This is a genomic window from Corynebacterium sp. HMSC074A09 (assembly GCF_001811545.1).
In the GTDB taxonomy this organism is placed as follows: Bacteria; Actinomycetota; Actinomycetes; order Mycobacteriales; family Mycobacteriaceae; genus Corynebacterium; species Corynebacterium hiratae.
The window spans coordinates 1-56,947 of record NZ_KV805099.1 but is presented as its reverse complement, the minus strand read 5'-3'; the positions used below and the strand labels follow the sequence as shown (position 1 = coordinate 56,947).

General features: G+C 62.5%; 50 protein-coding genes and 2 tRNA genes (1 of these 52 cut by a window edge). 36 read left to right on the top strand and 16 right to left on the bottom strand.

Translation table 11 applies throughout. From position 1 onward, the window contains the following. From nrdF to HMPREF2807_RS01180, 4 genes are all read left to right on the top strand, one after another. Window positions 1-564: the 3' portion of a class 1b ribonucleoside-diphosphate reductase subunit beta gene (gene nrdF, locus HMPREF2807_RS01195; protein WP_046647383.1), read on the top strand. The gene continues 426 nt to the left of window position 1, outside the view; only the last 564 of its 990 coding nucleotides appear in the window; its start codon lies off the left edge, out of view; its stop codon occupies window positions 562-564. Between the two features lie 351 nt (window positions 565-915). After that, window positions 916-2,607 (top strand): aa3-type cytochrome oxidase subunit I, encoded by a 1,692-nt coding sequence (gene ctaD / locus HMPREF2807_RS01190; protein ID WP_070509772.1) that lies wholly within the window; start codon window positions 916-918, stop codon window positions 2,605-2,607. A gap of 103 nt (window positions 2,608-2,710) precedes the next feature. Continuing rightward, window positions 2,711-3,904, top strand: coding sequence for a phosphoserine phosphatase SerB (serB, locus tag HMPREF2807_RS01185; protein WP_070509770.1), 1,194 nt, complete (start codon window positions 2,711-2,713; stop codon window positions 3,902-3,904). Then, window positions 3,897-4,622 (top strand): peptidyl-tRNA hydrolase, encoded by a 726-nt coding sequence (locus tag HMPREF2807_RS01180; protein ID WP_070509768.1) that lies wholly within the window; start codon window positions 3,897-3,899, stop codon window positions 4,620-4,622. Before serB ends, HMPREF2807_RS01180 begins: the two co-directional genes overlap by 8 nt. Here the strand turns inward: HMPREF2807_RS01180 and HMPREF2807_RS01175 are convergent. The 3 genes from HMPREF2807_RS01175 to HMPREF2807_RS01165 are packed head-to-tail and all read right to left on the bottom strand — an operon-like array spanning window position 4,619 to window position 8,589. Then, window positions 4,619-6,580 carry an ATP-dependent DNA helicase gene (locus HMPREF2807_RS01175; protein ID WP_070509767.1) on the bottom strand — a complete coding sequence of 654 codons (1,962 nt, stop codon included), beginning with the start codon at window positions 6,578-6,580 and terminating at the stop codon, window positions 4,619-4,621. The two genes, HMPREF2807_RS01180 and HMPREF2807_RS01175, sit on opposite strands and share 4 nt — an antisense overlap. Before the next feature lie 36 nt (window positions 6,581-6,616). Then, on the bottom strand, window positions 6,617-7,969 hold the full coding sequence (locus HMPREF2807_RS01170; RefSeq protein ID WP_082254414.1) for a nicotinate phosphoribosyltransferase: 1,353 nt from the start codon (window positions 7,967-7,969) through the stop codon (window positions 6,617-6,619). 41 nt (window positions 7,970-8,010) lie between these two features. Then, window positions 8,011-8,589, bottom strand: a complete 579-nt coding sequence (locus HMPREF2807_RS01165; protein ID WP_070509765.1) for a CAP domain-containing protein — start codon at window positions 8,587-8,589, stop codon at window positions 8,011-8,013. Between the two features lie 88 nt (window positions 8,590-8,677). Here HMPREF2807_RS01165 and clpS point away from each other — a divergent pair, with 88 nt between their 5' ends. From clpS to rdgB, 8 genes are all read left to right on the top strand, one after another. Then, complete coding sequence (gene clpS / locus HMPREF2807_RS01160; protein ID WP_049155733.1) at window positions 8,678-9,013, top strand: ATP-dependent Clp protease adapter ClpS; 336 nt, start codon at window positions 8,678-8,680, stop codon at window positions 9,011-9,013. Window positions 9,014-9,016: 3 nt separating this feature from the next. Next, on the top strand, window positions 9,017-9,553 hold the full coding sequence (locus HMPREF2807_RS01155) for a DUF2017 domain-containing protein (protein ID WP_046647374.1): 537 nt from the start codon (window positions 9,017-9,019) through the stop codon (window positions 9,551-9,553). A gap of 22 nt (window positions 9,554-9,575) precedes the next feature. After that, on the top strand, window positions 9,576-10,520 hold the full coding sequence (locus HMPREF2807_RS01150) for a P1 family peptidase (RefSeq protein WP_070509763.1): 945 nt from the start codon (window positions 9,576-9,578) through the stop codon (window positions 10,518-10,520). A gap of 13 nt (window positions 10,521-10,533) precedes the next feature. Continuing rightward, a complete protein-coding gene (locus tag HMPREF2807_RS01145) occupies window positions 10,534-11,256 on the top strand; it encodes a rhomboid family intramembrane serine protease (RefSeq protein ID WP_232751589.1) in 723 nt (240 codons plus the stop codon). Next, window positions 11,256-12,032, top strand: coding sequence for a glutamate racemase (murI, locus tag HMPREF2807_RS01140; RefSeq protein ID WP_070509761.1), 777 nt, complete (start codon window positions 11,256-11,258; stop codon window positions 12,030-12,032). Before HMPREF2807_RS01145 ends, murI begins: the two co-directional genes overlap by 1 nt. 67 nt (window positions 12,033-12,099) lie before the next feature. Further along, a complete protein-coding gene (locus HMPREF2807_RS01135) occupies window positions 12,100-12,867 on the top strand; it encodes an MBL fold metallo-hydrolase (RefSeq protein ID WP_070509759.1) in 768 nt (255 codons plus the stop codon). A gap of 21 nt (window positions 12,868-12,888) precedes the next feature. Continuing rightward, entirely contained in the window at window positions 12,889-13,617 is a 729-nt protein-coding gene (gene rph, locus HMPREF2807_RS01130; protein ID WP_046647369.1) for a ribonuclease PH, read from the top strand. Further along, complete coding sequence (rdgB, locus tag HMPREF2807_RS01125) at window positions 13,611-14,222, top strand: RdgB/HAM1 family non-canonical purine NTP pyrophosphatase (RefSeq protein ID WP_070509756.1); 612 nt, start codon at window positions 13,611-13,613, stop codon at window positions 14,220-14,222. Before rph ends, rdgB begins: the two co-directional genes overlap by 7 nt. Window positions 14,223-14,588: 366 nt before the next feature. Here the strand turns inward: rdgB and HMPREF2807_RS01120 are convergent. Then, a tRNA-Leu gene (locus tag HMPREF2807_RS01120) sits at window positions 14,589-14,670 on the bottom strand. A 143-nt stretch (window positions 14,671-14,813) separates the two neighbouring features. On the opposite strand from HMPREF2807_RS01120, the gene HMPREF2807_RS01115 reads away from it, so the two are divergent. Next, window positions 14,814-15,212, top strand: a complete 399-nt coding sequence (locus tag HMPREF2807_RS01115; RefSeq protein ID WP_070509754.1) for an SURF1 family protein — start codon at window positions 14,814-14,816, stop codon at window positions 15,210-15,212. Next, window positions 15,209-15,565: a DUF3817 domain-containing protein gene (locus HMPREF2807_RS01110; protein WP_046647365.1), complete on the top strand. Its 357-nt coding sequence runs from the start codon at window positions 15,209-15,211 to the stop codon at window positions 15,563-15,565. Before HMPREF2807_RS01115 ends, HMPREF2807_RS01110 begins: the two co-directional genes overlap by 4 nt. Here HMPREF2807_RS01110 and HMPREF2807_RS01105 read toward each other — a convergent pair. Continuing rightward, window positions 15,562-16,332: a DeoR/GlpR family DNA-binding transcription regulator gene (locus HMPREF2807_RS01105; RefSeq protein ID WP_046647415.1), complete on the bottom strand. Its 771-nt coding sequence runs from the start codon at window positions 16,330-16,332 to the stop codon at window positions 15,562-15,564. The two genes, HMPREF2807_RS01110 and HMPREF2807_RS01105, sit on opposite strands and share 4 nt — an antisense overlap. 143 nt (window positions 16,333-16,475) lie before the next feature. Here HMPREF2807_RS01105 and HMPREF2807_RS01100 point away from each other — a divergent pair, with 143 nt between their 5' ends. Next, on the top strand, window positions 16,476-16,778 hold the full coding sequence (locus HMPREF2807_RS01100; RefSeq protein ID WP_230308861.1) for a hypothetical protein: 303 nt from the start codon (window positions 16,476-16,478) through the stop codon (window positions 16,776-16,778). Window positions 16,779-16,861: 83 nt separating this feature from the next. After that, the gene (locus tag HMPREF2807_RS01095; protein WP_046647363.1) at window positions 16,862-17,467 is read left to right on the top strand and encodes a hypothetical protein; all 606 of its coding nucleotides are present in this window, start codon (window positions 16,862-16,864) and stop codon (window positions 17,465-17,467) included. A 79-nt stretch (window positions 17,468-17,546) separates the two neighbouring features. Here the strand turns inward: HMPREF2807_RS01095 and HMPREF2807_RS01090 are convergent, their stop codons facing one another. Continuing rightward, window positions 17,547-19,469: a solute carrier family 23 protein gene (locus HMPREF2807_RS01090; protein ID WP_070509752.1), complete on the bottom strand. Its 1,923-nt coding sequence runs from the start codon at window positions 19,467-19,469 to the stop codon at window positions 17,547-17,549. A gap of 354 nt (window positions 19,470-19,823) precedes the next feature. Here HMPREF2807_RS01090 and pflB point away from each other — a divergent pair, with 354 nt between their 5' ends. From pflB to HMPREF2807_RS01065, 5 genes are all read left to right on the top strand, one after another. Further along, window positions 19,824-21,935 (top strand): formate C-acetyltransferase, encoded by a 2,112-nt coding sequence (gene pflB / locus HMPREF2807_RS01085; RefSeq protein WP_083306654.1) that lies wholly within the window; start codon window positions 19,824-19,826, stop codon window positions 21,933-21,935. A 35-nt stretch (window positions 21,936-21,970) separates the two neighbouring features. Beyond that, on the top strand, window positions 21,971-22,222 hold the full coding sequence (gene grcA2, locus HMPREF2807_RS01080) for an autonomous glycyl radical cofactor GrcA2 (protein ID WP_070509749.1): 252 nt from the start codon (window positions 21,971-21,973) through the stop codon (window positions 22,220-22,222). Further along, window positions 22,223-23,092 (top strand): pyruvate formate-lyase-activating protein, encoded by an 870-nt coding sequence (pflA, locus tag HMPREF2807_RS01075; RefSeq protein WP_070509747.1) that lies wholly within the window; start codon window positions 22,223-22,225, stop codon window positions 23,090-23,092. 4 nt (window positions 23,093-23,096) lie between these two features. Continuing rightward, on the top strand, window positions 23,097-24,347 hold the full coding sequence (locus tag HMPREF2807_RS01070; RefSeq protein ID WP_070509745.1) for an alpha/beta fold hydrolase: 1,251 nt from the start codon (window positions 23,097-23,099) through the stop codon (window positions 24,345-24,347). A 104-nt stretch (window positions 24,348-24,451) separates the two neighbouring features. Further along, window positions 24,452-25,648 (top strand): SPFH domain-containing protein, encoded by a 1,197-nt coding sequence (locus HMPREF2807_RS01065; RefSeq protein WP_049155768.1) that lies wholly within the window; start codon window positions 24,452-24,454, stop codon window positions 25,646-25,648. Between the two features lie 124 nt (window positions 25,649-25,772). Here HMPREF2807_RS01065 and HMPREF2807_RS01060 read toward each other — a convergent pair whose 3' ends face one another. The 5 genes from HMPREF2807_RS01060 to HMPREF2807_RS01040 form a co-directional block, all read right to left on the bottom strand. Further along, complete coding sequence (locus HMPREF2807_RS01060; RefSeq protein WP_049155772.1) at window positions 25,773-27,482, bottom strand: ABC transporter family substrate-binding protein; 1,710 nt, start codon at window positions 27,480-27,482, stop codon at window positions 25,773-25,775. Between the two features lie 57 nt (window positions 27,483-27,539). Then, window positions 27,540-29,510 (bottom strand): ABC transporter ATP-binding protein, encoded by a 1,971-nt coding sequence (locus HMPREF2807_RS01055; RefSeq protein WP_070509743.1) that lies wholly within the window; start codon window positions 29,508-29,510, stop codon window positions 27,540-27,542. Further along, window positions 29,507-30,592 carry an ABC transporter permease gene (locus HMPREF2807_RS01050; protein ID WP_070509741.1) on the bottom strand — a complete coding sequence of 362 codons (1,086 nt, stop codon included), beginning with the start codon at window positions 30,590-30,592 and terminating at the stop codon, window positions 29,507-29,509. Before HMPREF2807_RS01050 ends, HMPREF2807_RS01055 begins: the two co-directional genes overlap by 4 nt. After that, window positions 30,593-31,576 (bottom strand): ABC transporter permease, encoded by a 984-nt coding sequence (locus tag HMPREF2807_RS01045; protein WP_049155780.1) that lies wholly within the window; start codon window positions 31,574-31,576, stop codon window positions 30,593-30,595. A 370-nt stretch (window positions 31,577-31,946) separates the two neighbouring features. Then, window positions 31,947-32,729, bottom strand: coding sequence for an HNH endonuclease family protein (locus HMPREF2807_RS01040; RefSeq protein WP_070509739.1), 783 nt, complete (start codon window positions 32,727-32,729; stop codon window positions 31,947-31,949). A gap of 37 nt (window positions 32,730-32,766) precedes the next feature. Between HMPREF2807_RS01040 and HMPREF2807_RS13835 the strand changes: the two genes are divergently transcribed. The 6 genes from HMPREF2807_RS13835 to HMPREF2807_RS01015 all read left to right on the top strand — a co-directional run bounded on the left by HMPREF2807_RS13835 (window position 32,767) and on the right by HMPREF2807_RS01015 (window position 45,253). Continuing rightward, complete coding sequence (locus HMPREF2807_RS13835) at window positions 32,767-32,937, top strand: hypothetical protein (RefSeq protein ID WP_154762460.1); 171 nt, start codon at window positions 32,767-32,769, stop codon at window positions 32,935-32,937. A 5-nt stretch (window positions 32,938-32,942) separates the two neighbouring features. Next, window positions 32,943-41,888 (top strand): type I polyketide synthase, encoded by an 8,946-nt coding sequence (locus HMPREF2807_RS01035; protein WP_070509788.1) that lies wholly within the window; start codon window positions 32,943-32,945, stop codon window positions 41,886-41,888. Window positions 41,889-41,985: 97 nt separating this feature from the next. Next, a complete protein-coding gene (locus HMPREF2807_RS01030; protein WP_070509737.1) occupies window positions 41,986-42,981 on the top strand; it encodes a substrate-binding domain-containing protein in 996 nt (331 codons plus the stop codon). Next, window positions 42,978-44,036, top strand: a complete 1,059-nt coding sequence (locus HMPREF2807_RS01025; RefSeq protein WP_070509735.1) for an ABC transporter permease — start codon at window positions 42,978-42,980, stop codon at window positions 44,034-44,036. Before HMPREF2807_RS01030 ends, HMPREF2807_RS01025 begins: the two co-directional genes overlap by 4 nt. 2 nt (window positions 44,037-44,038) lie before the next feature. Next, on the top strand, window positions 44,039-44,791 hold the full coding sequence (locus HMPREF2807_RS01020) for an ATP-binding cassette domain-containing protein (RefSeq protein WP_046647351.1): 753 nt from the start codon (window positions 44,039-44,041) through the stop codon (window positions 44,789-44,791). A 36-nt stretch (window positions 44,792-44,827) separates the two neighbouring features. Then, window positions 44,828-45,253 (top strand): holo-ACP synthase AcpS, encoded by a 426-nt coding sequence (locus HMPREF2807_RS01015; protein ID WP_070509785.1) that lies wholly within the window; start codon window positions 44,828-44,830, stop codon window positions 45,251-45,253. Between the two features lie 13 nt (window positions 45,254-45,266). On the opposite strand, the gene HMPREF2807_RS01010 is transcribed toward HMPREF2807_RS01015, so the two are convergent. After that, entirely contained in the window at window positions 45,267-45,905 is a 639-nt protein-coding gene (locus tag HMPREF2807_RS01010) for a TetR family transcriptional regulator (protein ID WP_070509734.1), read from the bottom strand. 3 nt (window positions 45,906-45,908) lie between these two features. Then, the gene (bcp, locus tag HMPREF2807_RS01005) at window positions 45,909-46,379 is read right to left on the bottom strand and encodes a thioredoxin-dependent thiol peroxidase (RefSeq protein ID WP_070509732.1); all 471 of its coding nucleotides are present in this window, start codon (window positions 46,377-46,379) and stop codon (window positions 45,909-45,911) included. Window positions 46,380-46,576: 197 nt separating this feature from the next. On the opposite strand from bcp, the gene HMPREF2807_RS01000 reads away from it, so the two are divergent. From HMPREF2807_RS01000 to HMPREF2807_RS00980, 5 genes are all read left to right on the top strand, one after another. Next, window positions 46,577-46,855 carry a DUF3618 domain-containing protein gene (locus tag HMPREF2807_RS01000; protein WP_010191207.1) on the top strand — a complete coding sequence of 93 codons (279 nt, stop codon included), beginning with the start codon at window positions 46,577-46,579 and terminating at the stop codon, window positions 46,853-46,855. A gap of 268 nt (window positions 46,856-47,123) precedes the next feature. Further along, the gene (locus tag HMPREF2807_RS00995) at window positions 47,124-48,272 is read left to right on the top strand and encodes an ABC transporter substrate-binding protein (protein WP_070509730.1); all 1,149 of its coding nucleotides are present in this window, start codon (window positions 47,124-47,126) and stop codon (window positions 48,270-48,272) included. 2 nt (window positions 48,273-48,274) lie between these two features. Then, window positions 48,275-49,390 carry a FecCD family ABC transporter permease gene (locus HMPREF2807_RS00990; protein WP_209167932.1) on the top strand — a complete coding sequence of 372 codons (1,116 nt, stop codon included), beginning with the start codon at window positions 48,275-48,277 and terminating at the stop codon, window positions 49,388-49,390. Next, window positions 49,381-50,142 carry an ABC transporter ATP-binding protein gene (locus HMPREF2807_RS00985; RefSeq protein WP_070509729.1) on the top strand — a complete coding sequence of 254 codons (762 nt, stop codon included), beginning with the start codon at window positions 49,381-49,383 and terminating at the stop codon, window positions 50,140-50,142. Before HMPREF2807_RS00990 ends, HMPREF2807_RS00985 begins: the two co-directional genes overlap by 10 nt. Before the next feature lie 11 nt (window positions 50,143-50,153). Continuing rightward, window positions 50,154-50,696, top strand: coding sequence for a 2'-5' RNA ligase (locus HMPREF2807_RS00980; protein ID WP_070509727.1), 543 nt, complete (start codon window positions 50,154-50,156; stop codon window positions 50,694-50,696). Window positions 50,697-50,747: 51 nt separating this feature from the next. Here the strand turns inward: HMPREF2807_RS00980 and HMPREF2807_RS00975 are convergent. Then, a tRNA-Lys gene (locus HMPREF2807_RS00975) sits at window positions 50,748-50,820 on the bottom strand. A 286-nt stretch (window positions 50,821-51,106) separates the two neighbouring features. Here HMPREF2807_RS00975 and HMPREF2807_RS00970 point away from each other — a divergent pair. From HMPREF2807_RS00970 to sucD, 4 genes are all read left to right on the top strand, one after another. Beyond that, window positions 51,107-52,336 carry a L,D-transpeptidase gene (locus HMPREF2807_RS00970; protein WP_070509725.1) on the top strand — a complete coding sequence of 410 codons (1,230 nt, stop codon included), beginning with the start codon at window positions 51,107-51,109 and terminating at the stop codon, window positions 52,334-52,336. A gap of 55 nt (window positions 52,337-52,391) precedes the next feature. Further along, on the top strand, window positions 52,392-53,036 hold the full coding sequence (locus tag HMPREF2807_RS00965; RefSeq protein WP_070509723.1) for a hypothetical protein: 645 nt from the start codon (window positions 52,392-52,394) through the stop codon (window positions 53,034-53,036). A 203-nt stretch (window positions 53,037-53,239) separates the two neighbouring features. Continuing rightward, on the top strand, window positions 53,240-54,412 hold the full coding sequence (gene sucC, locus HMPREF2807_RS00960; RefSeq protein WP_175973599.1) for an ADP-forming succinate--CoA ligase subunit beta: 1,173 nt from the start codon (window positions 53,240-53,242) through the stop codon (window positions 54,410-54,412). An 8-nt stretch (window positions 54,413-54,420) separates the two neighbouring features. Further along, the gene (sucD, locus tag HMPREF2807_RS00955) at window positions 54,421-55,299 is read left to right on the top strand and encodes a succinate--CoA ligase subunit alpha (protein WP_070509719.1); all 879 of its coding nucleotides are present in this window, start codon (window positions 54,421-54,423) and stop codon (window positions 55,297-55,299) included. A 46-nt stretch (window positions 55,300-55,345) separates the two neighbouring features. On the opposite strand, the gene HMPREF2807_RS00950 is transcribed toward sucD, so the two are convergent. After that, window positions 55,346-55,891: a DNA-3-methyladenine glycosylase gene (locus HMPREF2807_RS00950; protein ID WP_070509717.1), complete on the bottom strand. Its 546-nt coding sequence runs from the start codon at window positions 55,889-55,891 to the stop codon at window positions 55,346-55,348. 27 nt (window positions 55,892-55,918) lie between these two features. Further along, complete coding sequence (locus tag HMPREF2807_RS00945; RefSeq protein ID WP_070509715.1) at window positions 55,919-56,779, bottom strand: siderophore-interacting protein; 861 nt, start codon at window positions 56,777-56,779, stop codon at window positions 55,919-55,921. Between the last annotated feature and the right edge of the window lie 168 nt (window positions 56,780-56,947).

Here is a 56,947-nt window from a genome sequence, read left to right as displayed (position 1 = left end):
CGCAAGGCCAAGATTGTTATGTCCTATTACCAGGGTGACAATCCGCTGAAGAAGAAGGTCGCCTCCACGCTGCTGGAGTCCTTCCTCTTCTACTCCGGTTTCTTCCTGCCGATGCACTTCTCTTCGCGCGCGAAGCTGACGAACACCGCGGATATCATTCGCCTCATCATCCGCGATGAGGCCGTCCACGGCTATTACATCGGCTACAAGTTCCAGCAGGGGTACAAGAAGCTGTCGGGGCCGGAGCAGGAGGAAATGAAGGGCTATGCCTTCGACCTGCTCTACGACCTCTACGAGAACGAGATCGACTACACCGAGGATCTGTATGACGAGCTGGGCTGGACCGAAGATGTGAAGCGCTTCCTTCGCTACAACGCCAACAAGGCTCTGAACAACCTCGGCTTCGAGGGGCTGTTCCCGGCTGATGAGACCCGCGTGTCTCCGGCCATCCTGTCCTCGCTGTCCCCGAACGCGGACGAGAACCACGACTTCTTCTCCGGCTCCGGCTCCTCCTATGTCATTGGTAAGGCGGAGGAAACGACCGATGATGACTGGGACTTCTAGCTAGTTCCTCGCATTTACCTGTCGCCGTACCGCACCTTCTGGCAGGGATCATCCGAAAGGTTGATTCTTTCAGGGGGTGCGTTTTCGGGTTTTGGGGGACGACACCCCCGCGTTGCTGTGTTCTAGATCACCGTATGCTAGGGCGTAGTGTGGGCAGTTGGCCACGTACATGGCGTTATCTGCTCCAAACGGGGTTAGCAAGGTTGGCGGAAAATAACAGAGCGCTGGAAATTCGGCCCTGAGGTGGCCTAATATAATGCGAGTAAACCTAGGTGTTTGACCACTGAGTGTGTGGCGCGAGAAAACGCGTGATGCCGATGTGGTTAAGCACTTGTTCTTCAGGAGGATTTTATGACCGCTGTGGCGCCACGGCTCGACGATTACGTCGCGCCTACACGTCCAGAGCCGACTGGTAACGCAAAGACCGGTTCCAAGGCTTGGATGATGCTAACCACCACCGACCACAAGCAGCTGGGCATCATGTACATGATCATGTCCTTCAGCTTCTTCTTCCTCGGTGGATTCATGGCTCTGCTGCTTCGCGCTGAGCTTTTCACCCCAGGACTGCAGTTCCTGTCCAACGAGCAGTTCAACCAGCTGTTCACCATGCACGGCACTGTCATGCTGCTGCTGTTTGCTACACCAGTGGTGTGGGCATTCGGTAACTACGTTATGCCCCTGCAGATTGGCGCACCGGACGTGGCCTTCCCGCGTCTGAACGCCTTCGGCTTCTGGATTACCCTGACCGGCGGCATTGTTATGCTCGCGGGCTTCTTGACCCCGGGCGGCGCTGCTGACTTCGGCTGGACCATGTACATGCCGCTGGCTGATTCCGTCCACACCCCGGGCATCGGCGCGGACATGTGGATCGTTGGTGTGGGTGCTACCGGTGTCGGTACCATTGCTTCCGCCATCAACATGATCACCACGATTCTCACCCTGCGTGCGCCGGGCATGACCATGTTCCGTCTGCCGGTTTTCACCTGGGCTATCTTTACCGCTTCCATCATCGTGCTGATGATCTTCCCGCTGCTGACTGCTGCGGCTCTGGGTGTTCTGTATGACCGCAAGCTGGGCGGCCACATCTATGACTCTGCCAACGGCGGCGCCATCCTGTGGCAGCACCTCTTCTGGTTCTTCGGCCACCCAGAGGTCTACGTCCTCGCACTGCCGTTCTTCGGCATTATCTCTGAGATTGTCCCGGTCTTCTCCCGTAAGCCGGTCTTCGGCTACATCGGCCTCGTCTTCGCCCTGCTGGCCATTGGTGCTCTGTCCATGGCTGTGTGGGCACACCACATGTTCGTGACTGGCGCCATCCTGCTGCCGTTCTTCTCCTTTATGACCTTCCTGATTGCGGTTCCGACCGGCGTGAAGTTCTTCAACTGGGTCGGCACCATGTGGAAGGGCCACATCACCTGGGATACCCCGATGATCTTCGCCATGGGCTTCCTGACCACCTTCCTCTTCGGTGGTATGACCGGTATTATGCTGGCCTCCCCGGCGTTGGACTTCCACCTCGCAGAGTCCTACTTCCTTATCGCTCACTTCCACTACACCCTGTTCGGTACCGTGGTCTTCTCCGCCTTCGGTGGTCTGTACTTCTGGTTCCCGAAGATGACCGGCCGCATGTTGGATGAGCGTCTGGGCAAGATCCACTTCTGGCTGACCTTCATCGGCTTCCACGGCACCTTCCTGGTTCAGCACTGGGTGGGCAACATGGGTATGCCGCGTCGTTACGCCGACTACCTGGAGTCTGATGGCTTCACGGTCTTCAACCAGATTTCCACCATCTTCTCCTTCGTCCTGGGCGCTTCGGTTATCCCGCTGGTCTGGAACGTCTTCAAGTCCTGGCGCTACGGCGAGATCGTCACCGTGGACGATCCGTGGGGCTACGGCAACTCCCTCGAGTGGGCTACCTCCTGCCCGCCGCCGCGCCACAACTTCGTGTCCCTGCCGCGCATCCGTTCTGAGCGCCCGGCCTTCGAGCTGCACTACCCGCACATGGTTAAGCGCATGCGCGAGGAAGCACACGTCGGGCACTAAGCACTCACTAGCTGAGTACTCCTGAAAACGCCGCCACCCCATCACAGCGATGGGGTGGCGGCGTTTGCCGTTGGTGGAGATTCCAGGATCGCGGTGTGCGATAATGAGGCCCGTGGATAATCAAAGTGAACAAGTTTTCGCCGTTGTCACCGCCTCAGGTCCCGACAAACCAGGCGTGTCTGCCGCCTTCTTCCGCGTTCTTAGCTCCCATAACGTCGAGCTTGTCGACGCCGAACAGGCCATCTTCTCCGGCCGCATCTCCCTCTCTGCGTACATCCGTGTCAGCGCCTCGCGTCTGGAGGCCATGGAGCAGGGGCTGCGCAACACGTTGAGCATCTATGCGCAGTCCATCACCGTGGAGCCCCGGGAGGAGGAAGCCACCTCCCGCCCGCGCTCGACACACGTCGTCGTGGTGCTGGGCCGTCAAGTCAACGCAAGCCACATGTCGGCGATTGCCAAAGAGTTGGCCAACCTCGATGTCAACATCGACCGCATCCGCGGCCTGTCCACGTACCCGCTCAACGGCCTGGAGCTCTACATCACGATCGATGGCTCCTCTGACCCTGTTCGCGCCATGTTGGCCCGCTTGGCCACGGAGCAGGGCGTGGACATCGCCATCGAGCGCTCCGGCCTGCAACGCCGCTCAAAGCGGCTTATTTGCTTTGACTGCGATTCCACCCTCATCACCGGCGAGGTTATCGAGATGTTGGCCGCCCACGCCGGCAAGGAGGCAGAGGTTGCCGCCGTGACGGAGCGCGCTATGCGCGGTGAGCTGGACTTCGAAGAGTCTCTCCGCGAGCGCGTCGCCGCCTTGGCCGGGTTGCCGGAATCGGTCATTAAGGAAACCGCCAACGATATTCGTCTGACCCCAGGCGTGCGCACCACCATCCGCACGCTCAAGCGCATGGGTTACCGGGTTGCGGTGGTGTCTGGCGGCTTCATTCAGGTCCTCGAGGATCTAGCTAAAGAGCTCGACCTTGACTACGTGCGCGCCAACACCCTGGAAATCGAGGACGGCAAGCTCACCGGCCGGGTCATCGGGGACGTGGTGGACCGCAAGGCCAAGGAGATGTTCCTGCGAGAGTTCGCTGCGGATTCGGGCCTGAGCATGCGGCAGACCGTTGCTGTGGGCGATGGTGCCAACGATATCGACATGATTTCCGCTGCCGGCCTGGGCATTGCCTTCAACGCCAAGCCCGCCCTGCGCGAGGTGGCAGATGCCTCTGTTAACCACCCCTACATGGACGAAATCCTGCAGATTCTCGGCATCCCCATGGAGGAAGTCGCTAGTGAATAACCTCCGCGAGGCCCATCGGCGCCTCGTGGATGCGTGCAGTGAGCGCAACTGGCGCGATGATCCCGAGGATCCCGATAAGCCCGAGACCATCCAGGCGATGCAGATAGCGCTCAACCTGCCCAAGCAGGACCCGCCGGCGCGCACGGAGGTGCTGGAAGCGGCGGCGAGGGGCGTCGTCAAGCTCTGCCTCGACGATCGGGCCGGGCAAGATGGGGCCTTCGCCGAGGCCTTGGGGCAGTGGTATGGGCACCGCATCCGCAAGGTGGCGCGCCGCGCCCGCAACAAGGCCTGGCGCGATGTCCAGGCTCTGCCTGGGGTCACGGTTGCTGACCGCGCGCGAGTGTTCGTTCCTTCGGCGGTACAGGACGTGCATCCGCTCGTCGCCAAGCTGCAGATCGGCCATACCGATCTCCCCCAGGATGCCCCGGGCCCCGCGCTTGCCGACGCCCCCGTGATCTACATCGACGCCTCCCTCACCATGAGCGCCGGAAAGGCCGCCGCGCAGGTGGGACACGGCTCGATGTTGCTGGCCGCGGCGATGAGCGTTGAGGAAGTAGAAGGTTGGGCGGCGCAGGATTTCGCGCTGTCCGTGCGCGAGATTGCCCCAGCGGATTTTGCCGCGGCGTGCGCGCGCCCCGATGCGGTGGTGGTGCATGACGCAGGTTTCACCGAGGTCGCCCCGGACTCAGCCACGGTCTGCGCGCTGCCTCGCCCCTAGCGGGCCTCGACCAGGCGCTTGAGCGCCCCGCGCACGACCTGCGGGTCGCTCGTCGGCCACATCTGCGGCATGGAGGCCCGCAGGTAAGAGCCATAACGCTTGGTCTCTAGGCGGCTATCGAGCACGGCGACGACTCCGCGGTCCGCAGTGGAGCGCAGCAGGCGGCCCGCGCCTTGGGCCATGAGCAGCGCCGCGTGTGTCGCGGAAACCTCCATGAATCCATTGCGCCCTGCCGCCTTTGCAGCCTCGGTTCGGGCTTGCATGAGTGGGTTATCCGGGCGGGGGAAGGGGATGCGATCGATGAGGACCAGGGAACAGGAGGGTCCCGGCACGTCGACGCCCTGCCAGAGCGTGAGCGTGCCGAAGAGGCAGGAGTTTTCGTTCTTCGTAAACTTGTCCACGAGCGCACCGATGGAATCCTCGCCCTGGAGGTAGATGTCGAAGGGGATGGTGGGCTTGAGTTCTTCGGCTGCCTGCTGCGCGGCCCGCCGCGAGGAGAAGAGCCCGAGCGTGCGTCCGCCGGCGGCCATGATGAGCTCGCGGATCTCTTGGAGGGTTTGGGGACTCAGCCCATCGCGGCCCGGCTGCGGCAGGTGTGCTGCGGTATAGAGGATGCCGCTGCGCGCGGGGTCAAAGGGATAGCCCACGTCGAGGCTGTCCCACGTGCCTTTCGGCAGGCCCCACTGCGCAGCCATGGCATCGAAGCGCCCGCCTAGGGCCAGCGTGGCGGAGGTCAGCACGACGGTCTGTTCGCCGAAAAGCTTTTCGTGCAACATGCCGGCGATAGAGAGCGGGGCGACGGCCAGGGTGTCGTTCAGCGTGCGCTCATCGCGCTCCAGCCACACCACGTCGGCGTGTGCTGCGGGGTCACCGGTGGCGAAGACGTCGAGGATGCGGGCGATGGCCTCGACGAGGCCGGCGAGGTGGTTGGCCAGGTTCTGGCGCTCGGCGAATTTTTCCGGATCTTGGGCCTGTTCGCCCTCGGGGGTGCGGGCAATGGTCTCGCGGCAATCGGCCAGGGTATCCGCGAGGCCCATGAGTTGCTGCTTGGCCTCCTCTGGAAGGTCGGTCCAGCGGCCCGGTGCGAACCCTGCGAGCAGTTGGCTCAGCTCGTTGGCTTGCTCGCTCAGCCGTTGGTCTTTGCCGTTGGCACCGAGGGACTTGGCGCGGCTGGCCGCCATCTTGAGCGCGCGCCCGGTGATCTCGGCGGTGGAGACCGAGGTGATGCGGCCGTCCAGCTCGTGGGCCTCGTCGATGATAACGACGTCGTGTTCGGGCAGGATATTGATATCCGCCACCGCGTCGATGGCGAGCAGGGCGTGGTTGGTGACGACGATATCGACGTCGGCCGCGCGGCGCCGTGCGAGCTCCGCGAAGCAGTCTTCGCCGTGCGGGCAGCGCGTGGCACCGAGGCACTCGTTCGAGGTGACGGATACCTGCCGCCACGCTAAGTCTGGCACGCCCGGTTCCAAGTCCTCGCGGTCACCAGTCTCGGTGTCTTCCGCCCACTCGTAGACGCGCTGGACGTGGCGGCCGAGGTGGGAAACAGCGTCTTCGTCGAGCAAGGCGTCCTCGTCCTCAAGCTCAGCGGCGCGGGAGACTTTGTTGAGGCAGACGTAGTTGGAGCGGCCCTTCATGATGGCGAAGGTCGGCTTCTTTTCTAGGTGCGGCTCGAGGGCCTCGGCCAGACGTGGAAGGTCCCGCTCCACCAGCTGGCGTTGGAGCGCCAGCGTGGCGGTGGAGACGATGACGGTGTGACCGGTTTCCTGTGCGTGGCGGAAGGCAGGCACAAGGTAGGCCAAGGACTTACCTGTGCCTGTTCCTGCCTGCACGGCGAGGTGGCGCTCTTTCTCCAACGCAGTGGTCACGGCCGTCGCCATGCGCACCTGGCCGGGGCGCCGCGAGCCACCGAGGGCGGAGACTGCGGCGTCAAGGAGGTCAACCGTTGTGTCCTGCATTGGTGCCAGTGTAGTCGGTCTTCCCGCGCGTACTTCCTAAGCGTCGAAGCCGATAAAGCGGGTGGGAACCGCGGGCTCATCGCGGGTGAGTGCGAGGCCCTCCCACGGCAGGGTGGTGATGGCCTGGGCCAGGTACTCGCGGGATTCCTCGAGGGTAGGCAGGTTGTCGAGGATCTCGCCGTCGCGCATCAGCGGCACCGTCATCTCGCGGGTGCGCAGCGTCCCGGTCTCTGGGTTCTCGGAGGAGAAGGGGAGCACGAGCTCCTCGACGGCCACCCCGGAGGAGCGGTAGGTGCGCAGGGCGCGCTTTGACCCGCCCTGCGACTTCTTCGAGGAGGAACGCTTGGCCACTGGATGGCCATCGACCTCGACGACCTTGTAGACCATCCCAGCAGTCGGGGCGCCCGAGCCGGTGACCACCGAGGTGCCCACGCCGTAGACGTCGACGGGATCGCCGCGCAGACCGGCGATGGCGAACTCATCCAGGTCGGAGGAGACCACGATCTTGGTGTTGTGGTTGCCCAAATCATCGAGCTGCTTGCGCACACGGCGGGTGACCGCGGCCAAATCGCCGGAATCGATCCGCACGCCGCCCAGCTCGGGTCCGGCCACCTTGACGGCGGTTTCCACGCCCTTGGTGATGTCATAGGTATCCACCAACAGGGTCGTATCCACGCCGAGAGTTTCGATCTGCCCGCGGAAGGCGGCCTCCTCGTTCGGGGTGCCGTCCTCGTTGACGTGTGCCAGCGTCCACGCGTGCGCCGCTGTACCGGAGACCGGAATGTCATAGCGGTAGCCGGCCTCCAAGTTGGAGGTGGCCTGGAAGCCAGCCAGATAGGCGGCGCGGGCAGCAGTCACCGCGGCGTATTCGTGCGTGCGGCGCGAGCCCATCTCAATGATGGGACGGCCGTCCGCGGCAACCACCATGCGGGAGGCCGCGGAGGCCACCGCGGAATCGGAATTCATGATGGAGAGGATCACGGTTTCCAGGATGAGACACTCACCGAAGGTGCCGCGCACGGTCAGCAGTGGCGAGTTGGGGAAGTACAGCTCGCCTTCCCGGTAGCCATCGATCTGCCCGGAAAAACGGTAATTGGCCAGGTATTCCTTGGTTGGAGCATCCAGGAAGTCCATCTCCGCCAGCTGTTGGGCCGTGAAGCGGAAGTCTCGGACGGCGCGCAGTACGCGCTCGGTGCCGGCAACAACGCCGTAGCGCCGTTCGTTGGGAAGGCGGCGGGCAAAAACTTCGCAGGCTACCTGGCGGTGCGCGGAGCCATCGCGCAGCGCCGCTTGCAGCATGGTCAGCTCGTACTTATCGGTAAGAAGGGCCGTGGAACGATCTGCAGGGTCGTTTCCGGCATCCCGGACGTTATCTGAGGTAGTAGTCACATCGAAGATGCTACTCAGGGCGTCCTAAAAAATCAGCTGTTCTATTCCTCAAGCTGAATGACGACGTAGACCTCGCCGTCGTTATAAGCCACCCCGACGGCCGCGGTGGTCATCCGGCGATCCCGCAGGGCGGCCACGTGGTCGGGGGAGGCCCGGAAGGCCTCGACGAATTCATATGCGCTGGCCTTGTCCACGGGCAGGTGGTGCTGAACCATCTGCACATTTTCTTCCGATGGCTCTTGCGTCTTGGTCACCGCGTTGCACTCTGCCTTTTCGCGGGCTGCGGTTTGGCGGTCGATCCACGGCACCAATGGGGCCTGGCCGTCCTCCTTGCGCCACGTGTTGAGCGCCGTCAACAAATCCTCTCGGATGGCGTCGAGCTGTTTCTGGACGTGGACGTCGGGAAGCTCGTAGTCGCACGCCTCCGACGTCGGGGGTTCCGCATCCGTCGAGCTGCCGTCGTCCGCCGGGTTGGTCAGGCTCAACACAGCAGCCACGAGCGTGCCGCCGAGAACGAGCACGGTGAGCACGCGCTGCAGGAGGAGCACGACATCCTCCTTCGCCGGTTGGCGTCCCGCGAGAATGTCAACAACGGCTGGGGGAAGGGAGAAAGAATTCATTGATGCCACCTGGAAACGATAATCAGGTTAAGGGTCGCTGACAGTATAACTGCTCGCGACGCGGAGAATTTTAGCTAGTGTAGAGGGCATGAAAGCGCACAACGAAACGTCCGCGGGCGTGGTGATGAGTTCACCCATGGCCACCCCGGAGCTGGATGAAGCGATTGACGTCGACGTCGCCACGAGCGAAAACCTGCCGTGGATGTGCATTGTCTGGGATGATCCAGTCAACCTGATGAGCTACGTCTCCTACGTGTTCCAGACCGTTTTAGGCTATGACAAGAAGCGAGCCAACGAGCTGATGATGCAGGTCCATACCGAAGGTAAGGCAGCCGTGTCCTCGGGTGAACGCGACAAAGTCGAAGCCGACGTGAAGAAGCTGCAGGTCGCGGGCCTCTGGGCCACGATGCAGCAGGCAGGGTAGGTTATGCAGGCTTGGAAGAAGAAAAAGTCCTTCATGCGCGGCGCCAAGTACACGGCTGTTTTCGAGCCGATGGAGCGCGAAGTCTTGGGCGACCTCACCGCGACGGTCTCTGAGGCGATCATCGCTCGCGCGCAGTCGGCGCCGAAGGATGAGCTGGCGGACATGCTCGACATGCCCACCGGCCACACCGAAGCCCCCGAAGACCCCTCGCTGGCCCGCCTCTTTCCGGACTTCAAGAAGCCGGGGGATGAGGAATTCGACGGAGACAATTCCCTCATGCGCTCGCTCCACGAGAACGACATCGCGCGCGCCAAGCTGGAGAACCTGCAGGTTATTAACACCGCGCTGGGGCCGACTGGCGGGGTAGAGGTAGCCATTAGTGAGGAAGAGGCGCATGCCTTCCTCGCGGGGCTTAATGATCTGCGCCTCTATATCGCCGCCGGGGACGTGCCGGAGGATACCCCTGGGGCGGACCGCGATACGCTCGTGGAATGGCTGGCGTTCTGCCAGGATTCGCTGCTCGACGTTCTCATGGATTAGCGCCGTGCAGACTCTTCCCGGCATGGGCTTTTCCGTTGGCCACGTGACGCGTGAGGATACCGGCGTCACCGTCATTTACTGCGGCGAACAGGGTGCCGTGGCCGGCGTCGACGTGCGGGGCGGCGGTCCAGGCACCCGCGAGACGGATCTGCTGGAGCCGCACAACACGGTTGAGCGCGTTCATGCGTTTCTTCTGGCGGGCGGCTCGGCCTTTGGGCTGGCCGCTGCGGGTGGCGTCATGCGCGGGCTGGAGGAAGCAGGGATTGGCTTCCCCGTCTTTGGGGAGGAGATCCCCGGCCCGCGCGTTCCTATCGTCCCGGGCGCGGTCATCTTCGACCTGCTCGCCGGACCGCAGCGTCCCTCGGCGGCAGACGGCGAGGTGGCTCTACGCGCCGCGTTGGCAGGACATGACGCCACGAGCGGCAGCGTGGGTGCGGGCACCGGGGCCTGTGCCGGCAAGGTGCGGGGTGGGGTGGGCACCGCGCTTGTCGACGTCTCCCCCTTCTCCGTCGCCGCCGTCGTCGTGGCCAACCCGGTGGGTCAGGTGATCGATGCTGAGACCGGGCGCTTGTTTGGCGCACCGGGTGCACCAGCCGTCGACGTTGAGCGGTTTGCCGCGGCCCGCAGCTTGGCCGAGTCCTTCACGGAATCTTCACGGTTGAACACCACCATTGGTGCGGTGTTGACCGATGCTCCTTTAATCAAGGCCCAGACCAAGCGCCTGGCCCTCGCGGGCCACGATGGCATCGCCCGCGCTGTGCGCCCAGCGCATTCCCCGCTGGATGGGGATACGCTGTTTGCTGCCGCCTCGGGAGTCCGCTCAGCGGAGAAGGGCATCGGCCCGGCGGAGTTGGCGTCGTTAAGCGCAGCTGCTGCCGATGCCGTGGAGGCAGCCATCGTTGACGCCGTGGTGAGTGCAAGCCCAGGGCTGGGTTTGGAGGCGTATTCCTCGCTGCGGGCTTGCTAGAGTTGGAGGCATTATGACGACGAGTGGACCCTTTGGCCAGCAGCATTCGCATGAGCCTAACCCCTTCCAACCCCGCCCCGCTGCCGCGGGACAGGGACAGCAGCCCCTCCTTAATACAGGCGATTCGAAGAATTACACGCGGGCCGGCCGCCTCAAAACAGCCGCGTCTCTCACAGTGGGATTCCTCGCCGTCGAGTGGATCATCCACATCATTAACTTCCTGTTCTTTGGAAGCGAGCTGGGGCAGTACGGCATTCATCCGCTGGACTTCAACGGCATCTGGGGGATTTTCACCGCGCCGCTGCTCCACGCGAACTTCGAGCACCTCATCGGAAACTCGTTGCCTGGTGCGATCTTTTGTTTCCTGATCGGCTTGTCGGGCCGCAAGGCGTGGTGGGAGGTCACCATCATCGTGGTGCTCATTGCCGGCGTGGGCACGTGGCTGCTGGGCGGGCCGGGGACCTCGCATATCGGTGCTTCGGGCATGGTCTATGGCTGGCTGGCCTATCTCATCGTGCGCGGCATCTTTAACCGCTCGCTGGGGCAGTTCCTGATTGGTGTTGGTCTAGGGTTCGCCTACTCCGGCCTCATTTGGGGCGTGCTGCCGATCTACGAGGGAGTCAGCTGGCAGGGCCACCTCTTCGGCGCCATCGGTGGCATCGTCGCGGGCATGGTGATCACCTCCGATGACCCGATTAAGAAGGTCAAGCCCGCGCCTCGGGGAGCGATGCGTTAATGCCTGACGCGACCTCTCCGATCGGGATTTTTGATTCGGGCGTGGGCGGCCTGACTGTCGCGCGCACGATTGTTGAGCAGCTTCCCGACGAATCCATCATCTACATCGGCGATACCGCCCATACCCCCTACGGCCCGCGGCCCATCGCCGAGGTGAGGGAGCTCTCCACCGCCATCGCCGACGAGTTGGTAGAGCGCGGCTGCAAGATGCTGGTGATCGCCTGCAACACCGCCACGGCCGCCTTCCTGCACGATGCCCGCGAGCGCTATGCCATTCCGGTCGTGGAGGTTATCCGCCCGGCCGTGCGCCGCGCCATCGCCACCACCCGCAACGGCAAGATTGGCGTGATTGGTACGGAGGGAACCATTAATTCCGGGGCCTACCAGGATTTGTTCGCCGTCAACCCGAATGTTGAGTGCACGGCCGTGGCCTGCCCGGACTTCGTGAACTTTGTCGAGCGCGGCATTACCGCTGGGCGCCAGATCCTGGGTGTGGCCGAGGGCTACCTCGCGCCGCTGCAGTCGGCGGGCGTCGACACGCTCGTTCTTGGCTGCACGCACTACCCGCTGCTGACGGGCGTCATCCAGCTCGCCATTGGGGATAACGTCACCTTGGTGTCCTCGGCGGAGGAGACTGCAAAGGATGTTCTGCGCATCCTCACCAACACGGACATGCTGGCCCCGGCGGGGCAGGTACCCACACGTAGTTTCGAGTGCACTGGCGACCACGCCGCCTTCGAGCGTTTAGCCGCGCGCTTCCTGGGGCCCAAGATTTAGAGCGGGTGAGGATGTACAATCGACCCAAATCCCGCATCCCCCATTGTTTCGTGGAACTATTGAACGCATGAAGCTGACCATCCTAGGCTGTTCCGGCTCGGTGCCCACCGTGGGTAATCCGGCCTCTGGCTATCTCCTGTCTTTCCCCTCGGCTCCGTCCATCATCATGGACTTGGGCCCGGGTACGCTTGCACGCCTGCAGGAACTCCAGGATCCGTGTGATGCACACGTGGCATTATCTCATCTCCATGCCGATCACTGCCTGGACTTTCCGTCTTTGATGGTGTGGCGCCGCTTCCACCCCACAGAGCCCGCAGCCTCCCGCAATTTCTGCCTCGGGCCGTCGACGACTGAGACCCACCTGGGCCGGCTGTCCTCGGATACTCCGGACGGGGTGGATGACATGAGCGATACGTTTGCGTTCAGCCCCTGGGTGGATCGGGAACGCCAGCTTGTCGACGATGTCTATATCACCCCCTTCCGCACAGTTCACCCGGTAGAGACGTATGCCTTGCGGGTTGAGCACACCAAGACCAGCGCCACCCTGTGCTATTCCGCGGATTCGGCCTATACACCCGCGCTCATTGAGGCCGCCCAGGACGTGGATGTTTTCCTCTGTGAGGCCGCATGGGGCGAGACCTCGGAAGATAAGGCCCCGGACATGCACATGTCGGGGGCAGAAGCTGGCCGCTTGGCGCGCGAGGCGGGGGTCAAGAAGCTTGTGCTCGTTCACCTGCAGCCCTGGGGTGATGCCGCCGCCACCTATGCCGCAGCTGCCCGTGAGTTCGACGGTGAGATTGTCGTCGGTGCTGCTGGGATGGAGCTCGACTTTTAGCACGCGCGGTAGGGTAGGGGCATGACTGATTTCACTCGTGCCGATGGTCGCGCGCTCGACCAACTTCGTAGCGTTCGTATTACCCGCAACTTCACCACTAATCCGGCTGGTTCGGTCTTGGTGGAGTTCGGCAACACCCGAGTCATGTGTACGGCTTCCGTGGAATTCGGGGTGCCGCGCTTTAAGAAGGACTCCGGCGAGGGCTGGCTGACTGCTGAGTACGCGATGTTGCCTGCGGCCACCCACGACCGCATGCCGCGCGAGTCTATGAAGGGCAAGGTCAAGGGCCGTACCCACGAGATTTCCCGCCTGGTGGGCCGCAGCCTGCGCGCCGCCGTGGACCTGTCCGAGCTGGGGGAGAACACCATCCAGCTGGATTGCGATGTGCTGCAGGCAGATGGCGGTACCCGCACGGCGTCGATTACCGGCGCGTATGTGGCGCTGGCTGATGCGATTGCTTACCTCAAGGAGGAGGGCGTCGTCCCGGGCGAGCCGCTGCTGGATCCCATCGCTGCGGTTTCCGTGGGCATCATCGACGGTCACGTGTGCTTGGACCTGCCCTATGAGGAGGATTCCCGCGCGGAGGTTGATCTCAACGTGGTGATGCAGGAAGGCGGGGACTTCGTCGAGATTCAGGGCACCGGTGAGCACGGGCTGTTTGGCCGCGCGGAGCTCAACGACATGTTGGACGTTGCCCAAGCCGGCTGCGCCCAGCTTATCGACGCTCAAAAGGCGGCCCTCGGATGGTAAAGCTCCTCGTCGCTTCGAATAATGCCAAGAAGCTCAAGGAGCTGGAGAAGATTCTCGCCGATGCCGGCATTGAGGGCATCGAGCTGCTCCCGCTGTCCGCTGTGGAGGCCTATCCGGAGCCTGTGGAGGATGGCCGCACCTTTGCTGACAACGCGTTGATTAAGGCGCGCGCCGGGGTGCAGCACACCGGGTTGGCAACGATCGCGGATGATTCCGGCCTCGCGGTGGAAGAACTCAACGGCATGCCGGGCGTGCTCTCTGCCCGGTGGTCGGGCGGCCACGGTGACGATGAAGCCAATAACCTGCTGCTGCTGGGGCAGATGTCCCACGTGCCCGCCGAGCGCCGCGCGGCTGCCTTCGTGTCGGTCTGCGCGCTGGTGACCCCGGATGGGCAGGAGCACGTGGTGGAGGGCCGCTGGCCAGGCTCCTTGCTCACCGCCCCGCAGGGCGAGAATGGCTTTGGCTACGATCCGCTCTTCCAACCCGAAGGTGAATCCCGCTCCGCCGCGGAGATGTCCCCGGAGGAGAAGAACGCTGTCTCGCACCGCGGCCGCGCGCTGGCACAACTGCGCGAACCCTTAGCGGCGCTTGCCGGCCAAGCCTAAGCCTCCGCCCGCCATCACCACGAGTCCCAGCATCCGCCGAGCCATCACCGCAAGCCTCGGCGTCCGCTAGCTGGGCTGGTTGATGGGGGACCAAACTCGAAAGGACCGCCTGCGTACATTCTGCGAAGACCACCTGGGGAAATGCAGAAGCTGCCTCGCAGATGGTCCTGTGGCTTTGGTCCCTCCGCACATGGTTCTACTCATATGGTTCGCCTGCCCCCAAACGAACCTTCTGCAGTGCTTTAGGTGGTTTCTTTGCCCCCCAAAAGAACCCGATGAGGGGAACCGCCTGAAGAGAACCATGTGGGCTCGCCGAGCGCTGTGGCGACAAGACCCCACACGGAAACCGTGCGGGGTCAGACTATGTGCGCCCGGTGAGACTTGAACTCACACGTCATAAGACACTAGAACCTAAATCTAGCGCGTCTGCCAATTCCGCCACGGGCGCTGGTTTCGTTGCTGCGGAGCGCTCTTTGCTCTGCGCAACGGTCACTAGCCTACAGGGCGGCAGGCTATAGACGGAAATCCACTTTTCCGGGCGTGGTGGGTAGGCTGTTCAGAGTGAGCACCAACCCAGCACCGAAAAAGCGGATGAAGGTTCGATGGTGGCACATCGTCCTCATCGTGCTCTTCGTCGTGCTCTTTTTGTTCCTTGCTTACTGGCAATGGACGCGGTTCCGCTCCGGTTCGGGAACCTTCCAGAACTTGGGATACGCCTTCCAATGGCCGCTGTTCGCGGTATTTGTTGTTTACGCTTACCGCACCGCCATGCGCTACGAGAATGAGCGAATCGATGCCGAGAACGAAGCCCTCCAGCGGGGAGAAGAGCCAGCCCAATATGAGGCAGAGGACGTGCGCGCGGCCAAGGAGCACACCGAGACTAAAATCGACGAAGATTTCCTACCGCCCCGTCCGCAGATTGATGTGGAAACCTTCAACGCTATGAACAAGCAGCGCCGCCGTCGCGGCACCGAAGAGGAGAATTTATGAGCAACCCAGTGAACAACGCTGTCCATCCTGACCGCCAGGCGCGTATCCGTGGCCCGCTGAAGTTCTTTTCCATTGCCGCCACGATTACCGGTATTTTCCTTCTCATTCTTGTCGCGCGCATGATCCTGCAATACGGCGTGGGCATGGAGATGCCATCGTGGGCTACGCTCATCGCCCAAGCGCACGGCGTGGCCTACATGGTCTACCTCGTATCCATCCTGGTCCTCGGTCCGCGTGCAATGTGGCCGGTAGGCAAGCTCTTTACCACGGCGCTCGCCGGTGTTGTTCCGTTCCTTTCCTTCTGGATGGAGCACAAGCGCCGCACTGAAGTTGTTGAGCAGTTCCAGCTTTAAGAGTCTTCTACCGGCACCATCGTGAGGTTGGCGCCAAAATCGACCACGTCCTGGGCTATGTCCGGGGATAGGTCAGTTGTTGTGATGACCGTGTCGACCTGGTCAAAGGTGGCCACTCGGTGGGCCGACATGCGGGTGAACTTCTCTGGTGTGGTGACAACGATGACACGTCGGGCCGCTTTAAAGTAGGCCCGTTTGATGGTGGCCTCGGTAAGGTTCGGGGACATAAGGCCCACCGACGGAGTGCACGCGCAGACACCCACGATTGCTAAGTCGAAGCGCATGGACATGACTGTGTCAACCGCTTCTGCCCCGTACACCGCAAGATCGTCGCTATTGACGGTTCCGCCTGGAATTAGGACGTCGCTGCCCGGCGTCTTGGCTAATGCTGCGCCCGCGTACAGAGACATCGCCAGGGCCGTGATGTCCATTCCGGCGAGGTTGCGGGCGACCGCTGTGGGGGTTGTACCCGAGTCGATGAGAACACAGGAGCCGGGCTCGACTAGTCGTGCCGCCTCTGCGGCAATAGCGCGTTTGCCAGCGGGGTCCTCTTTCCGGCGAACCTCTAGGGGATAGCGGGCACCCCGTCGCACAGCGGGGCGAGCGCCGCCATGAAAGCGCGTGAGTGCCCCAGCTTCTTCCAGCTCGGTGAGATCTCGGCGGATGGTAATCGCGGAGGCCCCAGTGAGTTCTTGTAGTTGGTTGACCGTTTTGCTCCCCGAGTCAACCGCCCAGATGATTCTGCGCTGACGTTCTTCCTTGTCCATGGCCCTGATCATATAGAACTGAAACGACCATATACAGTGAACGTTTCAATCTTTATTCTGTGGCTAGGCAAGGTAAAAGCCCTTGTCACAAGGCTTCAGGACAGGTGATTGAAATGCGTATGACAGTAACTCTCGGGCTTTTAATGAGCGAGCGTTTGGCTGCGGATGTGGCACGCTACGCACCACACGGAGTGCGTGTTCGGTGGATCAGTACGGAAGAGGAAGCACGCGCGTGCGATGGTGTGGTTCTCGACGCCACAGAATTCGATGGCGTCCTCCCCGGCCACGTGGTGCTGGTGCTAGGCGACGTCAACGGGGTTGCCGAAGAACGGCTTCGGCGTTCTGGGGCGGTGGTTATGCACCGCCACTTGCGCACGGAGCTTGACACCTTGTTGATGGCCTTTGGCGCCTTCGTGGATCAGCAGGCCCTCATCAGAGCAAGGTAAAAGCATTGTGTGTGGGGCTGGGTTCAGATCGAAGGGCTAGTCTGGAAGGCATCTTTTTCTGAATCACACAAAGGACGGGCTTTATGTCTCCTCGCAAACTAAGCACCACCCTCATCGCCCTCGTGGTGCTGTTGTCGCTGGCCTGCGCTGCGCTTGGTGTCTACGCCGTGCGCCAGCCGCACGAGGTTTATACCGCGCCGGTGCAGTCAACCAACACGCAGGTCGTTAAGGCTGTCCAGCGCGAAGAGCAGGTGGTCTTGCTCAGCCTGGGTATCCAGGGGCTGGCGGAGAAATCTTCCGTGGGTCAGGTCTTAGGCGTGAAGGTTCCGTGGACTAGCCGAACACAATTTGTGCAGTATTCCTATAAAGCCAAGCTCGGTATCGAAGGCAAGGACGTTCGCGTCACTGAGACCGGCGAGCATGCCTACACTGTCCACATCCCGGACTTCATCTTCATTGGGCATTCCGATGAAGAGTTTAAGACCGCTGTGGAAAACAACGGCGTGCTCAGCTGGACCACCCAGCCGATCGACGCCGCATCTACAGTGTCGGATGTCCTCAGCGCCGATAAGAAGCGCGAGGACATCGACGACAACCGCGAGCTCCTGCAGGATCAAGCTCGCAATTTCTATGAGGGCATCATCCGTGGCGTTGACCCCGAGGCCCAGGTCACCATGGAGTTCAGCTAGTCCTCACGTCGAGTGACCTTTTGCGTGGAATGATCCTTTTTCTACGTCGAGTGTCCCCCGTACGTGGAATGAACTATGTTCATTCCACCTCCGTGAACTTGCGGTCCCAGTAAGCTCGCACCGGGTTAGCGTCCGCAAGGAGGATATCGAAGCGGTCATTGGCAATCTCGATGATTTCGCTCAAGACCACGCGCTGCTCCAGCTCATCCGAGTTGGACAAGCGGCGCACGCCCGCATCGATGACGCGATCGGCCGAGTCATTGGTGTCCAGGTATGCCACGAACGGCATGTCGAAGCGCTCGCGATAGGCCTGTGAGACGTCGATAAGCTGCTGCGTTTGAATATCGTCGAGGTCATCCAGGGCCAGGGAACCGCGGTCGGCGGAGATGGTGGCGGCCGTGTCGGAATCGGCCAGCAGCAGCTCATCCATCGCCGGGTAGTCGTGGATCAGTGCGCGGCGCTGGTCGCTCGGAGCGGTGAGCACCGTGACCTGGATTGCCTCGCGCAACTGGCTGACGTCCTGGAAGGGGCGCAGTTCCCAGGCGGCTTCGAGCGGCCAGGTTTCGTTGTTGAAGAGCGGGCGCAGAGCGCTGACGAAGCTATCGCGGTCCATCTCGTTGAGCTCCTTGAGCGAGACACCGGCGCCGTCGAGGCGGCTGACATCATCGCCGGACTGCGAGCCGAGGTGGAAGAAGAGCAAGTTGAGCAGGATTGCGGTGATAGCGCCGATGGACATTCCGGAGGAGACGAAGATCTGCGCCCACTCCGGGAAGGCGGTCGCTACGTCCGGCTTGAAGGTGACGAGCATGGCCAGCCCCAACGCGGTGGTAACGATGGCGGCGTTGCGGCCGTCGGTGATGTCTTCCTTCGCGATGGTCTGCAGGCCGGCCCAGGCGACGTTGGCGAACAGAGCGAGGGAGGCGCCGCCGAGCACCGGGGAGGGGATAGCTGCCACGATGGCTGCAGCCTTGGGTAGCAGCCCCAGGATGATCATGAAGCCCGCTGCTGACACCGCGACCCAGCGGGACTTCACACCGGTGAGGCGGACGAGGCCGACGTTCTGCGCAAAGCAGGTATAGGGGAAGGAGTTCATCACGCCACCAAGGGTGGTGGAGAGACCGTCGGCGCGAATGGCGCGCACAACGTCATCGCGTTTGATGCGCTTCTTCACAATCTCACCGGTAGCGAAGACATCGCCGGTGGTTTCCACCATGGTGATGATCATGACGATGATGAGGGAGAGAATCGCCATGATGTCGAACTTCGGCATACCGAAGTAGAAGGGCGTCGTCATGCCGATGGCATCAGCCTCACGCACGCCGTCAAAGGACGTATCGCCCAGCACGAAGGCCACGCCAGTACCGATGACCAAACCAAGCAACACAGACAGCGTGCCCAGGAAGCCGCGGAAGAAACGCTGCACAACAATGATGATGGCCAGCGTGCCGAAACCATAGAGCAGATCGCGCGCGGCCGGGACCCCGTCAGCGTAATTGACAAAGTCATTTGCTGAGACCGCCAGCAGCGACGTACCCATGACCAGAAGCACGGTGCCGGTGACAATCGGCGGGAAGTACTTGAGCACGCGTCCAAAGACCGGCGCGGCGAAGAAGGTAAAGATACCGGCAGCAATAATCGCACCATAGATCGTGGGCAGTGGCTGGTCACCAGCGCTCATGCCGATGGCTATGATGGGGCTGACCGCCGTGGTGGTTACGCCCTGGATGATGGGCAGCCGGACGCCGATGTGCTTGCCGACGCCCACCGCTTGGATCAACGTCGCCAGACCACAGGTCAACAGGTCAGCGTTGATGAGGTGAATCGTGGTGGCCTCATCGAGGCCCAAGGAACCAGCGATGAGCAGCGGCACGATGACCGCGCCCGCGTAGAAAGCGAGAACGTGCTGAAGTCCGAGCGCTGCCAGCTTGGGCGCTGGCGGGACAACATCAACGGGATGGGTTGGGGTGGTGGCAGGGCTAGCGGTAGCGGCGGTGTCAGACACGCAAAGAGCTCCTTGCTGAAGGGCGAGACGAGGATACTGCGCATAACAATAGAGCGCGGCGCGGACAGGCACCAAGAACTTGCCTGGAAGGTGTGGGAAAGGCCACGTCAGGGGGTGATTTACCCCCGCATCTAACCGTACGGTCGTTACCTATGAGAGAGCTGACCAGTGTGGTGCTAAAACCAGCCCGTTCGGTGGCATGGGGCCCGCATTTGCCGATATGAGGTTATGCGGTTGTACCCCTACTATGGGCTACAGAGAGGGGTTCGGTGACGATACGTGTTGACCGAATTGCCCGTGAGCCGAAGTCACCCACAGCCCTTCTGCGACTAAGTGTTACGCGTCGTGCGAACTATGAAGGGAGTCAAAATAGTGACCACCGCAACGGAACAGTCTGTGCAGTTCGAGGCATGGAAGGGCTTTGAGCCCGGCCCGTGGACTGAAAACATTGACGTTCGTGATTTTATCCAGCGCAACTACACCCCTTATGACGGGGACTCCTCCTTCCTTGCTGGACCCACCGAGAAGACGCAACGCGTGTGGGATCATTTGGAGAAGAATTACCTGTCCGTCGAGCGCCAGAAGCGCATCTTCGACGTGGATACCCACACCCCGAGCGATATCGATGCCTTCCCGGCTGGGTACATTTCCGAGGACGATGACGTCATCGTTGGCCTGCAAACGGATACGCCGCTCAAGCGCGCCATGATGCCCAACGGTGGTTGGCGCATGGTCAAGCAGGCCATCAAGGAAGCCGGTAAGGAAACCGACCCGGAGATCGAGAAGATCTTCACGCGCTACCGCAAGACCCACAACGATGCAGTCTTCGATATCTACACCCCGCGCATCCGCGCAGCGCGTTCCTCTCACATCATCACCGGCCTGCCGGATGCCTATGGCCGCGGCCGCATCATTGGTGACTACCGCCGAGTGGCCCTTTACGGCGTGGATTACCTCATCGCTGAGAAGGAAGCATCCAAGCACGCGGTGGGGGACCTCGGCTTCTCCGAGCACTGGGCACGCTACCGCGAGGAGCACGCCGAGCAGATCAAGGCCCTGAAGAAGCTCAAGGTCATGGCTGAGTCTTATGGCTTCGATATCTCGAAGCCCGCGAAGACCGCCCACGAGGCAGTGCAGTGGACCTACTTTGGCTACCTGGCCTCCATTAAGTCCCAGGACGGCGCCGCCATGTCCATCGGCCGCCTCTCCGCATTCTTCGACTGCTACTTCGAGCGCGACCTGAACGCGGGCATCATCACCGAGGAAGACGCCCAAGAAATCATCGACCAGCTGGTGCTCAAGCTGCGCATCGTCCGTTTCCTGCGCACCGAGGACTATGACCAGATCTTCTCCGGTGACCCGTACTGGGCAACCTGGTCCGATGCCGGCTTTGGCGACGATGGCCGCCACATGGTGACCAAGACTTCCTTCCGTCTGCTGCAGACACTGATCAACCTGGGCCCGTCCCCGGAGCCAAACATCACCATCTTCTGGGATCCGCAGCTGCCGGCGGGCTACAAGGAATTCTGCGCCCACATCTCGATTGAGACCTCCTCGATCCAGTACGAGTCCGATAAGCAGATTCGTGAGCAGTGGGGCGACGACGCCGCAATTGCGTGCTGCGTGTCCCCGATGGCCGTCGGCAAGCAAATGCAGTTCTTCGGTGCCCGCGTCAACGCTGCGAAGGCCCTGCTCTATGCCATCAACGGCGGCCGCGACGAGGTCAGCGGCAAGCAGGTGGTTGACGGTTACGAGCCCATCAAGGGCGATGGACCGCTCGACTTCGATGAGGTCTGGCAGAAGTACGAGGAGATGCTGGATTGGGTTGTGGGCACCTACGTTGAGGCCCTCAACATCATCCACTACTGCCACGACAAGTACGCCTACGAGTCGATCGAGATGGCGCTGCACGATTCCGATATCGTGCGCTCCATGGGCTGCGGTATCGCCGGCCTGTCCATCGTGGCTGACTCGCTGTCCGCCATTAAGTACGCCAAGGTCTACCCGGTGCGCGATGAGACCGGTCTTATCGTGGACTACAAGACGGAAGGTGACTTCCCCTTCTACGGCAACGATGACGACCGCGCCGATGACATCGCCGCCACCATCGTTCACACCGTGATGGAGAAGATTAAGGCCATCCCGATGTACCGCAACGCCATCCCCACCCAGTCGGTGCTGACCATTACCTCCAACGTTGTCTACGGCAAGGCCACCGGTGCCTTCCCGTCCGGCCACGAGGCGGGCACCCCGTTCGCGCCGGGCGCAAACCCGGAGAACGGCGCGGATAGCCACGGCATGGTTGCCTCCATGCTGTCGGTAGGCAAGCTGGACTACAAGGATGCACTCGACGGCATCTCGCTGACCAACACCATCACCCCGTCCGGATTGGGCCGCACCCCGGAGGAGCGCATCACCAACCTGGTGGGCGTCCTCGACGCCGGCTTCATCATGGATTCCGAATAGACCACTTCCACACTACTTCCCAAGGAGAAAACACCATGGCAACCAAAACTTTCGACGAGCGCCTCGCTTCCATGAAGGCCAACCGCACCGCCAACAACATGAACTCGGGCCTTTACCACGCCAACATCAACGTCCTGGACAAGTCCACCCTGGAGGACGCCGTTGAGCACCCGGAGAAGTACCCGAACCTCACGGTTCGCGTTTCTGGCTACGCGGTGAACTTTGTGAAGCTCACCCGCGAGCAGCAGCTCGACGTCATCTCCCGTACCTTCCACCAGGGCTCCTAAATGGCAGATGGCATTACCGGCGTCGTGCGTCTTTCTCCGGAAGAAGGGGAAAAGGTGCGCGGCGCCGCCGCCGGTTTAGGAACGGACAATGACCTCGACGGCTACACCCGCTCGGAGTTGATGCAGGCTCGCCGCTCCGGCGACGTCGCACTCGTGCACTCCTGGGAGCTGGTGACGGCTGTGGATGGGCCCGGAACACGCATGACCATGTTCATGTCCGGGTGCCCGTTGCGCTGCCAGTACTGCCACAATCCAGACACCATGGAGATGAAGGTCGGCACCTTGGAGCGCATCGAAGACGTGGTTAAGCGCGTCAAGCGTTATAAGCCCGTCTTCAAGGCTTCCGGGGGTGGGCTGACCATCTCTGGTGGTGAGCCACTCTTCCAGATCGCCTTCGCGCGGCGCCTGCTCAAGGAAGTCCACGATGCAGGCATCCACACCACGATCGATACCTCGGGCTACCTCGGCGCGCGCCTGCGTGATGAAGACCTGGACAATATCGATTTGGTGCTGCTGGACGTCAAGTCCGGTGACGAGGAGACCTATAAAAAGGTCACCCGGCGTGAATTGCAGCCGACGATCGACTTTGGGGATCGCCTCAATGCCATCGGCAAACCGGTGTGGATTCGCTTCGTGGTGGTGCCGGGGCTTACCGACTCCCCAGAGAACGTCGCCAACGTTGCGCGCATTGTCTCCCGCTGGAAGAGCAACATTGAGCGCATCGAGGTGCTGCCCTTCCACAACATGGGCGCGGATAAGTGGCACGAGCTGGGCTACCCCTACACCTTGGAGGATACGAAGCCGCCGAAGCCGGAACACGTCGAAGCTATCCGCGAGGTGTTCCGCAAGGAAGGTTTCGTGGTCTACTAGAAGCATGAAACGCTTCGGCCACACCATCAAGGAACACACCATCACCGTCCCCTGGGACTATGACAATCCCGCCGCGGGGGAGTTCGAGCTCTACGCCCGGGAAATCATCCCGCCCGGCGGTGAGAATTATCCGGCGCTGCTCTATAACCAGGGCGGGCCGGGCTTCCCGGCGCCGCGGCCGACGGGTGCTTCCGGACTCATCGGGAAGGGCTTGGAGCGCTACCGCTGGATCCTCATGGACCAGCGCGGCACCGGGCGCAGCCACCGCATTGACGAGCTCAGCCCGGCTGAGGATCGCAGCGCTGCGCGTCTGGCGCAGCTGCGGCAAGAAAATATCGTGCGCGATGCCGAGCGCCTGCGCGAGCACCTCGGCGAGGAATCCTGGGATCTCTTCGGCCAATCCTTCGGCGGCTTCATCATCACCGCCTATGTCTCGATGTTCCCTGATTCCATTGGGCGTGCCTTCCTCACTGGTGGACTGCCCACCCTGACCAAGGGCGCTGATGATCTCTACCGTACGACTTTTGCCAAGCTCAAGGTGCGCCACGAACGCTTCTATGCCCAGTTCCCGTGGGCACAAGCGCGCATCGAGGAAATCCTCCACCACCTAGACAACTCGGAGGAGCTGCTGCCGACAGGGGAGCGCCTGTCGTCGCGCCGCTTCCGCACCATCGGAATTGAGCTGGGCCGCGGCACTGGCTTCGATTCTTTGGGCTACCTGCTGGAGGAGCCTTTCCGGACGGTGAACGGCGAAAAGCGCTTGCGTTCGGACTTCCTCAACGACGTGGGGCAGCGCGTGAGCTTCCAGGCTGGCCCGCTGTATGCGGCCATCCATGAATCTATCTACGGCGGCGTCGGCGGCCAGGCCGTCACCGGCTGGGCTGCTCACCGCGTGCGCGAGGAATTCCCCGAGTTTGCCGAGGACGGTACCTATCTCACTGGTGAGCACATCTTCCCCTGGCAGTTCGATGAGGACCCGGCGCTGCGCCCCTTCAAGCAGGCCGCCGAGGAGCTCGCCGCCCACGAGTGGGCAAGCTCTCCGTATGACGCCGCCAAGCTTGCCGACGCCCCCGTTACCGCCTCCGCCGCCATCTACCTCGACGATATCTTCGTGCCCTTCGAGGATTCCCTAGCCACGGCGGAGACCTATCGCGACTTGCGCCCAGTGGTGACCAACCGCTTCCAGCACAATGGGATTAGTGAGGACGGTGCGGGGATTTTGGGTGAGCTCTTCCGGGTAGCTGACGAGCATTAAAGGCTCCGAGTGACCTCGGGGAGTGATCTCCCCCAAGATGTGGTGGTGGTCACCGTGTGGCACACTGGTTAGGAAAATCTAAATCGAGCAGAAAGGATAAGCCTATGGCCGGTCTCATCGTCATTGGCGTGATTCTCCTACTTATTATTGCCACCGCCTTCGACGGTTTCTTCATCGTCCGGACGAAGGAAGCCGCCATCATTGAGCGGATGGGTAAGTTCGTGAACGTTGCTCACGCGGGCTTGCACTTCAAGCTGCCCTACGTCGACCGCGTGCGCGCCAAGATCAGCCTGCAAATCCGTCAGCTCGATGTCATGGTGGAAACCAAGACCAAGGACAACGTCTTCGTTCAGATCCCCGTTGCCGTGCAGTATGAGGTAGTCCAGGGCAGCGAGCGCCAGGCCTTCTACACCCTGTCCAACCACGAGCAGCAGATCGTGGCCTACGTGCAGGACAATGTCCGTTCCTCCGTGGCAAACATGAATCTGGATGATTCCTTCTCTTCCAAGGACACCATCGCCCGCAACGTGGCGATGTCCCTGCGCGATAACATGGCCGCCTACGGCTGGAACTTCGTCAATACCCTGGTCACCGATATTCGCCCGGATGCCCGCGTGCGCGAGTCCATGAACTCCATTAACGCGGCGCAGCGTGAGCGCGAGGCAGCCGTAGCCCAGGCGGAGGCCGAGAAGATCCGCGTGGTCAAGGAAGCCGAGGGTGCGGCCGAGGCTAAGAAGCTGCAGGGTCGCGGTGTGGCTGACCAACGTAAGGAGATCGTCGAAGGTATTGCCCAGCAGTATGAGCTGCTGCGTGCTGCCGGCGTGCAGGAGAACCCCGAGACCCTCATGCTGGTCTCCCAGTACCTCGACGCCATGGTGGATGTGGCCGACCGCGCCCACACCAACGTGCTGTACATGCCGTCTAACCCGGGCGGCATGCAGGATCTCTTCGGCGGTATGCGCGATACTTTGCTGTCCACCAACGCTATTAACGAAGCTCCGAAGCCGAAGGTGCCGGCCGGCGAAGCAAAGCACAGCCGCGAGAACGCCGCTGCTGAGCGTCGCCGCCGTGAGGAGCAGGAGCGCCGCGAGCGCGATGAGCGTGCCCGCCGCGATGCTGAGCTGATGGAGCAGGCGCAGCGCGCCCAGCAACAGGCACAAGAGCAGGTGCAGAACGCACAGCAGGGCCAGGGCTTTGGTCAGTTCTCCGGCTTCCCGGCCCCGCCGCAGGGCAACAACCAGCCGCAGAGCGCGCGCGACTACTTTGACCAGCTGCGCAACCAGCTCAACAAGGACAACTAAACACAGTTAAAACACACAAAGAGGGCCTTCCCCCAGTTTGGGAAGGCCCTCTTGTCGTTGCCCTACACGGCGTATGGAGTGGCTAGGCACTGCGAATAATAAGACGCGGTGCCTAGCGCGCTACTTACTTGGTGTAGCCGATGTTCTCCACCTCGATGACGGCGAAGGAGTTGGCACCGAAGTTCGCGATGTCCGGGCTGGTAGCCACCATGGCCGGGCCGTTGTAAATCGGCATGATGCCGAACTGACCCAGTGCTTCCTTCTCCAGCTTGTTGGCTTCCTTGATCTGCTCGTTTGGATCGGCGATCTGGGATAGCTCGTCGATCTTCTTGTCCATCTCCGGGGTACCCGTGCCGGAGCGGTTGAGCTGGGAGCCGGAGCGGTAAATCTGGCCGAAGTAGGCCACACCGAACGGATCGCCGGAGGAGAAGCCCATGGGGAAGACATCAAAGTCATAGGAGGAGGTGATCTTGGAGAAGTCCGCGGACGGGCGCTCCTCCACCTTCAGGTCCACGCCGATGTCCTTCATCATCTTCTGGGTGGCGGTTGCCAGGGCCTTGCTGATGGAAGAATCACCCAACAGCGTGTAGCGCATGGACAGCTTCTTGCCGTCCTTCTCGCGGATGCCGTCGCCGCCTTCCTTCCAGCCGGCCTCGTCGAGCAGGGACTTAGCCTTCTCGGCATCGAACTTCACCACAGACCCGAAGTTGTCCTCGTAGCCCTCCTGGGTCTGGTACAGGTTGAAGGATCCCGGCAACTCCTCGGTGTAGCCGTTGAGGCCGTTGAAGCGGATGCCGGACAGCGTGGAGCGGTCGATACCGGTCATGATGGCCTCGCGGACCTTGGCATCGGAAAGAATCTCGTTCTTGGAGTTGAGAACGATGAGCGAGTTGGACGGGGCCATGGCGGTGCGGATCTCAATGCCCTGCATGTCCTTGACTGCAGCCAGGCGCTCCTTGTTGCCCACGCCGGTGGCGTCAATCTCGCCGGCCTTGAACGCGTTGATGGAGGCCTGATCCTCCATCTGACGGTAGGTCACCTTGTCCAGGAAAGGCTTATCGCCCCACCACTTCTCGTTCGGGACGAAGGTAGCGCTGCCGCTCTGGAAGTCAACGTTTTCAACCTTGAACGGGCCCGCGCCCCACTCTGGGTGGACCTCACCGAGGTAGGCTTCGTTGAACTTCTTGGCGGAGTCAATTTGCGGCGGGAGCAGGATGTTGAACAGACCCTGCCACCAGGGGTATGCCTGCTTGAAGGTGATGACGGCCTGCTTGTCGTTCTCACCTGGCTCGACGGACTCGATGAGCTCGTAGCCATCGGTGGAGGAGACGTTAGCCTCCTCGTCCTCACCGTTGTTGAACTTCCAGGTGTTCTCGAAGGCCTTCCAGTCAATCGGGGTGCCGTCGTTGTACTGGGCCTTCTCGTGGATGGTGTAGGTGACGACGGTCTTGCCGTCCTTCTCCTCGTCCTTGACGTCCGTGATGTAGTCATTGTTGACGTGGAACTCGCCGGATCCGTCGAAAAGACCGATCTGCGGGTTGTAGAACTTCCAGACGTCGCTGGTGTAGCGGGTACCGTCGGCCTGGAAGGGGTTCTGCTGCTGGGAGATCTCGGTGATGGCCAGGCGCAGCTCGCCGCCCTGCTTGAGCTCGGAGCGGTCCTTGGCGTTGTAGGATCCGTCCAGCTTGACGTCCAGCTTCTCGCCGGCTGCGGAGTTGCTGGAGTCCTTGGAGCCATCGGAGCTGCCGGAGCCGCCGTCGGAGGCGCAGCCGGTGAGAATGAGGGCAGAGGCGGTGACCACTGCGAGGGCGGTCCTGCGGAGCTTCATGTTCATTTTTGTGTCCTTTCGAGAGGAAACATGGAGACGGGGAGTATTTAGTTATAAGTCTTGCTAAGCCGGGGTTTCGGCGGGCTGGTAAATCTCGCGCACCCGGTCACGTTCCACGGCTGGGTCTGGCACCGGGATGGCGGAGAGCAGCGCGCGGGTATAGGCGTGTTTGGGGTTGTCGAAGACCTCGTCCGTGGGGCCGTATTCCACGAAGTCGCCCTTGTACATCACGGCGACCTTGTCGGAGAGGTGGCGCACAACGGAGAGGTCGTGGGCGACGAACACCAAAGAGATGCCCAGGCGGTTCTTCAGGTCGTGCAGCAGGTTGATGATGCCGGCCTGGATGGAGACGTCGAGGGCGGAGACGGGCTCGTCGAGCACCACGATGGAGGGGTTGGTGGCCAGAGCACGGGCCAGGCCGATGCGCTGGCGCTGTCCGCCAGAGAAGTGTCCGGGGAAGCGGTCTACCTGGTGGGACTCGAGACCGACGAGCTGCATCAGCTCAGCCACGCGCTGGCCGACGTCCCCCTCGTACCCCAGCGATTCCAGCGGCTCAGCGATGATCTCACGGATGGTCATGCGCGGGTTGAGCGAGCTCATTGGGTCCTGGAAGACGATCTGGATGTCCTTGCGCAGCTTGCGGCGTGCCGACGCACTCAAGCCGGAGGTGTTGGTGCCGTTGACCACGATGGTGGAGCCCTCTGGTGGGTTGAGGTCCATGATTTCCAGCAGGGTGGTGGTCTTGCCGGAGCCGGACTCGCCCACGATGGCGAAGCACTCGCCTTGGTGCACGTCGAAGCTGATGTTCTTGACCGCATGGACGGTGCCGACGCGGCGCTTGAGAATCGCTCCCTTGATGAGCGGGAAGTCCTTGACCAGGTTCTTGACCTCCAAGGTGACGGGGCGCTGCTCATAGGGCGTATCGCCCAGGGTATCGGCGGAAATCTTCGGCAGCGGGTACATGCGCTCGCCACCGATGGTGCCGTCCTCGATCTCATCGGAGCGCAGGCAGGAGGCGTAGTGCCCGGGGGCGTCGTCAAGCGCGCGCAGCTCTGGCTCCACGGTGCGGCACTCATCCTTCACGACCGGGCAGCGGTCGGCGAAGGGGCACTCGGCAGCAACCTCGATGAGGCGTGGTGGGGTACCGGCGATGGGAGTGAGTGGCTCATCGGTGGCCTTGTCCACGCGCGGAGTGGAACCCAAAAGGCCAACGGTGTAGGGCATTTTGGGGTGGTTGAAAATGGTGTCGACATCGCCCAGCTCCACCGGGCGCCCGGCGTACATGACGAGGACGTCGTCGGCGGTGCCTGCTACCACACCCATGTCGTGGGTAATCATGATGACGGCCGCTCCAGTTTCGCGCTGCGCCACCTTGAGGACCTCCAGGATCTGAGCCTGGATGGTGACGTCGAGGGCCGTGGTGGGCTCGTCGGCGATGATGACGCGCGGGTTATTCGCCATGGCGATGGCGATGACCACGCGCTGACGCATACCACCGGAGAACTCGTGCGGGAAGGACTTCACGCGCTTGTCCGCCTCCGGAATGCCGACGAGTTCGAGCAGGCGAATGGCCTCCTTCTCCGCCTCCTTCTTGGAGACATCGCGGTGGGTCTGGATGGCTTCGATGAGCTGGTCGCCGATGGAGAACACCGGGGTCAGGGAGGAGAGCGGGTCCTGGAAGATCATGGCGATGTCCTTGCCGCGGATCTTCGACATGTCCTTGTCGGACTTGCCGATGAGCTCGGTGCCGGCATAGACCACGGAGCCTTCCACCTTGGCGTAATCCGGCAGCAGGCCCATAACCGCCATTGAGGTGACGGATTTACCGGAGCCGGACTCGCCCACAATGGCCAGGGTGCGGCCCGGCATGAGATCGAAGTCAACGCCACGTACGGCGTGGACGGAGCCGGCCTCCGAGGGGAAGGTGACGGACAGATTACGTACGGACAGAACCGGGTCGGCGGACGCGGCGGGATCGGTAGCGCGGCTGGCCGGGACGGCGTTGGCGTTATGCGCAGTATTCTGCGGGGTCATGCTCGGCCTCCAGAGTTCGAGTTGGGGTCAATGGCGTCGCGCAGACCGTCGGCGATGAACGCCATGGAGACGGTCAGCAGCGTGAGGATGCCTGCAGGGAAGTAGAAGAGCCAGGGTGAAGCCTCGACGGCGTTGGCGCCGCCGGCCAGGAGGGTGCCCAGGGAGACGTCGGGAAGCTTCACGCCCAAGCCCAAGAAGGACAGCGCGGTCTCCGACATGATGGTGGACACCACGCCCAGGGCCGCTTGGATGATGAGCAGCGAACCGATGTTGGGCACTACGTGGCGGAAGATGGTGCGCAGGCGCGAAACACCCATGTAGTCCGCGGCGCGGACGTAGTCGTTCTCGCGCACACTGAGCGCCATGGCCCAGATGACACGCGCCGGGTACATCCAGCCGAAGACGATGAGCACCACGATGAGCAGCTTCCAGTCACCGCCGGAATCGGAGACCACCAGAGCGATGAGCAGGAAGGTCGGAATAGCCAGCAGGAAGTGGATGACGGCCAGGATGACCTTTTCCACCGCGCCTCCGTACATGGCCGCGGCCGCGCCGATGAAAGCGGACAACACCGTGGATGCTATCGACACGATAAGCGCAATGATGAGCGAGCGGCCCAGGCCGTGGACGGTTTGTGCGAAGAGATCGTTACCGGAATCGGTCGTGCCGAACCAGTGCTCGGAGGAAGGTCCGGTGGACAGGTTGAAGAAGTCCGGCTCATCGAAACCCCAGGGGGTCAGCAGGCTGCCAAAGATGGCCAGCAGGGTGAGCAACACGAAGATGACGAGGCCGACGGCCGCGAACTTGTTGCGGAAGAAGCGGCGAACGTACAGCTTGAGCTTTGAGGTGCCGCGGAACTCGTTGCTGGAGAACTGCTTGCGCTGTGCGTCATCGACATCGACGCCGGAACCAAGTGCGGACTGTGCGCTGGGTTCGGTCTGCGGTGAAAAGTCAGCAGTGGCGGTATGCGGGCGCACGCCAAGGTTGTCCGCGGCGGTGTCGATAGCGAGATCGTTGCGGCGGTGGCGTTGCGGCTGACGTGCTGCCGAGCGCGGCGACGTGGATTTCTTTTCTGGAGACATTTAGCTCACCCTTACTCGCGGATCGAGGGCTACGACGACGAGGTCAGCCAAGATTGCGGAGAAGGCAATCATGACGGCGCCGAAGGCGGCGACGGCGGTGGTGCCGTTGACATCGTTGCGGCTGATGGTTTCGATGAAGTACTGGCCCATTCCCTTCCACGCGAAGATGGTTTCCGTCATGATGGCGCCGGTGAAGATACCGGGAACGGAGAAGGCCACGGAGGTCGCAACCGGGATGATGGAGGTGCGCAGGGCGTGCTTGCGAATAGCCTGCGCACGGGTCAGGCCCTTGGCGCGGGCGGTGCGCACATAATCGGCGTTCAGGTTATCCAGCAGCAAGGTGCGCTGCATCATGTGATACCCGGCGTAACTGATGATGATGAGGGAAATGGACGGCAGGATGAGGTGCTGCGCCATATCCAGAAGTTTGGGGAAGAAGCCCTCGACGCCGAGGCTGGACGCGCCCGTCACATAAACCACGCGGTGGCCGGTGACGCGGTTGATCCACAGGCCACCGGCAACAACCAGAATGGAGGCGACGACCACGTGGGTGTTCATCGTGATGATGGAAACACCCTGCCAGAAGCGGTCAGCCGCTTTGTATTGGCGGGAAGCGGTGTAGACACCGAGGCCAACGCCGATGATGACGGAGAGGATTGTGGCGACGAGCAGCAGCTGCGCCGAGACGAGCGCGCGGTGAGCGATTTGCGCGCTGACCGGGTCGCCGAGAGGGGAGGTACCCCAGTCCCAGTGGAAGAGAATGTTAGAGAGCCAGCCCCACCAGCGCTCAATAAGCGGGGTCTCAGGATTGAGTCCGAGCGGAGTGAGGATGCGGCCGATTTCTTCCGGCTCGAGTGGTGGGTTGCGGCCGACATAATTTGATCGGGGATCAAGGAAGGTTGCGGCCAGGAGATACGCGATATTAGTCGCGAGGAAGATGACTACCAGCCAGCTGGCGGTCTTCTTGATGATGTACTTGAACATCACTATTCCTTCGCAGGGTTTGTCTCGGCAGATTCGGTGAGTATGGCGGCCGATAAGAGTTAACGGCACTCATGTGACCTAGACCTCAGGCTAGGTGCTGTGTCACATATTAAAAGAAATGTGAGACAGGAGAGGAATAATGATTGTTTTTGTTTCATGGGGGTACTCCCCGCGTGTGAAAACTTTGTATTAATTACATATTAATTGGCCTATAGAAATCTGCAAGCAGGGGAGTGTCGGTGCAGGGACTGAAAGCTTCTTTGGGCTCACAAATCGTGCCTGATTGCCTGGGTGGGAGTGAATAATATGCGCATAGTTTGGGGGTAGTGTGCAGGGGGATTGTGCTGAATAGATAAGGGGTAAGGAACGCTCAGCAAGCATGCAGGAGCCGGCTTAGCGCATCTTTTTCTGCCTCCGTGACCCAGATTTCATAGACTGCTTTTACCTCGACGATGCGACGCGCATACTCACAGCGAAAACCTTTGTTGGGCGGCAGCCACGTGGCGGCATCGCCAGCGCCTTTCTGCTGGTTGAGAGGACCATCGACGGCAAGGAGATTGCGGGGATCATTGGCAAAGTTGCGGCGCTTCTCGGGTGACCATTGCTGGGCGCCTTTCTGCCAGGCGTCGGCCAGCGCCACAACGTGATCGATCTGCACTGCACTCGAGGTCTGCACCCCGCGCTGAAACTCAATGTCCTGGCCCGAATAAGGATCATGCAAGGTGCCGGCGAGCGCCACACAGTCGTGGGTGCCTTCCTTGAGCACGAGGCTCTCCGGATCCAAGTCCCTGCGGAGGATATCGTTGCGGGTATCGCAGCCGTTGTGGCCAAACTCCACCGAGACGTCATCGGACCAAACCTGGCCGAATTCCTCACGCTCATAGTCGGTCATGGGAGCGCGGCCCTTGACCTTCAGAGAATCTAGGGCGGCGAGCGCTTCGGCTATGCCCGGCGCAATGTCTGGCGGGGGCGTGGCTTCGTCGGAGTGTTCTTCTGTGGGGGCTTCTTGTGTGGGCGCCGCTGTCGTTGTGGAAGAACTCGGCCCCGCCGCTGGGAGAGTGGACGGGGAGGGAAGGAGCAGGCCGATCGCCACGAGCACAGCCACCGCAGCGTTGAGCAGCGCGGCGATGAAGAACGGGGTACGAGTGGCCATGACGCATTGATCCTAGTGGGTAGAATCGACACACGGTATGAGTATCGATATGTTCTTTGACGAGTACCTCGCTGAACGCGGCCTGACGCGCTCCGCCGAGGTTGTCCCGGACCACGCCTGCCAGGTCTTTTGTGATGCGCCTGAGCCGAAGACCCAGTCTTCCCTCGAAGAGGCGGTTCAACTCGTCGCCCACACCTTGGGGGAGTAGTGCAGGTGTCTGATTTTCACGTCTCTGTGCCTTTGTCCGCGCGCTTGGCCTCCGAGCCTTTCGCGCTGTCTTTCTCCGGTCAGGGCTATGCCTGGCTGCCGACGTTGCGCGATGCCCTTGCTACCGGTGCGCAGCCACACATCGCGGAGTACCTTGCTAAGACCGAGGAACTCCTTGCCCCGCTGGAGGAGGAGCTTCTGCCTGCCACTCCGCACGGGTTCGCGCCTCTGGACTGGACAGACGAGGAGCCGGCGTGGGCACACGCGCTTGCCGACGCCTCGCTTTCCACCCCCGGCATCCTCACCGCGCAGCTAGCGGTCCTCGAATCGCTGCGTGCACACGGAATTGAACTCGAGGATGCCGTCACCAACATTGGCCACTCCCAGGGCGTGCTTGCCACGGCGGTCGTTGAGGGACGCATGAGCCCAGCCGAGGCTCTGGCGCTGGCACGCCTCATCGGCGCGGCTCTGGAGACAACCGCACGAAGTGCTGGGCTGGTCCGCACCCCGCAGGGCGCGCCCATGGCGGCGGTGACCGGCGCGACGAAGCAGCAACTGCTCGACGCCGGCGCCCACATCGGGCTCGACAATGGGCGGGGGCGCTTCGTCATCGGCGGAACCCCGGCTGAACTTGCCCGGGTGAAGGCCGCGCTGCAAGAGAGCTCGGACCTCAAGGAAGATCGGGAAGGGGAGCCAGCCGCCGTCGCTGTCACCGACCTTGAGGTTTCAGCCGCGTTCCACCATCCCACCATGAAGCACGCGGTGGAACAGGTGGAAAGCTGGGCGGACCGGATCGGACTGGATCCTGAGCCCACCGCGCAGCTCGCGCGGGCGGTATTGACCGATTACGTGGATTGGCCCGAGCGCATTGACTCGGCGCTCGAAGCCGGGGCTCGCTGGATATTAGAAGTGGGGCCTTCCCGCGGGGTGGAGCCGTTGACGCGCGAGCTCGTTGCCGGGCACGGCGTGAGCACGCTTGCCGTGGGGACGGAGGAAGGATTGGCCCAGCTCGTGGAGCCGGGCCGCGCACCGTCTCTGCCCCGCGCGTGGTCCGAGTGGACACCGCGCGTTGAAAGCGGGCGTCTGGCGACTGCCTTTACACGGGCCACCGGCTACTCACCAGTCATGCTCCCCGGGATGACCCCCACCACGGTGGACCCAGGCATCGTCGCCGCAGCCGCCAATGCCGGGCACTGGGCGGAGCTGGCCGGCGGGGGACAGCACACCGATGACATCTTGAAGGAGAGCCTGCATACCCTGGGCCGGATGCTGCAGCCCGGGGTGAATGCCCAGTTCAACGCGCTGTACCTTGCGGCTTCCCAGTGGCGTCGCCAGATTGAGGGGCCGAACTCGATTCTGCGAGCACGCGCAGGAGGAGCACCCATCAACGGCGTGGTCGTCTCCGCTGGCATTCCGCCCGTGGAGGAGGCCGTGGAGCTGGTGGAGAAGCTCCACGCCGCGAACATCCCGTGGGTCGCCTTCAAACCGGGAACTTCGGCGCAGGTGGAGGAGGTACTCCGTATCGCCGATGCTCTCCCCGAGACCACCATCATCATGCAGCTGGAAGGCAGCGCGGCTGGAGGTCACCACTCCTTAGAAGGTCTCGATGAGGTCCTTGTTGCTACCTACGCGCGGATCCGTGAGCGCGACAATGTCCTCCTCGCCGTCGGCGGGGGAATCGGAACCCCGGCGCGTGGCGCGGAGTACCTCCTGGGTACGTGGGCGCAGCGCTTCGGCCTGCCCGCAGCCCCCGTCGATGCCATCATGGTGGGCACCGCCGCCATGGCGGCGAAGGAGTCCACCGCATCCGAGTCGGTGAAGCATGCTCTCGTCGCCGCGCACAGCGGGGACGTTGTGTCGGGCCGCTCGGACCTGGGCGCGGACATCCATGAACTGGACAACTCTTTCGCCCGCGCCGGGCGCCTGCTGGATGCGGTGGCCGGTGACGCCGCGGCCGTAGAAGCACGCCGCGCGGAAATCATTGAAGCCATCGGGCGCACGTGCAAGCCCTACTTCGGGGACCTCGATGAGATGTCCTATTCCGAGTGGCTGCAGCGCTACCTTGAGCTGTCCTACCTGGACGGCTGGGTTGATGAATCCTGGTTGAGCCGATTCACCCGCATGGTGACTCGCGCCGAAGCCCGCCTCCACCCGGCCGATCACGGCGAGATTGAGCTGTGCGTTGAGGTCGACCGTGAGCACCCGGCTGAGGCAATTGCTCAGCTGACCGAACTCTACGGTGACGCGGCGCTGCACCCGACCGACGCCGCGTGGTTCATTCAGCTCGTGGATAGCCCTGGCAAACCCGCGAACTTCGTCCCGGTCATTGATGCGGACGTACGCCGCCGCTGGCGCCACGACACCTTGTGGCAGGCCCACAATGAGCGTTATTCCGCCGATGAGGTCTGCATCATCCCCGGCACGTCAGCCGTTGAGGGAATCACGCAGGCCAACGTGCCGGTGGCGCAGATACTCGGCTGCTTCGAACAGGCGGCGCTTGCGCTTCTCGACGGAACTGATGATGACTCTGGCGAGCCCGCCTTTAGCGCTGAAGAGCTCATCTGCCGCGCCCCGAGCCTGAATTGGGCCGGGCGCGAGCAGCCCAACCCCCTGCGCCTTGGCCTTGATGGGGCCGAGCTGGAAACTGCGGGCGAGGAGGCCATGTGGTTGACCGTTCCTTTCCACTCCGGAGCTGGGCTGCGTGTGCGCATCACTCTGCCGCGTATTCCGGGTGCCTCACCACTGGTCACTGTCGACGATGCCGAATCCGCCATGCGGGAGCTGCTGCGCCAAGCCGCCGGCGGTGACCTACCTGAGGTTGATTCCGGGGCCGCAACAGTCAACGTTCACCTCAACGCCACCGACATTGCCCAGTATGGTGCGGTGACGAGCGGGGAGATGAGCACTGCTGTCTCGCCCGATGTCCTCCTTGGTCGCGCCTGGCCGGCACTCTTCGCTGTCCTGGCCAGTGCCCACACAGAGTCCGGGGAGCCGTTGGTCGAAGGCTTCCTTGACCTCGTCCACTTCGAGCACTCGCTGAGCCTCACGCCAGACACCAGGGAGCTGCTTCGCAGCAGCGCCGCCCCAGGCTCCGAGCCCTTGGCACTGAGCTACATCGCAGAACTGAAAGACGTTCGCGATACGCCCTCGGGGCGCCTCATTGACGTGAGCGTTGCTGTCAACGTCGCCGTGCACGGCGAAGAACATGAATTCGCGCAGATGCACGAGCGCTTCCTGATTACCGGGCGGCGCGGTGGCACTGCGCTCGAGCTCGTGCGCGCCACAACTAATGGTGCACAAGAAAGCGGTCAAGAAGACAGCGTAAAGTCCTCCTTCCGGGAGACTCCGCGTTCCTTCCGCCACCGCACCACCGCGGTGGCACCGCAATCACTGCGGCCCTTCGCCGTTGTAACGGGGGATAGGAACCCCATCCACCTGTCATCGAACGCTGCGGCACTGGCGGGGCATCGTCAAGGCCCGATCGTCCACGGCATGTGGACCTCGGCGCTGGCGCAAGCAGCCGTGGCTTTCGACGGGGCTCGCGTCCTCGAGTGGTCCGTTACCTGGCTTGCACCCGTGCTTCCCGGCAGTGAGGTGGAGTTCGAGGTGGAACGGGTGGGTGTCGACAAGCGCAGCGGCTACGGCGAGATCCGCAGCGTGACCGCCACCAGCCAGGGCGTTCCGGTGCTGCAGGCGCGAGCGACGATGAGCAGCCCCACTACCTTCTATGCCTTCCCCGGCCAGGGCATCCAGTCCCCGGGGATGGGGATGAAGGACTATGCGGAATCCGCAGCGGCGCGCGCCGTGTGGGAGCGTGCGGATGAGCACACGCGGCAAAGCTTGGGCTTCTCCATCCTGGAGATCGTCCGCCACAACCCCGACACCGTGGTGGTGGCTGGTGAGACCTTCACGCACCCGGATGGCGTGCTGTATCTGACGCAGTTCACGCAGGTGGCCATGGCCACACTGGGCTGCGCACAGATTGCAGCGCTTAAAGAATCCGAGGTCCTTGAAAGTTGTGCCTTCTTCGCTGGACACTCGGTGGGCGAGTACAACGCCCTGGCCGCCTATGCCGAGGTCCTGTCCTTGGAGGCGGTCCTGGACATCGTTTATGTCCGCGGGCTGACCATGCACCATCTGGTCGAGCGCGATGCCGCGGGCCAGTCGCTCTACGGTCTGGCGGCGCTGCGCCCGCACAAGATGGGGATGAGCGCGGGCGAGGCCTTTGCCGATGTCGCCCGCGTGGCCGCGGAGACCGGCGAGTTCCTTGAGGTGGTCAACCACAATATTGCCGGGCTCCAATATGCAGTTGCCGGCACGAAGGCGGGCCTGGATGCGTTGGCTCATGACGCCGAACGCCGCGCCGCGGGACAGCGCGCCGTCATCCCCATCTCGGGGATTGACGTGCCCTTCCACTCCTCCCGCTTAGTGAGCGGCGTGGCAGATTTCCGCGCGCATCTTAACGCCCTCATCCCTCAGGAGGTCAACCTTGAGGTGCTGGTGGGGCGCTATATTCCAAACCTCGTGGCGCGGCCCTTCGCGCTCAGCCGCGAGTTCGTGGAGGCCATCGCAGAAGTGGTGGACTCGGAGCCTATCGCGGAGATCCTCGCGGACTTCGATGGTGCCATGGCGAGCCCGGCGCGTCTTGGCCGAACCCTGCTCATCGAGCTTTTGGCCTGGCAGTTTGCCTCCCCGGTGCGCTGGATAGAGACCCAGGATCTGCTCCTTGGGCAGCTCGGCGTGGAGCGTTTCCTCGAGGTCGGCGTTGGTGCCGCGCCGACGTTGACCAACATGCTGGGCCAAACCCTGCGCCTGCCCCAGTACGCGGGCAGCGCAGGCATCGAGGTGCTGAATTACGAGCGCGACCATGGGCGAGTCTTTGCCGAAGACGCCGAGCCGGCACCCGGGCCAGCAGCGAAGGCGGTCGCAGAGCATGCCGCACAACCGGTTAGCGCCGAAGCGGAATCGGTCGAATCTGAGTCGAGGCAGGCAATCGACAGGGCACACCAGGAAGAAACCGTGCAGGCACCCCGTGAGGAGGCGCCGGCCGCCATCGAGGACCTCCCGCTGAGCGTGCACCAGGCCCTCGAGATGCTTATCGCGCTGTGGACCAAGGTCCGCCCCGACCAGATCGCGCCGACTGATTCGATCGAAACCCTCGTGGAAGGCGTGTCCTCCCGCCGCAACCAGTTGCTCGTCGACCTCGGATCGGAATTCGGCATCAGTGCCATCGAGAATGCCGCGGATGCTGCCATCCCGCAGCTGGCGGAGAGCGTGGCTCAGCGCGCGCCGGGTTATGCAACCTTCGGGGAGGTCCTCTCAGAGCAGGTCTCGCAGGCACTGACTCGGCTGACGGGACCGGCGGGCAAGAAGCCGGGCTACGTGGCTGAGCGTGTGAGCGGTACGTGGGGATTGGGCACTGGATGGGCCGACCACGCGACGGTACAGCTGGTCCTGGGCACGCGCGAGGGCTCCTCGCTGCGCGGCGGGGATTTGGCTAGCTTGCCCATGACTGCCGTGGTGTCGGTAGCTGAGCTCGATGAACTGATCGACTCCGCGGTGCGCGCTGCCGGCGAGTGCGAAGGAATCGCGCTGCAGAAGGCCGCAGCGGCAACGCCACACGAGACCGTGGACCCGGAGGCGGTGCGCGCCTATACCGAGCGTCTTGAATCGGCGCTGGAGGACTCCGCCCGCGCCGCACTCGCCGCCCTCGGCCGTGAGGAGACCCCGATTGAGCAGGGGGACAGCGCAGCACACACGGAGCTGGAGCAACTCGTTGCCACGGAGCTGGGGCCGGACTGGCAGCAGCGCGTCGCCCCCGCTTTTGATGCGCGCAAGGCAGTGCTTCTCGACGACCGCTGGGCCAGCGCCCGCGAGGACATCGCTCGCGCGGCGGCCGCCGGGGAAGCAGAGCCCGAGCTGGACGTGTTGGGCGCCGGCGAGGAAGTTGCGCTCCTAGCCGAGCACTTCGGCTATGAGCATCTGGCCCGCGATGCCCGCACCCCGGCCGACGGGTTGCTCTTCGCTGACCAAGTAGCCGTGGTGACGGGTGGCTCGCCGGGCTCGATTGCCGCCGAACTCATCGGTGAACTGCTCGCGGAGGGCGCAACCGTCATCGCGACGACCTCCCAGCTAAAACACGAGCGCCTGGAGTTTTATAAGGAGCTCTACCGCAGCCGGGCCGTCGGGGCGGCAGCGCTGTGGGTGGTTCCAGCAAACCTTAGTTCCTTCGCGGACGTGGATGCGCTCGTGGAATGGATTGCGGCGGAGCACACCGCCATCGTGGGCGGAAAGTCCGTACAGCTCAAGCCTGCTTACGTGCCGGATCTTCTCTTCCCCTTCGCCGCGCCGCGTGTGGCCGGCACTCTTGTGGATGCCGGGGCAGGGGCGGAGTCCCAGATGCGTCTGCTGCTGTGGTCGGTGGAGAAGCTCATCGCGTCGCTGTCCGCCGTGGGCGCGGATACACATGTTGGCCACCGGCTACACGTGGTGCTTCCGGGCTCGCCGAACCGCGGGCGCTTCGGCGGCGACGGCGCCTACGGCGAGGCCAAGGCGGCCCTCGACGCCTTGGTTAACCGCTGGTCTTCCGAGCAATCCAGCTGGGGTGCGCGGACCTCGCTGGTGCATGCCCACATCGGGTGGGTGCGCGGCACCGGCCTGATGGGCGGCAACGATCCATTGGTTGCTCAGGTGGAGGCCCGCGGCGTGCGGACCTTCTCGGCGAAGGAGATGGCGGTGCAGCTTATCGACGCCACCGCCTCCCCCCACATTCGCGCCCAGGCAGCGTCTTCACCGCTGAGTTTTGACCTCACCGGCGGGCTGGCCGAGGCCGAGCTAGACCTAGCCGCGCTTGCCCGGGATTCACAGTCAGAGGATGCAGATGCATCGAGCGCAGCTGCTAGATCGGGCGAAGAGAAGGCTCCGCGAACGGCGAAGGCCCTGCCGAATGTGTTGAAGCCTGCAGAGTGGACCAGCCCCGACTTCAACACGGTGACGCAGTCCCTCGAGGACATGGTGGTCATCGTTGGCGCGGGAGAGCTCGGTCCGCTGGGCTCCTCGCGTACCCGCTATGAGGCGGAGGTCGGTGGAGAGCTCTCTGCGGCTGGCGTGCTGGAGCTGGCGTGGAGCCGCGGGCTCATCAGTTGGGATGAGCACACGGCCGGCTGGTTGACTGCCGAAGGCGAGGAGATAGCCGAGGAAGACGTCTACGCGCGCTTCCACGACGAGGTGCTCGCCGGGATTGGTGTGCGGCGCTTCCACGATGACTTCGGCCCGCACCTGCCTATGGTGGATAACCTCGCGCCCGAGCTGACCACCATCTACTTGGAGAAGCCGCTGAGCTTCACCGTGGGGGATGAGGCGACAGCGCGCAGTTTCGTCGATAGCTGCGAGGGAGCCACGCTGCGCCGCGTCGATGGCGCGACAGGTGAGGTCGAATGGCAGGTCACCCGGCCCGCCGGCTCCGCGGTGCGGGTTCCGCGGCGCGTGGCCATGACCCGCTTCGTGGGCGGCCAGATACCGGAGGGCTTCGACCCACAGGTCTACGGCATCCCGGCGGACATGGTGGATAACCTCGACCGCCTCGCCCTGTGGAACCTGGTGTGCACCGTGGATGCCTTCCTCTCCGCAGGCTTTAGTCCCGCCGAGCTCTTAACCCACGTCCACCCGGCGCGCGTGAGTTCCACCCAGGGAACCGGCATGGCGGGTCAGGAGGCGCTGCGCTCGCTGTACGTCGATAAGCTCTTGGCCCAGCCGCGGCCCAATGACATCCTGCAGGAAGCGCTGCCCAACGTCATTGCTGCGCACGTGATGCAGTCCTATGTCGGCGGCTATGGCCAGATGGTGCACCCCGTGGCCGCCTGTGCCACGGCGGCGGTGTCGGTGGAGGAGGGCGTCGACAAGCTGCGCCTGCACAAGGCGGACTTCGTCGTGGCCGGTGGTATCGACGCCCTGTCCATCGAGGGGATTACCGGCTTTGGTGACATGGCGGCCACGGCCGATAGCGCCGAGATGGCGGCGAAGGGGATTGAGCACCGCTTCTTCTCCCGCGCTAACGACCGCCGCCGCGCCGGCTTCGTGGAATCCGAAGGCGGTGGAACCATCCTGCTTGCGCGGGGAACCTTTGCGGCGGAGATGGGGCTGCCGGTCCTCGGCGTGGTGGGCTTTGCTGAGTCCTTCGCCGACGGCGCGCACACCTCCATCCCCGCGCCGGGCCTGGGTGCGCTCTCAGCGGCGCGGGGCGGCACAAACTCCCGCCTGGCCCGCTCGCTGAAGGCCCTCGGCGTGGGCGCGGACGATATTGCGGTGGTGTCGAAGCACGATACGTCCACCAACGCCAACGACCCCAACGAATCTGACCTGCACGAGCGCATCGCCGCAGCCCTCGGCCGCAGCCCCGGCAACCCGCTGTATGTGGTTTCGCAGAAGAGCCTGACCGGGCACGCCAAGGGCGGTGCCGCAGCCTTCCAGCTCGTCGGTCTGACTCAGGCGCTGCGTAGTGGAGTCCTCCCACCGAACCGTTCGCTCGACTGCGTCGACCCCGCGCTGCGCCGTCACTCGCACCTGCTGTGGCTGCGCCAGCCGTTGGACCTTCGCCGCACCCCGCCGAAGGCGGGCCTGGTGACCTCCCTGGGCTTCGGGCATGTTTCCGCCCTCATCGCGCTGGTCCACCCGGGTGCTTTCTTTGCTGCGTTGGCTCGGGAGCAGGGTGGGGGCGTGGCCGAAGCCTGGCGGGCAGCCGCTACCGATCGCGAGCGGCGTGGTCTGCGGCGCCTAGAAGATGCCATGCGAGGTGGAGCAGCGCTGTACGAGAGGCCGGTGAACCGCAACCTCGGCTCGGGCCCAGCTACCGAGGTGACCGAAAGAGAGGCCGCAGCGTTGCTGAGCGAGTCCGCGCGCTTGCGCGGAGGCACCCTGGATCCGGAGGGAGGAAACACAACACAACGGGGGTAGCGGGCGCTAGAGTATCCCCAGCGTGCACCCTCTGGAACGATAAAGAAGCAGGTCAGACGGGTTGGAGAAGTCCCCCAATCTGGGGCACCATGCAAGGGTGAATAAAGCTAAGAAGCCACTACTAGGCCTTATTTCGGTAGCCGCTGCCACCCTTCTTGCCGCCTGCTCCGCCACCGGTGGTGCTCCCCGTCCCGAAGCTGACGGTGAGCTAGCCGGTGGCGTCGACACCGAGCGTCTTGTCGTCGCCATGATTTCCCACGGCGCGCCGGGAGATACGTACTGGGACCTCGTGCGCAAAGGTGCGGAGGATGCCGCCCGCAAGGACAACATCGAGCTGCGCTACTCCTCCGACCCGGAAGCGCCCAACCAGGCTAACTTGGTGCAGTCCGCCATCGATTCCGGCGTGGACGGCATCGCCGTGACCATGCCTAACTCTGGGGCGATTGGCCCTGTGGCCAAGAAAGCTGCGGATTCCGGCATCCCCACCGTGGGGCTTAACGCCGGCATGGATGATTACCAGAAGTACGGCATGAGCGCCTTCTTCGGCCAAGAGGAAAAGGTCGCCGGCACCAAGGCCGGTGAGCGCCTCAAGGACGATGGCGCCAAGCACGTTCTGTGCGTCATCCACGAGCAAGGCAACTCTTCTCAGGAGTCGCGCTGCGCCGGCGTGAAGGACGGGCTGGACAACGGCAAGGTGGAGATCCTGTACGTCAACGGCAAGGATCTCACTGCTGCGCAGTCCACCATCAACGCGAAGCTGAGCCAGGACCCGTCCATTGACTGGGTCATGGCGCTGCAGGCCTCCGTGGCGATGCGCTCCGCCGACGCGGTTGCTGACGCCTCCTCCCAGGCCAAGGTCTCCACTTTCGACACCAACGCCGAGCTTGTCGACGCCATCGCGGACAACCGCATCGAGTGGGCCGTCGATCAGCAGCCTTATATGCAGGGCTACCTCGCCGTCGACTCGCTGTGGTTGGCGCACCGCAACGGTTCCACGATGGGCGGCGGCCGCCCCGTGTACACCGGTCCCTCCTTCGTGGATTCCACCAACGTGGACATCATCTCCGAATCCGCTAAGGCAGGTCTGCGATGAGCGAAACCGCTACTGCATCAGACGAGGCTCTATCTAGCCCCGCCGATACGCGCCTGACCCGTCGCAGCGGTTTCGCGCGCCTCATCCGCCGCCCAGAGTTGGCCAGCCTGCTCGGTGCTGTGGTCATCTTCGTCCTCTTTATGATCGTGGCGCCCGCCTTCCGCTCAGTGGAGGCCTTCTCCACGGTGCTCTACGCCAGCTCCACGCTGGGCATTGTGGCCCTAGCGGTGGGCCTGCTCATGATTGGTAATGAGTTTGATCTATCCTCCGGCGTGGCGGTGACCTCCGCGGCGCTCGTGGCCACCATGCTCAACTACAACTTCCACCTCAACTCGTGGGTGGGCGTGGGGCTGTCCCTCATCACCGCACTGGCCATCGGTGCGCTCAACGGCTTCCTCGTGGTGCGCACCAAGATCGATTCCTTCCTTATTACGCTGGCGGCATTCCTCATGCTGCAGGGCCTCAACCTGGCGATTACCAAGCTGGTCACGGGCCAGGTTGCCACCCCGACTATCTCGGACATGGAAGGCTTCGGCTCTGCTCGCGTCATTTTTGCCGGCACCATCCACATCGGCAGCTTGAGTATCCGCGCCACCGTTATCTGGTGGATCCTCTTCGTCGCCATTGCCTCGTGGGTGCTGTACAAGACGCGCTGGGGAAACTGGATCTTCGCCGTTGGTGGCGACGATGAAGCCGCCCGCGCCGTCGGCGTTCCCGTGCGCCGCGTCAAGGTGGCGCTGTTCATGCTCGTCGGATTTGCAGCGTGGTTCGTGGGCATGCACACCCTCTTTGCCTTCGACTCCATCCAGGCAGGCCAAGGCATTGGCAACGAGTTCCTCTACATCATCGCCGCGGTCATCGGCGGTTGTTCCATGACCGGCGGGCGCGGTACGGCGGTGGGCACCGCTATCGGCGCGCTTATCTTCGGCATGACCAACCAGGGCATCGTGTACGCCGGTTGGAACCCCGACTGGTTCAAGTTCTTCCTCGGCGCCATGCTGCTCTTCGCCGTGCTCACGAACACCTCGGTGGCCAACTTTACGAGGAAGCGATAATCATGATTGAGCTGCACGATATTTCCCAAACCTTCGGCAACTTCCACGCCCTGCGCGGTATCAACCTCAGCGTGAAGGAAGGGGCGGTGACCTGCGTGCTGGGTGATAACGGCGCGGGCAAGTCCACGCTGATCAAGATCCTCGCCGGCCTCAACCAGCCCACGGGCGGCACCATCACCGTCGATGGGGAAGAGGTGAACTTCGCCAGCCCCCGCGATTCCCTCGATGCCGGAATTGCCACCGTGTACCAGGATTTGGCGCTGGTGCCTTCGCTGTCGGTGTGGCGCAACTTTTTCTTGGGCCAGGAACTAACCGGGGCGCTGGGGAGCTTGCGTGAGGAAGAGATGAAGCGGATTACGCATGACCAGCTGGCCGAGATGGGCATTGAGCTTGGCGACGTCTCCGTGGAACTCTCCGCTCTCTCCGGCGGCCAGCGCCAGGTGGTCGCGATTGCCCGCGCCATCTACTTCGGCGCGCGCTACATCATCTTGGACGAGCCGACCGCCGCTCTTGGTGTGAAGCAGTCGGGCATGGTGTTGCGCTTTATCGACGCCGCCCGCGAACGCGGCATGGGCGTGGTGTTCATTACGCACAACCCGCAGCACGCCTACCTCGTGGGCGATCATTTCATCGTGCTCACGGTGGGGCAGATGTCGCTGGATGCCTCCAAGGAGGAGGTCACGCTGCCGGAGCTGACCCAGTGGATGGCCGGCGGTGACGAGCTGGAGGAGCTCAAACAGGAGCTGGCGCGCTAGGCCACAGTTGGCGTAACTAAGCTGGCCTGCATGACTATGAGTGGCGTGAGCGTGGGCACCGACCTGGTGCACATCCCCTCCTTTGCCCAGCAGCTGGAGCTTCCCGGCACGCACTTCGCGCAGGTTTTCAGCGCCTCCGAATTGCGCGTGGCGCAGGCCCGTGGACTGAGCGGTGCTGCCCGCGCGCAGCACCTCGCAGGGCGCTGGGCGGCAAAGGAGGCCTTCATCAAGGCGTGGTCGCAAGCGCTCTACGGGCATCCGCCGGTCCTAGCGGAGGAGGCCGTGGACTGGGCCGAGATTGAGGTCCGCCCCGATGCGTGGGGCCGCGTAGCACTTGAACTGCGGGGCGAGATTGCCCGCCTCGCGCGGGAGTCCTTGGGGGATTTTTCACCGGCGTTGTCCATCAGCCACGATGGTGATTACGCCACCGCTATCGTGCACCTTTCGCGGCACACGCCATAACCCACGCCATGATCTAGGCGCTGGTGGCGATGGCAAAGAGATAGGCGATGAGCATGCGCTTAATTTCTTCCACCACGCCATCGAAGCTCTCCTCCGAGCGCATGGTGCTGTAGTTAAGCAGCGAGACCACGGTGTGGACGAGGAAGGCCGCAATCTCCACGCGGGCGGACTCGTCCATTCCTTGGGCAAGTGGTTCGATGATCTCGGCGATGGGTTTGAGCAGAGACAGCTCCGTATCAGCGGCCGTGGCGCGGGTGGCCGGCGTGGACTGCACGGCATGCCACACTGCGCGGCGCGAGCGGTCCTCGCGCCAGACCCGCGCCATGCGATCAATGAACTCCTCGAGAAAGTCCGGCCACTGCAGGGCCGGCACGCGCTGGGAAAAACGCTCAACCTCCGCCAGCATTTCGGCGGTGTCTTGGCGGTCAAGCTCGCAGATCAGCACGTACTTGTTGGCGAAGTATTGATACAGCGTGCCAATCGGCACTTCCGCGCGGCGCGAGACCTCGTCGAAAGTAAAAGACTCGAAGCCATGGTCCACGAGCGTCTGACGCGCGCAGGACAAAATCCGGTCATACTTGGCCCGGCTACGCGCCTGCGCTGGGCGACGCCTAGGGACCAGTATCTCCGGTGACTTCGAGCTAGATTCCACGGTTTAGTTGAGCCCCTTGAGCACGCGGGCGACGTGGCCGGTGGCCTTGACGTTGTACATGGCTTGGCCAATGGTGCCGTCTTCCTCGACGAGGAACGTGGAGCGGATAACTCCCTGGACTACCTTGCCGTAGTTCTTCTTCTCACCGAAAGCGCCGTACGCAGTCATGACCTCCTTATCGGGGTCAGAGAGCAGCGGGAAGTTCAGCTCGTGGTCCTCACGGAACTTAGCCAGGGCCTCGGGCTTGTCGGGAGAGATGCCCACCACGGCGATGTTCATGCCATTGAGCTGCTCTAGGCTATCGCGGAAGTCGCAGGCTTCCTTCGTGCAGCCAGGGGTGTTGGCGCGCGGGTAGAAGTAGACCACCACGCGCTGGCCGGCATAGTCACTCAGGCTTACGGTGTTGCCGGCATCATCGCTGAGGGAAAAAGCGGGGGCTTTGTCACCCACGGACAGTCGTTGTGCTTCAGTCATGGTGTATAGCCTACCGTGCTCTCCCTTAGGACTCTTTGGTGAATCTCAGTTCGCTCGCCGCAGCACAGCTGAGACAAAACTTGGCCAACTCTGCAGGGGAGCTGGTGGTCAATGTAGAATGTCCACGTTAGAACCTCAACGGTTAGAAAGACACTAACCGCAACAACACCGAACGAAGCCAAATTCAGGAGATTCACGTGGCACGCAACATTGATGATATCCAGCGCGACATCGAGCGCACCCGCCGTCAGCTGGCTAGCACCTTGGATGAGCTGGCTGATCGCAGCAAGCCGCAGAACTTCGTCGAGGACGCTAAGGGCGCGGCAACCCAGAAGTTGCAGGAGCGCAATGTGCAGATGGCGCTCGCCGGCGTTGGTGCAGCCGTCGTAGGCCTTATCGCTTTCTCCGTTTTCCGCTCCAAGCGCCGCAAGTCCGATATCAAGGAGCTGCAGCGCCTGCTCGCTGAGCGTCGCTAGAGCCGGTTAGCGCCGTTGGGCGCGACTGCATACCTAGAGGCCCTGCCTTGGGAAATACCCCGGGGTGGGGCATTTTTGCGCTCCGTATGCGTTACTGGAAGCATTGCCTACCCTATGCGGGCTTTGGGTAGCCTTACCTGTCTGTGTAGTATGAACCTCCGAACAGACCATAAGACCAAAGTTTGAAGGAGAAATCGTGCTTCACGTATCGACGCCTGCAGGCCAGGCATCCCGTCCGCGCGCCGGGCGAGTAGTAGGGGCGTGCGCCATGGTGGCGGCGCTGGCCAGCGCGCTGGCGGGCTGTGCCTCCGACAATGCCGATGCCGGCAGCGAGCAGGCCACGGGAGCGCAGGGGACTGCCGCTGTGAGTTTCACAGACCTTGCCGGCCGCCAGGTGGAGCTGGACCACGCGCCGGAACGCGTCATCCTGGGAGAAGGCCGCAGCGTCTTTGCCACCGGCATCCTCAACAAGGAAGACCCGCTGGACAAGGTCGTGGCCATCGGATCGGACCTGAAGCAGAATGTGCCCGACTACTACCGCGAGTTGGAAAAGACCACGCCCAAAGTCAACGAGCTGCCGGAAATCGGCGGCTTCACCAAGGGCGATGTCACTGTGGAGGAGCTCATCAGCCTCGACCCGGACCTCATCGTGCTCTCCAAGGATCAGTACGAGGCCTCCCAGACCGCTGGGCTCACCGACAAGCTGGATCAGGCCGGCCTGACCTATGCTGTCACGGACTTCCGCGCCAAGCCCTTGGAGAACACCATTCCCACCATGGAAATCTTCGCCGATATCTTCGGCCACGAGGACCGCGCGGAGGAGTTCATCGCGGACTGGCAAAAGAACGTGGATCTGGTAACCGAGCGCGCCACGAAAGCGCAGGACAAGCCCTCCACCTTCGTGTGGCGCGCAGCGGGTGTCTCCGATTGCTGCGGCTCGTGGAATGACTCCAACATTTCTGAGCTGGTCAACGTCGCCGGTGGAAAGAACGTGGCAGACGGCATCATCGAGGGTGAGTCCGGCGCGCTGACCCCGGAGAAGGTCATCGACGCCAATCCCGACATGATCATCGCCACCGGCGGCGACTGGTCCGCCAAGGTCGATAACGCAAAGGGCCACACCGGCTTCGCTGCCGCCGGCTATGGCATCAGCGAAAAGGACGCCCATGACAGCGCCGCTTCGCTGGCCGGCGTTCAACCTGGTTTTGAGGACCTCTCCGCCGTCAAGGAGCACAACCTCCACGGCCTGTGGCACCAGTTCTACAACTCGCCCTTCAACTACCTGGCGCTCCTTCAGATCGCCGCGTGGCTCCACCCAGAGGACTACGCAGACGTCGACGTTCAGCAAGAATGGGCCGAAGCCCAAGAGAAATACTCGCCCGTTCCCGGCGACGGAACCTTCTTCAGTACCAACTAGTCATGAGCATTCTCACCTCAACCGCGCGCTCGGCAAGCCCTGAACGGACCACGCGCGCAGAAACCGCGGTGCTTCCCGTGGAGGCCCTCGCACGCGAGCACTCCCGCGTGACCCGCCGCCGTATCGCCATCGTCGCCGGGCTTATCGTCGTAGCACTCGCCGCATTCGTTCTTAGCGTGATCGTTGGCGCCATCGACCTCACCCCGGGGCAGGTGCTGCGGGGGATGGTGGATCCGGGAGGCGTCGACAAGCAAACGCGTACAGTCCTGTGGAGCCTGCGCCTGCCTATGGCCGTCATGGCGCTGCTTATCGGGGCCAGCCTGTCACTGGCTGGCGCGCAGATGCAGACCATCCTGGATAATCCGCTGGCGGAGCCCTTTACCCTCGGCATCTCCGCGGCGGCTGCCTTCGGCGGAGCCAGCGCCATCGTGTTGCGTTGGCAGCTTCTGGCCCAGCCGCAGTTCAACCTCGCACTCATCGCGTGGCTGTCGGCGGCGCTGGCCACAGCCATCATCGTCGTTGCCGCCGTTATTCGCGGTGCGAAGTCCGAGACGATGGTGCTGCTCGGCATCGGCCTCGTCTTCTTCTTCCAGGCCATGCTGGCGCTCATTCAATACCGCTCTTCCAGCGAGGCCCTCCAACAGATCGTTTTCTGGTCCATGGGTTCGCTCACCCGCGCTAGCTGGCAGGCCAACGCCGTGCTGGCCGGCGTGCTTGCGGTGGCGTTGCCGATCCTGGGAGCGCTGTCGTGGCGGCTGACGGCGCTGCGGCTTGGCGACGCCCGCGCCACCGCCCTCGGTATCAACACCTCCCGCCTACGCGTGATCGTGCTCGTCGTGGTCTCGCTCGTCGCGGCCACCACCGTGGCTTTCGCCGGCATCATCGGATTTATCGGCCTGGTGGGCCCGCACATCGCGCGCATGTTGGTGGGTGAGGACCAGCGTTACTTCGTGCCGGCCTCCATGGCCGCGGGCGCGGCGGTGATGTGCGCCGCCCACGCGCTCAGCCTCCTGATTAAGCCCGGGCTGGCCATCCCCATCGGCATCGTCACCTCGCTTCTGGGCGTGCCATTCTTCATCGCCATCGTCATGACTCGGAGGAGGGCATTGTGGACGTAGAACTCACCATCACCGATCTATCTGCCGGCTATGGCTCGCGCACGGTGGTGGACGGGCTGAGCCTTCCCACCCTGCGCGGCGGGCAGGTCGTGGGGCTGCTGGGGCCGAATGCGTCCGGCAAGACCACCACCATCAAGACGCTCGCTGGCGTGCATCGCGCGCGGGGCGGCACGGTGGGCTTTCGCGTCGACGGCCAGAGCCCGCGCGGACAGCGGCGCCGCCAGCTCATCGGCTATGTGCCGCAGGGCCTGCCGCACACCGCGGCGCTGCGCGCGTTTGAGGCAGTGCTGATTGCGGCGCGGCGCGAAGCGTGCGAGGACCCAATCACCCGCACAGCCGAGGTCCTGCACTCCATGGGGCTCGATGAGATTGCGCAGCGCTACCTCAATGAGCTCTCTGGAGGCCAGCGCCAGCTCGTCGCCGTGGCGCAGATGCTCGTGGGGACCCCTGGGCTCATGCTTCTCGACGAGCCCACTTCTGCCCTCGATCTCAACCGCCAGCTCTTCGTCTTGGGCCGCGTGCGGGCAAAAGCTCGGGAGGAAGGCAGCCTCGCGTTGGTGGCGATTCATGACATCAATCTGGCCGCCCGGATGTGCGATCAGCTTGTCGTGCTTCACGGCGGCAAGGGACGCGCTCACGGCGCGCCGGGGGAGGTGCTCACGGAGGAACTCTTGCGCGAGGTCTACGGCGTAGAGACGGATGTGCTGGACCACCGCGGGCAACCCATCGTGGCGCTGCGAGAGGTTAGTTAGACTCGGGCCGTGTGAGCCGAAATTCGCCCGAGAACCTCCTGCTGTACCTCACCCCGGAGGATGAAGACACGATCCGGGAAGTCTATGCTGCCCTGGCTCAGCGTGGCTTTCCGGTGCAGCACCAGCGCCCGCACATTACGGTAACGTTTGCGCCGGCGCTCGAGACCGCAGTCGTCGACAAGGCCCGCACTCTGTTGCCGCCGCTACTGCCGGCGCTGTTTCATCGCGTCGGGACGGTGGTGTTCGGCAGGAAAAGTAAGCAGACCGTGGCGTGGCTTTTGGAAACCACGGATGACCTGGAGATCGCTGCGCGCCAGGTTAGCGCCGCAAACCCGGAAGGCCGCGGGCCGCGGTGGACCCCGCACCTGACGATGGGGTTGCGCCTGCCTAGAGCGCTCGTGCCCGACTATATGCGCGCACTCGATGAAATCGCCGGGCCGGAGCATAAAGAGTTTAGGGCTGACTATGCCGCGTGGTGGCGGCCTAAGACACAGCGCCTCGACATCTTTGGTGGGTCTGTGGCCGTCGGTCGCGAGCGCGAATCCGCGGAGTGATTAAGAAACAGGAAACCCCCGCTCCGGATAACCCGGGCGGGGGTGATATTGTGCGCCATCAGGGAATCGAACCCCGAACCCACTGATTAAGAGTCAGTTGCTCTGCCAATTGAGCTAATGGCGCTGGTGTTTACCTAGCTGGCTCTGATTTCCTCAGTGCCTGCCGTGCAACGAGATGTAACTTTAACACCCTCTTCCTGAAAAGGTAAAATCGCCAGGTGAATGAAGGTTTTTGGGCTCCTTAGGTAGCGGCTACTTGTCACTTCTTTGAAAGCGTGGAGTGCGGGAGTGGGGAAGGCCGGTAACGAAACGGTTAAGGGCGGTGGCGCTAACTAGTGAGAAGGCCGTGCGGGCGGTTAGGCTTAGTGCACTCTTGTTCTTGTTTGTCCTTTTATGAGCTAGGGGTTTGTGTGCACTCTCTATTCCCTTCTGCACGTCCCGCAGTGCTTCTCTCGAGTCTCATTGCGACTGCCTCCCTTCTGACCGCCTGCACCATTGGTGGGGCCGAGAACTCCAGCCCAGCCGATAGTCACTCTGAGGCAGACGCCCAAGCGAGTGCGGCGGCGGATGCGTTGGCCTCGGCAGCCGCTAAGGCGAAGCAACTACAGTTTTCTGTCAAAGACGGTGCTAGTGATGTCGATCCTTCCGAACCGGTCGAGGTCACTTCTCCTGCGGGTCTGAAGTCGGTGACGATGACCAACGAGGCCGGCAAAGTGGTGGAGGACGAGCTGTCGAGTGATTCGACCACGTGGAAGAGTGCCGAAGTTTTGGGGTACAACCGCACCTACACCATCGATGCCACAGACAAGGATGGCACCCACAAGACCATCACCTTCACCACCCCGCAGGCCGCGGCGGTGTCTGAGGTGGCGTTGAGCCCGCTGCCGGACTCTGAAGTAGGAGTGGGCCAGGTTATCGGCGTGCGTTTCGGCAATTACGTCACCGACCGCAAGGCGGCCGAGAAGGCCATCACGGTCAAGACCGAGCCTGCCGTTGAGGGGGCGTTCTACTGGGTAAATAACCAGGAGGTGCGCTGGCGCCCGCAGAACTACTGGGAGCCGGGCACGAAAGTGACTGTCGACGTCGACCTGTATGGCCGCAACCTTGGCGGCGGTGTTTACGGCGGCGAGGATGCCTCCACCAACTTCACTATCGGTGACCGCGTCATCACGCTGGTCGATAACAACACGAAGATGATGTCGGTGTTCAAGAATGGCGAGGTGCTGCGCCGCATTCCGGTGTCGATGGGCAGGGATGGCCAGTGGGACACCCCGAATGGCGCCTACATCATCGGTGACCAGTACCCGTCCCTCACTATGGACTCGACTACCTTTGGCCTGGCTCTCGACGCCGGCGGTTATAAGACCGACGTTCAGTGGGCGACCCAGATGTCTTACTCCGGAATCTATGTCCACGCGGCGCCCTGGGCTGTGGGTGCGATGGGCAGTTACAACCAGTCCCACGGCTGCATCAACGTGACTACTGAGGCTGCTCAGTGGTTCCAAAACACGGTCAAGCGCGGCGATATCGTGAGGGTTTCCAACACCGGCGGTGGCGTGTTGAGCCCGCTCGACGGCCTGGGGGATTGGAACATGGACTGGGAGACGTGGTCTGCGGGGAACGCTACCGCTAACCAGTAGCCCGGTTGATTGCCGGGGTAGCCTTGCGGAAAAACTGCCAAGGAAAGGGCCCCGGATGAACTGGTATAAGCGAGCTGCGATAGTGCTACTAGCGCCGTTGGCGTTGGTGGCGTGCTCCTCGGAAGGTGGTAGCACGCATGAGGAAAGCGAAAGCGCAAGCCCGTTTGTATCAAGCGTTAGCGCTGCCGCTCCAGCTGAGGAAGGTACGTGCGCGACTGAATTCGATATCCCGGCGCTGTTGGAGGCGATGCCGGAGGAATTCGCTGGCCTGGCGCACGACCCCACATATGACGCGGGTGAGCCTGATGGCTGGGGGCGCTTCTATCAGGCGGATGGGCTGCAGTTTATGGTCGGTTCCAGCTATCTAGATGAGAAAGAAACCGATCCTTGCCCGAAGGACAATGAGCAGGCCGCGCGAGACGTGCGCTCGTTCATCGCCGAGGACTATCAGCGTCAGGAGCGAGAGAACGGCGAAGAAGTCAAACCTTTTGAGGACCTCGACTTCACTGAGGGTGGACGCTACTTTGCCTGCGCGAAGCATCCGGAGGTGGACCTGCGGCAGTTCTTTTGCGTGACCACCGTGGGTAATGCGGAAGTGATTAACTACATGTTCCGGCATTCGATGGGTGATGCGAAGGACGTGGAAGATATGAAGAGCGCATCGAAGGAATTGGCCGCGATTATTGACAGCGTTGCCTAGGGTTACCGTCTAGGGTGCCCCCGAAAGTAAAGTCAGTTAATTCATTATTGGCATACTGTGGCCCCGCAACGGGCGGCGTTGTGTCATGCCTGCGCACTTTGTGAAGCACTGCGCAGGCGCAAATGTTAAGTGGTTTGCATCACGTCTTGGTTTTGGTGAATCTTGTGGAGAACTAGTTATTCACTGCAAAGATGGAGGCAGAAGTGGATCTCTACGAGTACCAAGCTCGAGACCTCTTTGAAGCTCATGGGGTTCCCACCCTGAAGGGCATTGTTGCGACCTCGGCCGTGCAGGCTGAGGAAGCAGCCACGAAGCTGGGCACGCCGGTGGTTGTGGTCAAGGCACAAATCAAAACCGGTGGTCGCGGCAAAGCTGGGGGAGTCAAGCTAGCGCACAGCCCCGCGGAAGCCGCGGAGAAGGCCAACGAGATCCTGGGCCTGAAAATCAAGGGCCACACCGTGCGCAAGGTGATGGTGGCAGAAGGCGCAGACATCGCTGAGGAATACTACTTCTCGATCCTCCTCGATCGCACCAAGCGCCGTTACCTGGCCATGCTCTCCAAGGAAGGTGGCGTGGAGATTGAAAAGCTGGCCGAGGAGCGCCCAGACGCTCTGATTAAGCGCAGCTTCTCCCCGCTCGACGGCATGACGGACACCCTCGCTAGGGACATGGCATATGAGGCGGGGTTTGATGAGGGGGACGTCGCCAAGCTCGTGCCCGTGTTCAAGAAGCTTTACACGGTCTATACCGAGGAAGACGCCACGCTGGTGGAAGTTAATCCGCTGGTCAAGACGTCAAGCGGCGAAATTATTGCGCTCGATGGCAAGGTCACGCTGGATGATAACGCGCAGTTCCGCCACCCCGAGCACCGCGACCTGCAAGACCACGGTGCGACCGACCCGCTGGAGCTCAAGGCGCAGAAGATGGGGTTGAACTATGTCAAGCTCGATGGTTCGGTGGGTGTCATCGGCAACGGCGCTGGCTTGGTGATGTCAACGCTCGACGTCGTGGCCTACGCCGGCGAGGATCTTGCATCGCAGCCGAAGCCCGCGAACTTCCTCGATATCGGCGGTGGTGCCAATGCGGAAGTGATGGCTAACGGGCTTGAGGTGATTCTCAGCGACCCGCAAGTGAAATCTGTCTTCGTTAACGTCTTCGGTGGCATTACCGCGTGCGACGAGGTTGCCAAGGGCATCGTGCAGGCGTACAAGATTTTGGATTCTGAGGGGATCGAACCCAAGCCGCTCGTGGTGCGCCTCGACGGCAATAATGCCGAGCTGGGACGCTCGATTCTTAATGACGCACACCTGCCCAAACTGGAGCAGGTTGAAACCATGGATGCTGCTGCCCGCAGGGCTGCTGAGCTGGCGAACTAGGAGTAGATATGTCGATTTTTCTCAACAAAGACTCGCGGATCATTGTGCAGGGCATGACGGGTTCGGAAGGCATGAAGCACACGCGCCGCATGCTGGCGTCCGGGTCCAACATCGTAGGTGGCGTCAACCCGCGCAAGGCAGGCGAACGCGTGGACATTGATGGGCGCGAGATCCCTGTGTTTGGCAGCGTGCGCGAGGCTATGCAGGCGACAGGCGCTAACGTCACCGTCATCTTCGTGCCGGCAAAGTTCACCAAGGATGCGGCGGAGGAGGCGATCCGCGCTGGCATTGAGCTCGTCGTGATCATCACCGAGGGAATCCCCGTGAAGGACACTGCGGAGCTCTATGCGTTGGGGCGAGAGTCCAAGACGCGCATCATCGGCCCCAATTGCCCAGGGCTGTACACGCCGGGTGAATCCAATGCGGGCATTATCCCGGCGGAGACCGCTCCGAACCCGGGAAAGATTGGCTTGGTGTCGAAGTCGGGCACGTTGACGTACCAGATGATGTACGAGCTCTCTGACATCGGCTTTAGCACGTGCGTGGGAATCGGTGGTGACCCGATCATCGGTACGACGCATATTTCTGCGATCGAGGCATTCCAGAATGACCCGGACACCGAGGCAATCATCATGATCGGTGAGATTGGCGGCGACGCAGAAGAGCACGCTGCGGCTTATATCAAGGACCATGTGACGAAGCCGGTCATTGCCTACATTGCTGGATTTACCGCACCAGAGGGTAAGACGATGGGCCACGCCGGTGCCATCGTCTCGGGCGGTTCCGGTACGGCAGAAGGAAAGAAGGCAGCACTGGAGGCCGCCGGTGTAAAGGTAGGAAAGACCCCGTCCCAAGCAGCAGAGTTGGTGCGAGCAGCCTTGGCGTAGTTGGGTGAGGCATGGGGCGGTTCGCCCCATGCCCCTCACATAAGAATTAGCGGGGGAGACCGCGGCGTCGCGACACCGTCTTGTCAAAGGGGATCCAAAAGCGCAAGGCTGCGTCTTGGTTCTTGGAGATTCCAATGCGTGGGCCGCGGACCCACTCTGGCTCCTCTTCGCGCTCGCTGAGGAGTACGGGCGTGCCGTTGTCCTCGATGCTGAAGCCAAGGGCCTTGCCCACATTGCCAGGGCCGCGGGCGAGGTTATAAAAATCGGTGTCGCCCCGGCGTTGGTAGGCGAGGTCTAAGCCGTCGATTACTTCGCCGGCCCGCAGCAGGCAGCCCTCGCCGGTACCTTCGGGTGCACAAACGATATTGCCGTTTCGGTGGATGCCATAGGACACATAGACGTAGAGGCGGCCGGGTGGACCGAACATGGCGGCGTTGCGTGGAGTACGTCCGTTAAAGGTGTGCGAAGCCTCATCGCCTGAGCCGAGGTAGGCCTCCACCTCTGTGATGCGAATGGAGACGCCGTTGTGCGTCAGCACCATTCCCAGCAGTTGGGGAGCGACAATGTCTGCGGAGGCGGTGAAATCGATCATTGCCGCAGTCTAACGTGCGAGCGAGGTTTAGGCTTTGGCCTTGTCTTCTTCGGCTTCAATCTCTGCGTTGAATTCGCGCTTGGAGGCCTGCCACTGGTCCTCAGTCATGCCGATGCGCCAGTAGCCAGAGATAGAAACGTCTTCCTTGGGAATTCCAGATTCCACGAAAAGGAAGCGACGCAGCTCTTTGATCATTTCGGCGACACCGTGGATGAACCAGCTGGTTTTCTTCCCCGTGGGGATACCAGCTTCGCGCACCACGCGGGATAGCTTAGTACCAGGGGTAGCACCATTGCGGACTACCCAGACGACCTCCACGCCCTCGCGGGTAGGGAGTTCAAACGTGCGGTCTTCGGCCGCGATCTCGATGTATGCAGTTGCAGTCGCGCCTTCGGGGAGGCGCTTCAAGCCGGCACCGATGGCCGGTGCCGCGGATTCATCGCCAGCGAACACAAAGTGCTCATATTCTTCGGTGGGTCCCCACGCACCACCTGGGCCGAGGAAACCGATCTTCTCTCCGACTTCGGCGACCCGTGCCCACGGGCCAGCCAGGCCAGAATCACCGTGGGTGACAAAGTCAACGTCGAAGTCCCCGGTTTCCGGGTTCAGGTTGATCAGGGTATAGGTGCGGAGAATCGGTTGTTTATCACGCGGCTGCTCTTCACGAATCTGCTGGACATCAAACGGCCAAGAGTAGTCAGCGCTTTGTGGTACGAACAACAGCTTGATGTAGTGATCCGTAAACTCCAGCTCTTTGCCCACAAAAGCCGGGGAGTTCATGCTCAACCGAACCAAGTCCGGAGAGACCTGGTGACGACCAGTCACGGTTGCTTCATGCGCCTTGCGGGGCTTGCGCTTCGGCGCCACTTCTTTAGTTTGGGCAGCCATTGTTATCACTGTCCTTCGGAATACTTGAGTTGCTGTGCGGATATAAGCCTACACACTATGTAATTAGGTAAGGCTAAAATATCTAAGGCTAGGGTTGGTTGCGGGCTTCGCGGTGCAGGCCGCCGTGCGCGGCGTGGGGCTTAAGGGACATTTCGTGTGGATAAACCG

Excerpts from the sequence above, each read along its gene's own strand:
- ctaD (WP_070509772.1), top strand. The coding sequence starts at position 916 with ATGACCGCTGTGGCGCCACGGCTCGACGATTACGTCGCGCCTACACGT.
- serB (WP_070509770.1), top strand. The coding sequence starts at position 2,711 with ATGAGGCCCGTGGATAATCAAAGTGAACAAGTTTTCGCCGTTGTCACC.
- HMPREF2807_RS01175 (WP_070509767.1), bottom strand. The coding sequence starts at position 6,580 with ATGCAGGACACAACGGTTGACCTCCTTGACGCCGCAGTCTCCGCCCTC.
- HMPREF2807_RS01165 (WP_070509765.1), bottom strand. The coding sequence starts at position 8,589 with ATGAATTCTTTCTCCCTTCCCCCAGCCGTTGTTGACATTCTCGCGGGA.
- clpS (WP_049155733.1), top strand. The coding sequence starts at position 8,678 with ATGAAAGCGCACAACGAAACGTCCGCGGGCGTGGTGATGAGTTCACCC.
- HMPREF2807_RS01155 (WP_046647374.1), top strand. The coding sequence starts at position 9,017 with ATGCAGGCTTGGAAGAAGAAAAAGTCCTTCATGCGCGGCGCCAAGTAC.
- HMPREF2807_RS01150 (WP_070509763.1), top strand. The coding sequence starts at position 9,576 with ATGGGCTTTTCCGTTGGCCACGTGACGCGTGAGGATACCGGCGTCACC.
- HMPREF2807_RS01145 (WP_232751589.1), top strand. The coding sequence starts at position 10,534 with ATGACGACGAGTGGACCCTTTGGCCAGCAGCATTCGCATGAGCCTAAC.
- murI (WP_070509761.1), top strand. The coding sequence starts at position 11,256 with ATGCCTGACGCGACCTCTCCGATCGGGATTTTTGATTCGGGCGTGGGC.
- HMPREF2807_RS01135 (WP_070509759.1), top strand. The coding sequence starts at position 12,100 with ATGAAGCTGACCATCCTAGGCTGTTCCGGCTCGGTGCCCACCGTGGGT.
- rph (WP_046647369.1), top strand. The coding sequence starts at position 12,889 with ATGACTGATTTCACTCGTGCCGATGGTCGCGCGCTCGACCAACTTCGT.
- rdgB (WP_070509756.1), top strand. The coding sequence starts at position 13,611 with ATGGTAAAGCTCCTCGTCGCTTCGAATAATGCCAAGAAGCTCAAGGAG.
- HMPREF2807_RS01115 (WP_070509754.1), top strand. The coding sequence starts at position 14,814 with ATGAAGGTTCGATGGTGGCACATCGTCCTCATCGTGCTCTTCGTCGTG.
- HMPREF2807_RS01110 (WP_046647365.1), top strand. The coding sequence starts at position 15,209 with ATGAGCAACCCAGTGAACAACGCTGTCCATCCTGACCGCCAGGCGCGT.
- HMPREF2807_RS01105 (WP_046647415.1), bottom strand. The coding sequence starts at position 16,332 with ATGGACAAGGAAGAACGTCAGCGCAGAATCATCTGGGCGGTTGACTCG.
- HMPREF2807_RS01100 (WP_230308861.1), top strand. The coding sequence starts at position 16,476 with ATGAGCGAGCGTTTGGCTGCGGATGTGGCACGCTACGCACCACACGGA.
- HMPREF2807_RS01095 (WP_046647363.1), top strand. The coding sequence starts at position 16,862 with ATGTCTCCTCGCAAACTAAGCACCACCCTCATCGCCCTCGTGGTGCTG.
- pflB (WP_083306654.1), top strand. The coding sequence starts at position 19,824 with ATGAAGGGAGTCAAAATAGTGACCACCGCAACGGAACAGTCTGTGCAG.
- grcA2 (WP_070509749.1), top strand. The coding sequence starts at position 21,971 with ATGGCAACCAAAACTTTCGACGAGCGCCTCGCTTCCATGAAGGCCAAC.
- pflA (WP_070509747.1), top strand. The coding sequence starts at position 22,223 with ATGGCAGATGGCATTACCGGCGTCGTGCGTCTTTCTCCGGAAGAAGGG.
- HMPREF2807_RS01070 (WP_070509745.1), top strand. The coding sequence starts at position 23,097 with ATGAAACGCTTCGGCCACACCATCAAGGAACACACCATCACCGTCCCC.
- HMPREF2807_RS01065 (WP_049155768.1), top strand. The coding sequence starts at position 24,452 with ATGGCCGGTCTCATCGTCATTGGCGTGATTCTCCTACTTATTATTGCC.
- HMPREF2807_RS01060 (WP_049155772.1), bottom strand. The coding sequence starts at position 27,482 with ATGAACATGAAGCTCCGCAGGACCGCCCTCGCAGTGGTCACCGCCTCT.
- HMPREF2807_RS01055 (WP_070509743.1), bottom strand. The coding sequence starts at position 29,510 with ATGACCCCGCAGAATACTGCGCATAACGCCAACGCCGTCCCGGCCAGC.
- HMPREF2807_RS01050 (WP_070509741.1), bottom strand. The coding sequence starts at position 30,592 with ATGTCTCCAGAAAAGAAATCCACGTCGCCGCGCTCGGCAGCACGTCAG.
- HMPREF2807_RS01045 (WP_049155780.1), bottom strand. The coding sequence starts at position 31,576 with ATGTTCAAGTACATCATCAAGAAGACCGCCAGCTGGCTGGTAGTCATC.
- HMPREF2807_RS01040 (WP_070509739.1), bottom strand. The coding sequence starts at position 32,729 with ATGGCCACTCGTACCCCGTTCTTCATCGCCGCGCTGCTCAACGCTGCG.
- HMPREF2807_RS13835 (WP_154762460.1), top strand. The coding sequence starts at position 32,767 with ATGAGTATCGATATGTTCTTTGACGAGTACCTCGCTGAACGCGGCCTG.
- HMPREF2807_RS01025 (WP_070509735.1), top strand. The coding sequence starts at position 42,978 with ATGAGCGAAACCGCTACTGCATCAGACGAGGCTCTATCTAGCCCCGCC.
- HMPREF2807_RS01020 (WP_046647351.1), top strand. The coding sequence starts at position 44,039 with ATGATTGAGCTGCACGATATTTCCCAAACCTTCGGCAACTTCCACGCC.
- HMPREF2807_RS01015 (WP_070509785.1), top strand. The coding sequence starts at position 44,828 with ATGAGTGGCGTGAGCGTGGGCACCGACCTGGTGCACATCCCCTCCTTT.
- bcp (WP_070509732.1), bottom strand. The coding sequence starts at position 46,379 with ATGACTGAAGCACAACGACTGTCCGTGGGTGACAAAGCCCCCGCTTTT.
- HMPREF2807_RS00995 (WP_070509730.1), top strand. The coding sequence starts at position 47,124 with ATGGTGGCGGCGCTGGCCAGCGCGCTGGCGGGCTGTGCCTCCGACAAT.
- HMPREF2807_RS00990 (WP_209167932.1), top strand. The coding sequence starts at position 48,275 with ATGAGCATTCTCACCTCAACCGCGCGCTCGGCAAGCCCTGAACGGACC.
- HMPREF2807_RS00965 (WP_070509723.1), top strand. The coding sequence starts at position 52,392 with ATGAACTGGTATAAGCGAGCTGCGATAGTGCTACTAGCGCCGTTGGCG.
- sucD (WP_070509719.1), top strand. The coding sequence starts at position 54,421 with ATGTCGATTTTTCTCAACAAAGACTCGCGGATCATTGTGCAGGGCATG.
- HMPREF2807_RS00950 (WP_070509717.1), bottom strand. The coding sequence starts at position 55,891 with ATGATCGATTTCACCGCCTCCGCAGACATTGTCGCTCCCCAACTGCTG.
- HMPREF2807_RS00945 (WP_070509715.1), bottom strand. The coding sequence starts at position 56,779 with ATGGCTGCCCAAACTAAAGAAGTGGCGCCGAAGCGCAAGCCCCGCAAG.